The sequence below is a fragment of the Variovorax sp. YR750 genome (assembly GCF_900109805.1).
In the GTDB taxonomy this organism is placed as follows: Bacteria; Pseudomonadota; Gammaproteobacteria; order Burkholderiales; family Burkholderiaceae_C; genus Variovorax; species Variovorax gossypii.
Genome location: NZ_FOBJ01000028.1, coordinates 1 through 49,205, shown reverse-complemented (window position 1 = coordinate 49,205; position 49,205 = coordinate 1). Strand labels below are relative to the sequence as shown.

Genomic DNA, 49,205 nt, shown 5'->3' with positions numbered 1-49,205 from the left:
GGCACGCGCACGCGGATCTTTCTCCTGTCGTCGAGCGGCGTCGTCACGGCGGTGACTTCCGCGAAACCGCCCAGACCCAGGCTGAAGTCCAGCCATGTGTCCTCTTCTTCTCCCTGTACCGCCATCTCTGGTCCTCCCCGGTTTGCGCATGCCGGCGTGCCCGCTCTGCACGGGAACATGGGCATTGCGGCCGCCTTTGATTAGTCGGTGGGGACTATATGAATGTCGGATGCGCCTGAAATGACATCCAGCAAGTAGTGGAGGCAATGCGTGAAGAAGTGCTCAAGGCGCGAGGAGCCTGCGGAGGCAGATATTCATCGGCGCCTCGACGGAGGAAAGGAAGTGACGGGCTCCGACGGCGTCGAGGTCACCAGGGTGCCGGAGCGTTCCCGATCTCCTCCTGCTCCACCCAGTGCGTCCCCGCGCCATGGGCCCTGTTGCCCGCTTCCACGGCGGCCTGGAATGCGGCGCGCACCGCGGGCGTGTCGGGCTCCCACAACCAGTGGCCTTCGACCGCATGCCCGAACAGGCCCGCCTCCGGCAGGCGCCAGCGCAGGCGGATCCACGGGCTGAGGGCTGGCTTGGACATGCCGGCGAGTCTGCGCGGCAATGTGGGAGGCATCTTGAGGGAGGCCCGCGGGCTCCCGCGGCGGCAGCGGCCGGGGCTCTTCGCTACCGATTCCCGTAGGTCCTAGTCGGGTTTTGTAATCTAGTGTTTTTAATTGCAACGAGTGTTATATTTTCCCAGAAACAATCATTTAACACTTAGGCATTCGATTGGAGGCGGGCCGCAAGGCTGTCCGCAGGGTGCCTTTCCGATGGGAGCTCCGGAATTGCAGGTCAAATCGCAAGAAAGCCCCAAATTGGTGCGCTCGGCGCTGGTCACCGCATGGCTACGCCCGAGCCGCCGATGAACTCGCCAGTCACCTTGCCGCGCAGTCGCCGGCCGTTGCTGAGCTTCAGCGTCGAAGGCCTGCCTGCTCGCGACGAACTCCTCTTCAAGTCCCTCGTTCGGTTGCTCGATCACCGCACCCACCAGCACTGGGCCTGGCAGGTCGAGGACGCCGACCTGCGCGTGGTGGGCGACCGGCTCCCGGCGCCGCCCGCCGAAGCAGACGACCGCTCGGTGCCGCTTCTGACGATCGGCGAGAACCCGCCGTCGCGTGGTCCCTTCCTGCGCCTGCCGCTGCATGCCGATGCGCTCGAGGCCATGCTCAACCGCCTCGGCGCGATGGTGATCCACGCCCGCGAACTCGGTCTTGCCGCATCCCGCGACCGTGCCGCCGAGCGCGGCGACGAGTACCGCCTGCTGCGCTGGCCTTCGCTCGCGCTGCTCGACACCACCATGCGCATGAAGCTCGCCACGCTGCTCGCGAGCCGCCCGGCTTCGCTGCAGGCGCTTCAGCAGAGATCGGGCGCCAGCGCCCAGGAGTGCGCGGACTTCATCGCGGCGCTCGAGAACGCGGGGTTCGTCGCGGCCAGCAGCAGCAACGGCAGCAGCGGCGGCACCGGCTTCGCGGCCAGCCGCGCGCCCGAGTCGATCTGGCCCGATTCGCAGGTCCGGGGCGGCACCGAGGCGCCCTTCGCGCCCGTCGCGGTGCGAGAGACCGTGCAGCCGGGCCTGCTCGCGCGCATCCGCAGCCGCCTCGGCCTGCTGGCCTCCGGACCGAGGGCCTGAAGCGATGAGCCTGCGACACATGACATCGACGACATCGACCGACCCTGAATGAGCGTGGAGCACAAGATACTTTTCACCGGCACCATGGGTGCGGGCAAGACCACCGCCATAGCGGCCGTGAGCGAGATCGCGCCGGTGCGCACGGAGGTGCGCAACAGCGACACCTCGGTTGCCAAGGCCACGACCACCGTCGGCCTGGACTACGGCGAACTCACGCTCGACAACGGAGAGAAGCTGCGCCTGTACGGCACGCCCGGGCAGATGCGCTTCGACTTCATGTGGCGCATCCTCGCGCGCGGCGCGCTGGGCCTCGTGATCCTGGTCGACAACAGCCGCCCCGATCCGCTGGCCGACCTCGAGGTCTACCTCGACGGCTTCTCCGAGCTCATCGACAGGACCGCCTGCGTGGTGGCGGTGGGCCGCACCGAGACCCATCCCGAGCCGGGCCTCGACGCCTACGCCCAGCGCATGCAGGACAAGGGCGTGCTGCACCCCGTGCTGCCGGCCAACGTGACCGATCCGCAGCAGGTGGTGCAGCTGCTCGAGTTGCTGCTGCTGCAGCTCGAAGCCTGAGCGCCGCACCGCCTCTTTTCTTTCCCTTCCTCCCTTCTTTCCTTCCTTCGCCGGACCCGAGCCACATGAACATCTCTCCCCGCATCAAGGACGCCGCCGAGACCGCCGTGGACACGCTCATGCGCGAGATCAAGGGCGCGAAGGCCGTGGTGATCGCGACGGAAGACGGCCTGGAGCTGGCCGCGCGCACCGAGAACAACGCGCAGGTCGCGCGCCTGTCCGCCATCGCGAGTTCGCTGGCCGCGCTGGGGGCAGTGGCCGGCGAGGAGAGCGGGCTGGGGCAGTGCGAGAACGTCGCGATAGAGACCGCGCTCGGCCACATCCTGATGCTGCAGGCCCGCAACGACGAGGCCGACCTCATCGTGAGCGTGGTGACGGGCAAGGACGCGGTGATCGGCCAGGTCCTGTACTTCTCCAAGCAGGCGACGCTTGCCCTTCAGCGCGCCTGAGCCCGAGCGCGCTTACAGCCTTTCAAAAAGCGGCCGCCGCTCATCACTCGCCCGGGTGGCGGCCGATTCTCAGGGCGATGCACTACGAAAGACTTCGATGGCAAATATCAAGCAATCCATGGACGAACTGATGACGATCGACGGTGCGCTGTGCGCTGCGCTGGTCGATTCCGGCAGCGGCATGATCCTGGGGCAGATCGGCTCGGGCGTGGACCTGGAAGTTGCCGCCGCGGGCAATACCGAGGTGGTGCGCGCCAAGCACAAGACCATGAATGCGCTCGGCCTGAACGACGTGATCGAGGACATCCTGATCACGCTCGGACGCCAGTACCACATCATCCGCCCGCTGCAGAAGCACGAAGGCCTGTTCGTCTACCTGGTGCTCGACAAGTCGAAGTCCAACCTCGCGCTCGCGCGCCGCAAGACGCAGGACGTCGGGCAGGCGCTGGCGGTCTGACGCGGCGCGCCGCCGGCCTGCCTGCGACTCGGAGATGCAGGCGGCGTTGTTCTCCGGCGCCGGTTGCCCGGTGCCCAGGTTGATGGCGCAGGCCCGGCGGCACGCTGGCCGCGACGCCGGCAATGCGCGTCTTCACCGACCGTCGGTCAGCCGTCGCCAGGAGATGCGGCGCGTACCGCCCGACGAGGAGACCGGAATGGTCGTCGTCGTCACGGCACCGGTGGAGTCCTTGGTGGTGGCGACGGTCTTCCCACTGGTCGTCACCGCGAGTGCGGCCGAACTCGACAAACCTGCGCTCGACAGGAGTACGCCTGCATTGTCGGCGCCCGAAACAGTCAGGCCGGTGGCGTAGTTGACGTAGTTGATGTAGCTGGAACCGCCGGTGCTGCAGGCGCCCGAGGTGCTTGGCGTGTTGGAGACGTAGACCAGCGTGCCGGAGCTGAGCACCGGATCCTCGTCGACGCGTTCGCCCGACTCGGGCATGTCCACGAACCAGCCGTACATGCTGCTGAAGTTGGTGCTGTAGCTCACCGAACTGGAAACCGTGCGCACCCCGGAGGTATCGGTGAGCGCCAGCTTGACGAAGCAGTTGGTTGTCGTCCCCGTGCTGCATGCGTTGCTGCGCGGGTTGCTGTAGATGGCGGTGGTGCTGGAGCTTCCGCTCAGCGTGTCCTTGATGGCGTACATGGACTGCACCTGCGATGTCGTGATGTCGGTCACGCCCAAATAGGCGCCGGTGCCGACGAAGACCACGTGCTGGCTGTTCACCAGCCCCAGCTCCGGCGCCGTTGTGATGGGTTGGCGGTTGCCCGAGCTGTCGGACAGCGTGGCCAGGAGCTGCACCGTGGCGCTGCCGCTGCTGGCGGTCAGCGCGCTGATGTCGAAGCGCCAGAGGTTGCCGTACAGGTCGCCGCCGTAGACCTGGGTGGTCGTGTTGTCGGTGGAGCTGTTGGTCCAGCCGCTGATCTTCGCCAGGCCGCTTGGGCAGGGCACGACGGAGCAGCCGGTCACTGTGCTGCCGCTCGCGTTGCTGCCCATGCCGTTGTCGATCTTCTTGATCAGCGCGCCGGTCATGGCGTTCCTGATCCACAGGTGGCCCTTGCCGTCGCCGTCGGAGACGTTGTTGTACCCGGAGCTGAGGACGACCGCCCAGGTTCCGTCCGACAGCTTGGTGATCACGGGGGCGCCGTAGGTGTAGCCGAGGTCCGTGTCGTACAGGTTGGGCGTGAGCGTGCTGCTGGAGCTGAACTCCCAAAGCACGGTCGGGGAGCTCGGGTCCGTGACGTCCAGCGCGAAGTAGGCGCGGCCGCCGTCGCCCAGGCCGCCCACGATGATGGTGTGCCAGGCACTGTTGTAGTAGACGTCGGCCTGCGTGATCTGGCCGTCCACGAAGTAGACGTGGTTGGACGCGTAGTTCTTGTCCGCCAGCTTGTACAGGTTGGGCAGCAGGACCGAGGGAATGTAGGCCCAGGTCTCGGCGCCCGTGTCGGCATTGAAGGCATGCAGCATGCCGTCGTTGGAACCCACATAGACCATGCCCTGGCGAGACGCGTTGGAGGTCTTGAAGCTGGCATAGCCCGTGTCGCTGTAGCTGCGCGAAGGGGCCTTGATGTACACCGGCGTGGAGTTGACGACGTCGCCCAGCACGTGGGTGCGCGATCGGTAGTACTTGGTGTTGGTGGAGCCCTCGTTGCTGCGGTCGCCGCGCAGGTAGTTCACCAGGTTCACCCCACCCGCGCCAGTGGTGGTGCCGGCGGTGGAACTGTCCACCTGCGATGCCGTCGCCAGGCAGCTGGTGCCGGAGCTGCACAGCTGCGACAGGGAGCTGATCGACGCGATCTTGAAGTAGCCCTGCATCGTCGTCGTGAGCGAATCCCAGGCGAAGCTCAGCTTCGTCGCGGTGCTGGGGTTGTAGGTGAAGATGGTGCGCGAGGCGTAGCCGACGTTGTCCAGCAGCGCCGTGGTGGTGAGGCTGCCCGAAGTGCTCGAGCAGTCGGAGCCCGCACCCGACTCGGCCCAATCCGCGGTGGTGGAGGTGACGCCGGTGCTCGAGTTGACCGCATAGCGCGCCAGTTCACCGAACCACTTGCCGGAGCAGTAAGTGGTCGAGAAGGTATAGCCGGTGGTGGTGGAGGTCAGCACGGCGGCGCTTTGCGTGACGGCAGCGGAACTGCTGGTCGTGGCGTCCACGGTGTTGAGGAAGTTGGTCAGGCTGGTCTTGATGTCTGACGCATTCGAGGCGCTGTAGTAGCCGCCACGGCCGTTGACGGCCGCGTGCCAGAGGTCGTCGATGGCGGTCTGGGTGTTGCTGACAGGCGTGGGCCAGTTGCAGCTGCCCGAACTCTGCCAGTTGCATATCCCCGCAGCCTGCGTCGTGCTGCTGGTGGTGGTGCCGTTGGCGATGTCGTAGTAGTCGCCGCTCGTGGCGTTCGCGTAGTCGGCATCGAACAGCATGTAGCCCGAGGCACCGAGGCCGATGGTGGAGGTCACCATGTTCTGGCGCTTGTTGGAATAGCTGTTGCTGGATACGTCCGTGCCGCTCGAGTTTGTCGCGTTGCTCAGGGAGGACGATCGCAGGTCGGTGACGTAGTAGTACTCCGCCGTGTCGGCCAGCGTGTTGGACACCGCATTGCCATCGAGATAGGGACGCGACTCGCTGCCGTCCTGGTCTCCGATGGCGGTCGTGCCGTCGACCTTGTAGGGCGTCGCGGTCTCGTTCCAGTAGCCGTCGGTCGACAGCAGCGTGTAGTTGCGCTGGCAGGCGTACTGCATCGGATCGGTGGTCGTCACGCCATTGATGGAGGAGATCTTGGCGGCGTAGTAGCGCCCGGCATTCGACAGCGCGGTGCGAAGCGGCGTGGTGCCGCTGGCCTGGGCCGCCAGGAGCTTGCCGTACCACAGCGACTTCTGCCCTCCGCTGGTGGTGGTGTTGTCGGCGATGTTCAGGAAGTCCGTCGAGCTGCTGACCTTGTTGATGGTCATGTAGCCCACGCGGTAGCTGGAGGTCAGTCCGCTGAAGGCGAGGGTCGTGGCGCTCTTCATCGCCTGCATGCGGGTGTGATAGTAGGCCCACCAGTTGGCGAAGTTGGTCATCTCCTCCGCATAGGTGCAGGTGGTGCTGTTGGTGGTGCAGTCGGTGCGGGTCGTGGAGCGGGCACTCGTGCCGGGGTAGGCATAGGTCGACGTGCTGCTGCTGATGGTGGTCTGCACCCAGCTGCCCGGCGTGCCTCCGCTGAAGGCCGTGACGGTGGCCGTCATGCTGCCGGATTGCGTGACCACGGGCGAGTAGCCGTAGGCATCGGCGCCCTTGGGCGAGGTGATGGTCACGGTGCTGCCGCTGCGGCTGGCGCTGTAGCCGGCAATGCCGCAGTTGCCGGTCTTACTGCTGGTGCAGTTGTTGATGGCCGTGACGATGTTGGTGGCCACCGTGGTGGACGACGTGCTGGCCGAGGTCGTGGCCGAGAGAATCTGCACGCCGTTGACCGTGATGCCGCTGATGCTCGTGCTGCCCGACCCGGCGAGGACGATCGTCGCGGTGGAACTCATGCCCGGATACCGCGGGTACTTGTAGGTGGCCGGCGCGGAGGTGCTGTCGACGTAGACGGCCTGGCAGGTGCTCAACGCGGACGTGGTGCACCAGCGCAGGTAGGCCGGGTAGGCATAGGCGGTGGTAGCCGCGCTCTGCTTGTTGCATGTGCGCAGGTTGGCCGAGGAGCAGTACTCGCCCGCAATGAAGGTGTAGTACGTGGCGGGAGTGCTCGTTCCCGTCAGGTCGGTCGTGCCCGTGGAGATCACGCCGAAGCCGTCGGTCGGCACCTTGGTCCATGCCGAGGTATTGGCCGAGGTCATGCTGGTGTAGCTGGTGCCGGCGTAGTTGACGGGTGGCGTGTAGGTGACCGAAGGGTCGTAGTAGATGCCGTTGAAGCGGCTGTTGCGGTAGAGGTAGGGATAGCTGCTGGCGCTGTAGTCGTCCGCCCAGTCCGGAAGGTAGGCGGAGCTCATGCTGCCGGAGTTGTCCAGGATGAACATGATGTTGGGCTTCACCAGCGTGGCCGAGGACGTTTCCAGCGGAGCCGTTGCGAGGTCGGTGAGGGCGCCGAAGGCGGGCGCCGCGAGGATCAGCGCCAGGGCGCCCATGCAGGGGCGCCAGCGGCCGTGAGGAAACATGTTCATAGGGCCACCATGGCTTGCGTGAAGGAGACGGTGTTGCGCGGACCGCTCACCTTGACGGTGATGCGGTAATAGACCTGGCTGCTGGACGACTGGGTGCTGCCGGACTTCTTGCTGCCGCCGGTGTTCACGGCCAGGGGTGAACTGCCGCAACCGTTGGCGGACGACGCATCGCCCGTGCTGGCGCACATGCGCTGGATCAGGTAGGAGGCGGTGTTGCCCGAGCTGTCCTGGCTCTGCGAGACGGCGGTGTAGCCGGCGCTGACCAGCTGGGTCCATAACTGCGACCACGACTGCGTGCTGCTGGGGTCGGTGCGCGTGGCGGCGTAGCCGCGGCTCGTCTGGTCGCAGGCCAGCACGGAGGTCCCTGTCGAGCAGGTGGTGGCGGTGCTGGAGCTGGTCTGCCCGCTGTTGTTCTCCAGCCAGGTCACCGCCGCCTCCACCGCCTGGTCGGCAGAGGTGGCCGCCGCCTGCTCGAAGGCCAGGTTGCCGCCGATGCTCGCCGAGGCGGAAGTGGTGCGCATCAGGCCGATCGCGGCGATGCTCATGATCGCGAGTGCGACCAGCGCGATGATCATGACGAAGCCGCGCTGCCCGCGCTGCCCGCGCTGCCCGGGCCACGGGCGCCATGGGCTCAGCATGCGACGTCTCCGCTCTGGTAGGTGACCTGGTTGCCGTTCCAGATGATGTCTCGCAGCGGCACCGTGGTCTCGATGGTCTTGTATCGGTAGTGCTTCCACTCCGAGTTGCCGCTGAGGTCGATCGCCAGGGCGGAGGGCGTCACGGTGGTCAGCGTGCTGGAGGTGCTGGTGTTTGCGGTGCTTCCGGACCAGGTGGGTGCGGTGGTGGTGACCGCGTCCTTGTCGTACTGCTGGCTGCGCGCCACTACCGCGAGCCGCAGGCCGACCACCCGCAGCCAGCCGCAGTAGGCGGACAGGCCCGAGGTATCGCTCGTGCCGCCGGGAGTGGTCTGGTCGTAGCTGTCGACCACGCCATCCATCTTCGGCGTGACCAGGTCGCTGGTGTCGCGGCCGTACTGGGCCCGCAGGCTGGCGATGTGGCTGGCGATGGGAACCCAGACGCTGCTGTCGAGCGTGGTCGTATAGCTGGTGTCGCCGCAGTTGTAGGCCGTGTAGTCGCACACGGTGAGGTTGCCGTTGCGCACCGCATAGGCATGGATGACAGGTGCCGCCCCCAGGTTGTAGACGGCCGCTTCCGCCGACGCCAGGCCGGCGGTGCCGGTGGACACGGTCAGCACATAGCTCGCGATGGCGGTCACCTTGCCGAGGACCAGGGCGCAGGAAGAACTGCTGTCGCGCGTGGTCGAGGCGGCCGTCACCCAGTCGCCCGTGGCGAAGGACGATGGGGTGGACACCGTGTAGCTGGTCGCGGTGCTGGTGCCGGCGAGGGCATCCCCTTCGGAGGGGCTGGCCGAACTGCCGCTGACGATGAGCAGCGTGTCGGTGTTGGCGTCCCCCGAGGGCACCAGCGAAGTGCCGGGATTCACCGTGACCGGGGCCAGCGAAGACAGCGTGACGCTCTTGCTGTCCGAGGTCGTGGTGTACGTGAGGCTGCAGCCCAGCAGTGTGTAGGCACTGATGCCCAGGCCGGCCTGGTTCAGTTCGCGTGCAAGGACATGGGTGACCGTGGCGGCGTTGATCTCGGCGTCGCCGCTGGTGCTGGTCAGCCGCTGCTGCGTGCTCGTGGAGTACAGCAGCTGCACGATGACCAGCACCGCGAACATGCCGATCAGCAGGCCGACCATGAGCTCGATGATGCTGAAGCCGTGCTGGCCGCGTTGGCCACGGACGAGGCGCGATGCGGGCATGAAGCTCCTCACGGCTTCATCTGGGCCATGGCCACGTACTGGTGCGCAATGCTGTCGCCAGGGCCCTTCCAGTAGATGGTGATGGTGGCCAGGCTGCTGCTGATGGCCGAACTGCCGCCGCCGGCGACCGTACTGAAAGTGACCGTCGGCGGCAGGCTGCTGACGCCCGGCAGGCTCGACTTGTCGACGGCCGCCTTCCAGCTCGTGTAGCCCGTACCGGCAGTCGTGCTTGCGTAGTTGGCCTGAAGGGTGGCGGCCGTTCGATCGCTCATCCACATGCGGCCGACCAGATCGCTGGCGAGCATGGCGGCGGTCGTACGGAATTCGGCACCCGTCGCGGTGCGCGCCGTGCTGGCATAGAGGCCGGTGATGCCCAGCAGGCCGATCGCGAAGATGAGCAGTGCGGCCATCGCCTCGATCAGGGTGAAGCCGCCGATGGCGGATGAGGGAGCGTGGTGGCGAGTCATGGTCAGCAAGTCATGGGATCGGTGGTGCCGCTGCGTGCCGGGTCGCAGATGCGGGAGTCACCGCCGGGCGAGACGATCACGTTGAGGCAGCGCACCGAGCCGCCGGACGCGACGCAGGTGCCGCTGGCGCTGGTCAACTGCACCGTCAGCGCGGCGATGGAGGTGGTCGGATTGGTCGTGGCCGCCTGGCGGCCCAGCGCATCGAAGCCCACGGTGCTGCGCGTTGCGGTGAGAACCAGGTCCGAGCTCTTGCTCACTTCGAGCGGGCTCCTGCCTATCAGGTAGGGCGCGCTGGTGGCGCTCGGCGCGCTGCCGCAGGCGCCGGCCGGCGTCTGGGAGAGAGTGGCGTTCACTACCCAGATCGCCACGCTGGTACTCAGCGCGCAACCGGCGTCCAGCGAAGTGACGAACTGAAGCCGCGTGCCGGTGTTGCGCCGGATGGCTTCCGCCCTGGCCATCTGCAGATCGGAGCGCAGTGTCTCGGCCGCGCTGCGCAGGCGCGTGTTGCGTGTCCAGTCACCGAACCAGGGGGCGGCCAGCAGGGTCAGGATCGCCAGGATCGTGATGCCCACCATCAACTCGATCAAGCCGAATCCCCGCATCGAAAGCGGCCGTGCCCGCATCAGCAACTCCCGCCCCTGTTCGTGATCCAGCAGCTCGACGAGGACGAGGTCCATCCCGATACGCCAGTGATGGTGGACGTACGGGTGCCGTCCTGGTCGATGGTGTAGACGAAGCCGGCCATGGCGGACGAGCCGGTGGCAGTGATGGTGTAGCTCGTGGACGAGCTCGGCGTGCAGGTGAGCGTGAAGTACTTCAGGTTGGTGTTGGAGATGCTCACGCCGCATGTGCTGGTGGAACCCGTGGCGTAGTAGCTCTTGGCATCCTGGAACCACTGCTCCATCTTTGCGTTGCTGGCCGAAAGGTTGGAGGTCGCCTCCGGGATGCGACCGCGCCGGACGTAGTCCGTGTAGGAAGGCAGTGCGATCGCCGCGAGGATCGCCACGATCGCCACGGTGACCATCACCTCGATCAAGGTGAAGCCGCGCGCCCGCGCATGGAACTCCTGGGGCGTCTTCTGCAGCCGCGTCATGGTGATTCTTCTCCTCGTGTATCGGAAGCAACGGGAAACTTCCTGGACGCCGAGTCGAACACGCAATTTGGGAGGAATCTCGCTGATGCGTTGGGGTTTGTGTGCGCGTTGGAAGCGCTGAATCCGAGGTTCCTCCGACTTTGTCTCCGAGCATCCATGTCGTATCGGATTGGCCGATGTTCAGGAGAAGTGATTGCTGAAAAGAAAGAGGCCGAAGCCTCTTCTGCTGGCATGCATTTCGCCTTGCATCGAGTTCAACGATGTTCAGGAGAAATGATTGATGAGAGAAAAGATCCGGCTGTCCCTGGCCCTGGCGTGCATGACGGGCTTTGCGACGGTTGCATGCGCAGCATCGACAACAGCGGATGGTGGCGGCACGGCTGTGGAAGCTGCGTTGAAGAGTTGCGCTGCAAGCGTTGCAAAGGATTCGAACGGTGGTCCCGATCAGACCGCGATGACGGCGTGCATGACCAAGGCGGGCTTCACGAAACCATCGCAGGGCGGTGATCGCATGCCGCCACCGCCTGCCGGCGTTGCGCCTCGCAAATGACGGTGCAGAAACCGCTGCCACGCAGCAGTCGGCGAAGCGAAGCAGATCGACAGAGATCGTCTGCGGGAACCGGCCGAAGGGTGATGAAGCACGCCGAATCAACTGGTGAGCACGGAGGCCTCGCGCCCAATGACGAGCCGGCGCTGAGACCCGATGCCATCAGTCTCGAAGCCGCCATCGCAATGACCGGCATCAGCAAGCGAACGTTGTGGCGGCGTGTGTCGGATGGAACGATCGCCAAGCACGAGGAAGACTCGCGTGGAAGAGCAATGCTTGCCCTTGCGCAGATCCTCGACCTCATCGACATCGCGTTGACCGGCGAGGAGCTGCACGTGATCGTGAAGGCCGACAGCGGTGACGCGTATGCGCAGGTCGATGCCGGCGCTATGTTCTTTGTCGCTGGCCGCTTCGGCGCGGCCGTCTACTGGTTCGATCTTGCCGCCGCGCAAGGCAACGCCGACGCCATGCAGTGGCTCGGGAACTGCCATGCGTCCGGCCTGGGAGTCCCCAAGGACGAGAGCCTCGCGATCATGTGGATCGCCAAGGCGGCTTCGCTGGGCCACTTGGTGGCTTGCCAGCAGATCCAGGGCATGAGGGCCGGGCGCGGGGACGCCTAGCCATGCGCTCATTGCGCCGAATCACTCCTCTCGTGGTCGTCGTGCTGGCGGGGTGCGGCGGCTCGCACATGCCCGACGACGAGCAGGCCGACTTCGGTGCGAGCGTCGTGGCTCGTGGCGTGATAGCGGCGCAGCAGAAGTGCGATGCGGTGGGTATGCCGGATCTCTATGAATGCGCCGAGGCGCCATCATCGCCAACAGGTGAACGAATGGCTGCTCGTGTGGCGCTGGGCATGTACCGCACCTTCCAGCAGAGCTGCTACGAAACCGCAGGCGCTGGAAAGTGCGAGGCGCTCGTGGAGGCGGCCTACAGGAAGGCCAAGGCGCAGGAGTCGAGTACCTTGGAAACGGGAATAAAAAAACCGCCCGAAGGCGGCTGACGGGAAGTCGGTTCGCGTATCAGCGGCAGGTTGCCGGTGCGTACTTGGCGAGCAGCGTGCCCGTGGTGGCAGCCATGTTGGCATTCGTTGCGGAAACGTTCGTGGCGCTGGTGCAGGCCCAGTCGATGGCGCCGCTCACTCCCGTCGACAGCGCCGAAGCCAGCGTGATCGCGGTGCCCGCGCCGGCTGAGCGAACATAGGGCGAGAGGATGAGCGTGTTGGCCCCAGTTGCAACGCCGACCGCAGTTGCGTTGAACGTCACCGTGATGATGCCGCCGTCGGCGATCTGCACGCTGTTGACGTACTTGGAGTTCGCGCCGGTATTGGTGTTCTGTGCATTCCAGGTGGTCAGCACGTTGGCCAGTTCGGTGGTGCTCGTACCGTCGGTGGCGACCATGTTCTTCGCGCCCTGTGCCAGTCCGAGCCCTTCGGTCACGCGCGCGCGCACCGTGTAGTCCTGATAAGCTGGCAGCGCCACAGCAGCCAGGATACCGATGATCGCCACGACGATCATCAATTCGATAAGAGTGAAACCCTTTTGCACGTTGCGTGCGAAGGAACGACAGTTCATTGTGAAACTCCTGCAGTTGAGAAAGTGCGCCCGGAAAGATCTCCGGGACGTGCTTCTTTCTGCAGTCCGCATGCCACCCGTCCAGGGGTGGTTCATGCGCGTTCGAGCAGGTGTTTCAGGACGTAAAGGCGCGTGTACATTCGTGCCGCTTCGTCATGACGCGCGGCCGTGCGTGCCATGGCATCTCGCCGGTGGTGTCATCCGTCGTGTCGTATCGATGCGCGTTGGCGTGTGCCGTTCAATGCGCGGCTGCAAGCCGCTGCGCTTCGAGCATCAGAGGCACGCGCACCTGCGCGACCAGCCCGTGCGAGCCCGTCTTCAGCACCACGTCCCCGCCGTGCGCGCGCGCGATCGAACGGCACACGGCAAGCCCTAGCCCGCTGCCGGCCGCGCTCGAAGAGCGGGCCTGCACGGTGCGGTAGAAGGGTTTGAAGACCTGCTCGAGTTCGCTGGCGGGCAGGCCCGGTCCGCGGTCGCCGATCTCGACCACGGCGTCGGGGCCGTCGGTGAACAGGCGCACGCGTGCCAGGCGGCCGTACTTGACGGCGTTCTCGATGAGGTTGTCGAGCACGCGGCGCATGCCGATCACGTCGACCTCCACCGGTGCGTGTTCCGTGCGCCGCAGCTGCACGTCCTTGCCGACGAACGCGGCCTGCTCGACCACGTCCTCGACGAGGCTCGCGAGGTCCATGCGCTCGCGCGCGGTCACCACCGAGGCGTCGCGGATGAAGCTGAGCACGGAGCCGATCATGAGCTCCATCTCCTGTACGTCCTCAAGCATGCCGGCGCGCACGTCGTCGGGAACATCCTCGATGCGGAAGCGCAGGCGCGTGAGGGGCGTGCGCAGGTCGTGGCTGATGGCGCCGATCATCACCGTGCGGTCGTCGACGAAGCTGCGCAGCCGCGCCTGCATGCGGTTGAAGGCCTGCGCGGCGCGGCCTATCTCGGCGGGGCCTTCGAGTGCCATCACCGGTGCCGACGGGTCGCGGCCGAGCTGGTCGGCCGCGCGCGCGAAGCCGGCGATGGGACGCACCAGCCGGCGCGAGAACAGCCAGCCCGCAGGCGCGACGATGGCCGCCGCGATCAGGAACCACAGCAGCACGCGGCGCTGCCAGGCATTGGGAAAGGACTCGGGCGCCGGCTGCACCACCACCCAGCTGCCCTCGGGCGTGTACACGGCGGCGATGAAGTCGCCCTCGACGAAGGGAGCGGGCGCGAGTCCGAAGAGGCCGCGCGTGGCGGGGCGCGCGGTGTCGGAGGTCTCGGTGGTCGTGGCCTCGGTGTTGGCGGGCGCGCGTGGCGGCTCGGCCGTGACTGCCGCTGGCGGTGCCGTGCTTGCCGCCGGGGCGGGGTTGGGCGAGGAAGGGCGTGCAACGGATTCGGAGCGTGGCAGCGGCGCGGGAGTCGACGGAGGAGCTTCCGCCCTGGAAGGGGCCTCGCGCGGTGGCGGGCTCTCGACGACCGGCGGCAGGCCTCGCATGTTGCCTCCGGGTTGCATCGATGGTGCCGTGGGCTGGCCGCGAGCCATGCCCGGCGGTGCCGTCTGTGATGGCGAGGCCGGCTCAGGTGCTCTCGGCGCGATGGCCGTCGCGGGTGGCGCCGGTGCGGGGGAAGGCGATGGCGGCGTGCCTGTCGCGCCCGTGGTGCCGGACGGTGGTGCTGTCGTCGTGCCGCCCGGAGAACTCGTGGTCGGTGGCGTGGCGCCAGGCTCGGGTGTTGCGGCCGGCGTGGATGACCGGGGCGATGCGGAGGGGCCGCCCGCCGGATCTGCGGCCGGAGCACTGCCTGGCGGCGACTGGGTTGTCGTGCCGGTGGGCGGCGATGGCTGCTGTTGCTGCTGTTGTTGTGATGAAGGCGGAGGCGCCGGCGGAGCCCCCGTCATGCTGTCCCTCTGTCCCCGATCCATGCCGAAGCCGCCGCTGGGCCCTCCGAAGCCGCCCGGAAATCCCATGCCCCCGGGGCCTCCCGGGCCGCCGCCACCGCCACCGCCGCCCGGAGGTCCGCCCCGGGCCTGCACCTTCAGGAAGCCGCCTGCGGAAGCCGCACTGGCGATGCCGCGCGACGCGTCATGCCCGTCGCCCGTGGCGGCGACAGGCCCCGTGGTGCCCGCGAACGGCAGCGGAGTGAAGAAGTAGAGCCGCACCTCGGCTTCGTCCCGCGTCAGCAGTTGCGCCAGGTCGCGGCGCGAGCGTTCGGACGTCAGCCAGCCCTGGCCCTTGGGCTGGGGCGCCTTCGCCTGCAGCGTGCGCTGCAGCAGGTGGGCGTTGCGGCCCTCGGCGCTGCGGCCCGAGAGCACGCGCGCGATGTCGCCGAGCTGCCACTGGCGTTGGGGCTGGGGCGGGAGCAGCACGGTCAGCGCCAGCGTCACGACCTGCGCAACCACCAGCCCGCCCAGCAGCAGGCCCATGATCTGCCACGCGAGCGGCGGACCCAGCCAGCGGCGCGCGGTACCTTGGGTTTTCATGGGGCGATGCTGGCACGGACGGCAGGTGATGTCACGCCGGCGTGGCTCGATCTTTGCATTCCCATCTTTTTCTCCCAAGTCAGCGCGCTTGCGCGGGGCCGGGCCATGCGCAAGCGTTCGAGCGCGCGAGTCTGTGCAGCGGATGTTGCTGCCGGATTTCACTGCATTGCAATACATTGCAGCGCCTGCAGGGGCTTCGGGCGGGGGCAGTGCGCGGCCTATGATGCGCTACCCGATCCGCCGTAACGTGAACCTGTCTACCCGCATCCTCATCGTCGACGACGACGCCGGCATCCGCAGCCTGGTGGCGTCCTTCCTGGAGAAGCATGGCTTCCAGGTCGACGCCGCCGGCCATCCGGCAGAAATGCGCGAGCGCCTCGCGCAGGCGGAATACGCACTCATCGTGCTCGACGTGATGATGCCCGGCGAGGATGGCCTGAGCGCGCTGCGCGAGCTGCAGCGCATCGGCGGGCCGCCCGTCATCATGCTGTCGGCCGTGGGCACGGACATCGACCGCATCGTGGGCCTGGAGATCGGCGCGGAAGACTACCTTGCCAAGCCGTGCAACCCGCGCGAGCTGCTGGCACGCATCCGCACCGTGCTGCGCCGGACCGCGCATGGCGCTGCCGCTGCCGGGCAGCCTGCACGAGCTGCGCCGCAGCCGCCACAGGCGAGTGCTGAAGTGCCCGAGGGGCAGCAGCAGTCGCTGGTGCTGCACTTCGCCGGCTGGCGCATGGATCTCGAGGCGCGACAGCTGCACGACCCGCAGGACCGGCTGGTGGATCTCTCCGACGGCGAATTCCGCCTGCTGCGGGCGCTGGTGCAGCACCCGCGCCGCGTGCTGACGCGCGACCAGCTCGTGCAGTACGCCCTGGGCGCCGAAAGCGATTCGTACGACCGCGCGATCGACGTGCAGGTCAGCCGCCTGCGCCGCAAGCTGGCTTCCGGCGAGACACGTGCGGACCTGATCCGCACGGTGCGCAACGAGGGCTACATGTTCGTGCCCGCCGTCACGCGCACGCGCGAGGCCTGAAGGCTCCTTCCGCCCAGTCCCGGCCCCTCGTTCGCGGGATGCCGCGGAACCGGCTTCGCCGGGCCGCAGGTATCGCCCGGCGAGGGCGCGCGCGCGACACGAAGGGCGCGAAGCCCTGGGGGAGTGCCCGCAACACGCTGAAATTCGCAGGAAATGCGAAGCCCGCAATCTCGGGGCCTCGCATTCATCACTATCCCTACCTATCCATGACATCGTTCGACTGGCTGTGGGACTGGCGCACCCTGATCGCGCTGGCTGTCTGCGACGCCGCGCTGCTTGCGATGTTCCTGGCGTGGGACGCCCGGCGCATCGCGTTCCTCGCACGGCGCTGCGTCGCGGCGCACGAGTCGCCGCAGGCGCGGCACTGTCGCTTCAGTCCGGAAGACTGCGGCGCATTTCGTCGGCAGCCGCCTGGCTCCGAGGCCTGAGTTCCAGCTTGCGGCAGGCACCGAAGCCGCTCTCTTCCCGGAGGCTGGCCGCAGCGCGCTCCGGCGTCGCAAGCGTTTCGGCGACCAGGTCCAGCAGATGGCCGGCCGCTCGCGGATCGAGCACGGTGCCGGTGGCCAAGGCACGCAATGCGAAGGCGATGTCGGCGTCTTCCGCATCGCTCAGGAGATAGCCCGTCGCTCCCGAGGCGAAGGCCGACAGCACCAGTTCCCGCTCGTCCGTATCCGACATGGCGATGACCTGTGCGCGCGGCAGCTTCGCGCGTACGTCGCCGATCAGCGCAGCACCCTGGCCTATCGGATAGAGCTGCATGTCGACGAACACCAGGTCGAATGGCAGCGATGCGAGCATCGCCTCGGCCTCCTCGCATGTGGGCGCAAGCACCACGCGCCGCTCCGGCGCGAGATGCCCCAGGATGCGCTTCATGCGGCTCGCGACGACGGGATCGCTTTCGACGACGAGGGCGCCGAAGAAGAGTTGCGGCCGGCTTGGGCGCGAGGCTCCGGCAGGGAAGGGCAGGCCGCGCAAGGAAGTGCCTTCAGGCGTGAGTTGCAGGATCCGGCCCGCTTCAGGGCGCCGTCTTCGACTGCTCCAAGCGGCCATGCGTGCGCTTGCAGCTGCCGTCGCGAGAACCGGTGCCGCTCGTCGTGATCGGTGCGAGCGTCGACCGGCTGTAGTTGCCGGCTGCGGCCGTCCCGCGCTCCGTGCATGTGTCGCTGCCCGCCAGGAAGATGCCGGCCGCCAGCGCGCCGAAGGCCAGCAGGCCCGCAAGACGCGGCAGCCACACGGACTTCGCGGATCGCGGCATGGCGGAGGAAGCGGGCGATGTCCTGCCGCTCCATCGGGCCCGCATGACGAGTTCCGGGGGAAGGCCGTCCGCGTGCGCGAGCGCTGGAAGGCCGTCGAGGCGAAGCGCGCGGAACGCGTCGTGCGGGTTGCGATGCCGGAGAGTCTTCATGACCGGTATCGTGGACTTCAAAGGGGGAGAAAAATTGGACGGCCGCCCCCTGGACGGCCGCGACTGCGCAACGGAATCAGAAATCGAGCTTGGCGCTCACGCTGAACGTGCGCGGATCGCCGGGCTTGATGTAGTTGTCGTACTGGTACTCCCAGTAGCGCTTGTTCGCCACGTTGTTGATGGCCGCGCGGAAGGTCGTGTTGCGTCCGCCGATGCGCGTCGTGTAGCTCGCGCCGATGTTCGCGATGGTGTAGCCGGGCACGCTCAGCTGGTTCGCCGCGTTGAGCATGGTGTTGCCCGTGTACTTCATGTCGGCCGAGAGCCTGAGCCCCGGCACCTGCGCCACGTCGTAGGACACCTGCGCGGTCGCCACCAGCTTCGGAGCGCCCGCCACGCGGTTGCCGATGTAGCTGCTGCCGCGTTCGTACGAGCTGTCGAGCAGCATCAGGTTGCCGCCGATCCGCCACTGCGAGCCCAGGCGCGTGGAGGCTCCGAGTTCCAGGCCCTGGTAGATCGACTGGCCGTCCTGCACCAGCACGTTGGCGCTGTTGGCGTACTCGGCGCCGCGCTCGATGCGGAACAGCGCCGCGGTGGCGCTCCAGCGGTCGCGCTCGGTCTTCAGGCCCAGTTCGTACTGCTTGCTCTTCAGCGGGTTGAGCAACTGGCCTTCGTTGGCGTAGAGGCTGCCGACGGTGCTGCCTGGCTCCAGCGATTCGACATAGCTGGTGTAGAGCGTGGTGTCGGGCGCGGGCTTGAACATCAGCGCCAGCGTCGGCGTGATCACGCCGCTCTTGCGGTAGCTCGAGTTGCGCTCGCCGGTGGTGTCGTAGCCGATCTGCTCGTAGGTCGTGCTGCGCAGGCCGCCCAGCACAGACCACCTGTCGGACAGCTTCAGCGTGTCGCTCGCGAAGACGGCGCGCTGCGTGATGTCGCTGTTGCGGTAGGGCGTGAAATCGGTGGAGCTGGCGTAGCTGTTCGTGTTCTGTCCGAAGATGCTGCCGCTGCCGATCAGCTGGTAGACGCTGTTGCTGCTGTAGTAGTTGACCTGCTTCTGCCACGACGCGCCCAGCGTCAGCTGGTGCTCGAAGTCGCCGGTGCGCAGCTTGCCCGTGGCCATGGCCTGCCACTGGTTGAAGCGATGGCCCTCGGCGCTGTCGGAGCGGTAGTCGTCATAGCTGCCGCCGGAGTCGAGCAGGTAGGCGATGCCTTCGTTGCGGCTGCGCGTGGCGCTGCTGTGGCTGTAGCTGGTGCTCAGCGTCCAGTCGGGCGAGAGCTTGTACTGCAGGCCGGTCGAATACAGGTTGAAGTCGGTGGCCAGGTGCTGGCCCGCGCCCACCAGGCCCTGGTTGTCGGCGCTGATGGTGGCGGGCAACTGCGTGCCCGTATAGCTGCCCAGGTAGATCGACGGCGTCTGGCCGGTGGAGGTGCGCTTCTGGTAGAGCGAGTCGAAGGTCCAGGTGAGCTTGTCGGTGAGCTTCGCGTCCAGTCCGAGCGACACCGAGTTGCGGCGCACGTTGCCGTCGTTGTAGGTCTTGCCTTCCTCGTGCGTGGCGTTGAGCCGGTAGCCGAAGCGGTCGTCCGTGCCGAAGCGCCCGCCCAGGTCGACGTGCTCGCTCCAGATGCCGGCCGTCTTGTAGCCCACCTCGATGCTGCGCACCGGCTGGTCGGTCGGCTTCTTCGTCACGTAGTTGACGATGCCGCCCGGCGAGCCGAAGCCGTACATGAAGCCCGAGGAACCCTTGAGCAGCTCGATCTGCTCGAAGTGCTCGTAGGGCAGGGTGATGGCGTAGCTCAGGAAGGGCTGGCCGTTGATGCGGTAGCCGTTCTGCCAGTCCAGCGGCAGGCCGCGCACCGTGATGTAGCTGGCCCAGGCGCTGTAGGCGCCGCTGTTGTCCGACACCGATGCGTCGAGCGCGAACACGTCGCCCAGCTTCGACACCTGGCGCTCGGCCATGTCCTCGCCGCGCACGACGGTGGTGGAGAAGGGCGTTTCAAGCTGCGAGCGCGCGCCGAGCGCGCCGCTGCTCACCTTGGCGCCGAGGTGCTGCTGCGTGTCGTCCTGCGACTCGGCGGTGACCGTCACCGTCGGCAGCGCTGCCGCGGCAGCGTCCTTGCCTTGCGCCTCCTGCGCGTGCGCGCGGCCGATCTGGGCCGCGGCCCACAGCACCAGCAGCGTGGCGCGGGCGGGCGGGCCGAATGCGCTGCGCCTGAATGAGAGCGGGGAGGCCGTGGAAATCGGCGAAAGGGCCGTGACGGCGACGGCGGTGTTCTGGCGTCCTGGGATCAACTTTGACTCGCGTTGTAGATAAGAATGACTCTCATCTTCAACGCGAATCTCGTAGAAATATTGGAGCTTGGCCCTGCGGCCCGTGCGGGCTGCCTCTTCCGGATCAGTGGCCGTTGCCCGGCGACGGCGCTAGCCCGCGCTGCTTCAGGAAGTCGTAGAGGCTGACCGCGAGCACCTGCGCGATCGGAATGGGCAGCGTCACGCGCAGCACCGCCGCCCGGTGGACCGGGCACTTGTCGGAGCTGTGATCGACGCGGCTGGCGTCGAAGGTGATGTGGACGCAGCCCGCGTTGACCCAGTAGCCCGAGACTTCGTCCGCGAACACCTGCGGGGCGTGCAGGTCGTCGATGTAGATGGCTTGCGGAGGCTGGGACATGGCGGCTCTGTGATTGCGGAGCCGCCGATGATCGGCATCAATCTGGCAGGAAAAAAGGAGTGGCCGCTCTCACCCTCGCGCCCCCGGGGCTTCCTTCGCGCCTGTGCAGCGCCCGTGCTCAGACGATCCGCACCGACAGCTCGGGTAGCCGGTCGATGTGGATCTCGATCAGGTCGCCACGCACCACGGGCCCCACGTTCTCCGGCGTGCCCGAGTAGATGATGTCGCCCGGCTTCAGCTCGAAGGCCTGCGACAGCCGGCTGATCTGCTCGGCCACCGACCAGATCATGTGCCTGAGCGTGGCGTTCTGCTTCGTCTGCCCGTTCACCTTGAGCCAGATCGCGCCGTCGGTGAAATGGCCGACCTTCGCCACTGGATGGATCGGGCCCACGGGCGCCGAGTGGTCGAAGCTCTTGCCGATCTCCCAGGGCTTCTTCTGGTCGCCCATCTCGCGCTGCAGGTCGCGCCGCGTCATGTCGAGGCCCAGCGAGTAGCCGTAGACGTGGTCGAGCGCCGAGCTCGTCGGGATGTTGCGCCCGCCCTTTCCGAGCGCCACCACCAGCTCCACCTCGTAGTGGTAGTTCTTCGTGAGCGTGGGGTAGGGATGGTCGGCCACGGTGCCGGGCGTCACGACCTGGATCGCGTCGGCCGGCTTCTGGAAGAAGAAGGGCGGCTCGCGGCTCGGATCCGAGCCCATCTCGCGCGCATGGGCCTCGTAGTTGCGGCCGATGCAGTAGATGCGGCGCACCGGATAGACCTGCTCGCTGCCGACGATCGGGATGGTCGAAGAGACGACATCGAACGGCGTGGCCTGCGCGCGGGCGGCCCCGGCGGGCGGCGCGCAGCCGGCGATGGCGCCGGTGGCCATGGCGGCGGAACCGGCCAGCAGGCCGCGACGGGAAGTGATCATGAAGGTCTCCTTGGTCTTGTGTGGAAATGCGCTTGCCGTACCTCGCACGGCGGCTTCATTCTGGGACGGCGGGGTGGCGCGCAATCGCACGCATCTACGCAAAAACAGGACAGAACCCACCACTGCAGAATCGGCGCACGGGGCCACGTACCGGCCCGGCAGGACGCCCGCATGCTCACCCACAAACAGCTCCGCTATTTCGTCGACATCGTCGACGCGGGCAGCTTCAGCCTTGCGGCGGAGCGCCTGTTCATCGCGCAGTCGGCCCTGAGCCGGCAGATCAAGGAAATGGAGCGGCATCTGCAGGTGCCGCTGCTGGAGCGCGACGCGAGGCATCTGGAGATGACGCCCGCAGGCCGCTCGCTGTACGGCGATGCGCGGCGCATTCTCGCGGCGCTGGAGAGCGCGGCCATCGGGGCGCGTCATGCGCAGCGCGGCATCGAAGGCACGGTGCAGCTGCTGCATTCGAGTTCGGTGCCGCTGACGCACGGCCTGCTCGAATGCCTGAAGAAGCATGCACAGCGCCACCCCGGCGTCTCCATCGAAGTGTCGCAGCGTGCGTCGGAGTACCAGGCGATGGACATCGAGCAGGGCAATGCCGACATCGGCCTGGCGCGCGAGCCGGTGCTGCGCCGCTACCCGGGCGTGCAGCAGTCGCCGCTCTTCTCGGAATCACTGGTGGTGGCCGTGCCCGCTACGCATGCGCTGGCCGGCCGCGAGCGCGTGGCCATCGCCGAACTGCGCGACGAGCCGTTCGTCGCGACGCCGCATCTCGAACGCGGCGGGCTGAGCCATCGCGTGGCGGAGCTCTGCCGTGCGCAGGGCTATCACCCCAGGAGCGCGCAGGTCCGCTCGCGAAAGTGGTCGCAGCTGGCGCTGGTGCAGGCCGGCTTCGGCATCGCGATCGTGCCCGAGTCGATGGGGCGCATGGCGCCGGAAGGCGTGAAGCCGCTCGCGCTGGATGGCGACGATGTATCCACCACGGTGCTGGTGCTGTGGCGCGCGGAAGATGCCTCGCGGCTCGCGCAGGATCTGGTCGCGTCGTTGCGTGCCGTCTAGCTGATTTCGAGATCGATGGGCGCCGAATTCGGCATTGGCGCGGAAGGAGCGAAGTCCATAGATTCGCGGGCATGGATTTCTTCTTCGGTGCCTTGCCTGTCACGCCTTCCCAGTTCGCCGTCGTCTGCACGGGCGTTGTCGTCGCCTACGTCATCTTCGGCATCGCCGGCTTCGGCACCGCGCTGGTCGCCGGGCCGGTGCTGGCCAACTTCATTCCGGTCGCCAGCGTCGTGCCGCTGCTGGCGCTGCTCGACTTCTTCGCGGCCGTGGCCAACGTGAGCCGCGATGCGCGATCGGCCGACGTCGGCGAGCTGCGGCGGCTTGTGCCGGTGATGGCGCTGGGCAGCCTCGTGGGTGCGGCGTTGCTGCTGCTCGGGCGGCCGCAGCTGATGCTGCTGGCGCTGGGCATCTTCGCGGTGGCCTATGCGCTGTATTCGCTCAGCGGCATCAAGCCCGCCTCCCGGCTGTCGCAGCGCGCGGCGATGCCCTTCGGCTTCGTGGGCGGCATCTTCTCGGCGATGTTCGGCAGCGGAGGCTTCATCTACGCGATCTACCTGTCGGGGCGCATCGAGGCGAAGGAACGCATCCGCGTCACGCAGTCCACGCTGATCGGGCTCAGCACGCTGACGCGGGCGATGCTCTTCCTGCTGGCCGGCGTGTATGCGCAGACGTCGATCCTGTGGCTGGCGGTGCTGCTGTTTCCCGCCATGCTGGTGGGCACGGCGGTGGGCAGGCGCATCACGCTGCGCCTGTCGCGCGAGCAGTTCATCAAGGTGGTGGCGCTTGCCGTGCTGTGCTCGGGCGCCTTCCTGATCTACCGCTATGCCGCCGGTTGAATGCCGAGGGGAATCAGCGGCATGCCTGCGTAGGCCAGGCTGAACGTCCAGAGAATCAGCGCTGCATAGAGGCCCGTCAGGAGCCACACCGCGGCGCGGCCCCATGGCATGAGCGACATGCTGATGAGCGCACCCGCCAGCGGCAGCAGCTGTTGTGCGTGCACGCCGAGAAAGTGCGGCACGCGCAGGTCGCCTCCGGTTGCAGACCAGCCGAACAGCGGAAGCGTGGCGCCGCCCGCGACGGCACCGATGGTCGATCCACCATGCTGGCTGATCGCGATGCCCGCGCCCGCACCGGCCACGAAGGTCAGCACCAGCCCCAGCACCACGGCCAGCCGGTAGGGCGCCGCCAGCGCATCGCCGTGGCGTGCGAACAGCCATGCGAGCGGCAGTGCCGTGGCGCTGAGCAGCAGCGCACCCACGCCCATCAGGCTGTACATGACGATGTGGAAGGTCGAGTCTTCGTTGAAATGCGAAGCCTGCGCTAGCGCGCCTTGCAGCGTGATGTAGCCGATCTCGAAGACGCCCGTGGCGATCACCACCGCGACGATGATGCGTGCGAGGCGGCTACCGCGCTGCTCGTGCGGCAGGTCGCCGATCAGCCATGCGGTGGTCAGCGCATAGAGACTGACCGAAGCCATGAACTTCAGCGGCTTGACCCAGACGCCGACGCCGTTCAGCGTGCGCGGATCGAGCCACGCCGCCATGAGGGCAAGCACCATCGTCGCGAGCAGCAAACCGCCGAACCAAGCGAGCTGCGGCTGGCGTCTGTGCAGCTCCCATGCCAGTGCCATGCACGCGGGCGCGACACGCAGCGCCAGAAAAGCCAGCAGGCCGACCGGGCCGAACAGGAAGGTGAGGGCGAAGCAGGGAATGAGCAGCACTGGCGCGATGCCCGCGCGCTCTCCCTCGCGCGCGATCCAGGTGCCTACGAACAGGTCGAAGGCGAGGTAGTGGAACCACCCGGCCGTGAGAAGGCCCGGATGCTGGAACAGCGCATGCACCGCCGACAGCGAGCTGTATCCGCCGCCGGCCGCCGACCAGTAGGTTGCCATCAGCCACCAGTACGCCAGCCCCAGGCCGACGGGAATGACGATGCCGGTCGTGGCCCAGATGAACGGCTTGGCACGGCCCAGCCATGGGGCCGCGCCGAGCGCTGCCCAGGCGGGAAGGGCGACAGTGCTGCCTGCGCTGAAAAGTGAATCGAACATGTGCGCCTCGCGATCGAAGAAGGCAATCCAGGGTCGGAAAGATGTTATCTTTACAGTGTTTAGATGAAAGCGCAACCTGATTCTTCGAGGAGGTAGAGTTCCTCCTTTGAAGACCGGGAACAGCAGGCAGCCATGGCGGCAAAGAAAATCGAAGAAGCACCCGTGCCCTATCACCACGGCGATCTGCGCGCGGCGCTGATCGGGGCTACCGAAGTCCTGCTGGCCGAGCGCGGCATCGAGGGCTTCACCCTGCGCGAGGCGGCGCGACGCGCGGGCGTGTCGGCAGCGGCGCCCATGCATCACTTCGGCAGCGCGGCCGGGTTGCTGACCGAGGTGGCGATCCTCGGCTTCGAGGAACTCACGCGCTGCCTGCGCGAGGGCACCGAGACCGGCGGCACAGATCCCGCGCGCCGCCTGCGCGGCCAGGGCATGGGCTATGTGCGGTTCGCGCTGGCCTATCCGGCGCGCTTCCAGCTCATGTTCCGCAAGGACCGCCTGACGCCGGACGCACGGCTGGAGGCTGCCGGCGACGCAGCATTCGCCGAGTTGGAGATGGCGGTGCGCGACTACACCGGCTGGGGCCGAAAGAAGCCGCTGAACCGCGCGACGCAGGCGACGGTGCTGGGCGCATGGTCCACCGTGCACGGCTTCGCGCATCTCGCGCTGGACGAGAAGTTCGGCGGACACGCCGGCGGCGCGGGCACGAACGACTTCGTGGAGAACATGCTGCCCGAGATACTGAAGCAGTTCTGGCCCTAGCCTTCAGCCGTTCGCTCGTTCATCCACTCTTCGTTCATTGCCCCGGAAAGGGCGGCAGCCGCCTGCGGATCGTCTGCGCCTTCACGATGGATGTGTTGGTCTCGGCCTTGCTCGCGATGCGGTCGAGGATGCCGTCGAGCTGTTCGAGCGACTGCAGGAACAGCCGCGCAACGAAGCAGTCTTCTCCCGTGACCTTGTCGCATTCGCAGAACTCGGGCGTGCCTTCGATGAGCTTCTGCACCGCCTGCAGCTGCCCCGGCAGCGGACGGATGCGCACGATGGCCTGGAACTGGTATCCCAGCGCCTTCGGATTCACGTCCAGCGTGTAGCCCCGGATCACGTCGCGCTCCTCGAGCCGGCGCAGCCGTTCGGAGACGCTGGGCGACGAGAGACCCACGTGGTGGGCCAGTTCCTTCAGGGACATGCGCGCGTTGCCGGCAAGGGCTTGCACGATGGATTCGTCGATCGGATCGAGCATGAAGACCATCTCCGGTGAACTGGTTGAAGTGCCTTGATTTCAACGGCCATTGCTGGCGATTGCCTTATTAAAAGCATATCCAATTCGCGCGGACCGTGGCACGCTTGCAGCCTTGCTTCCTGCCGTTCGGAACGGAGAGACATGCAGACACAGCTTCGCGGTGCGCTCGAGATGAGCGCGGCCATGGTGATTTCCGGAACCATCGGATGGGTCGTCGTGCGCTTCAACCAGCCGCTGCCCGACTTGCTGTTCTGGCGCTGCGTGTTCGGCGCGGCGACGCTGCTGGTCGTGTGCTTCGTGCTCGGCCTGCTGCGACGCGGCCTCACGCTGCGCAACTTCGCGCTGGCTGCATTCGGCGGCGTGGCGCTGGTCATCAACTGGGTGTTGATCTTCGCGTCCTTCTCGCACGCGTCGATCGCCATCGCCACCGCGGTCTACAACACGCAGCCATTCATGCTGGTGGCGCTCGGCGCGCTTCTCATGTCGGAGCGGCTGACTGCGATGAAGGCGATCTGGCTGTGCATCGCCTTCGCCGGCGTGGTGCTGGTGGCGCAGGCCAAGTCCGGTGGCGGCGCCGGAGGCTCGTCCTACTTCGTCGGCGTGCTGATGGCGCTTGGCGCGGCCTTCTGCTACGCGGTGGCGGCCCTCGTGGCAAAGAAGCTCGATGGCATCGCGCCGCATCTCATCGCGCTGATCCAGGTCTGCGTGGGCATCGTGATGCTCGCGCCCTTCGCGAACCTGAAGACGCTGCCCACCGATGCGGCCACCTGGGGCGTGCATCTCGCGATGGGCGTGATCTACACGGGGCTGGTGTTCGTGCTGCTGTACGGCGCGCTGCAGAAGCTGTCGACACCCGTGGCGGGCGCACTGTCGTTCATCTATCCGCTGGTGGCCATCGGCGTCGACTACGTCGCCTTCGGCCAGCGGCTGGGCACGCTGCAGCTGGCGGGCGCGGCCGCCATCCTGATCTCGGCGGCGGGCATGACCTTCGGCTGGACCCTGCCGGGCCTGCCGAGGCAGCAATCGCCCGCCGCCGGAAAGAGCTGACGACAGTGCCCGCGGCTCAGGGTGCCGCCGCGGCGACGTCGTCGCGCCTGAAAAGCGCTGTCGCGGTCCGCTTCACCAGCAGGTAGAACAGCGGCACGAAGAAGATCCCCAGCGCAGTCGCGGCCAGCACTCCGCCGAAGACGCCAGTGCCGATGGCCACCTGGCTCGCCGAACCCGCGCCGGTGGCCAGCGCCAGCGGCACCACGCCGGCCAGGAAGGCCAGCGAGGTCATCAGGATCGGTCGCAGCCGAAGGCGCGCGCCTTCGGCCACCGCATCGAGCAACGGCACGCCACGGCGCAGCGCAGCTTCAGCGAACTCGATGATGAGGATCGCGTTCTTCGCCGACAGCCCGATGGTCGCCAGCAGACCGACCTGGAAGTAGATGTCGTTCGACAACCCGCGCAGCGACGCGGCGATCACCGCGCCGAGCACGCCCAGCGGGATCACCAGCATCACCGAGAACGGCACAGACCAGCTCTCGTACAGTGCGGCCAGGCACAGGAACACGACGAGGATCGACAGTGCGAACAGCAGCGGTGCCTGCCCGCCCGAGAGCCGCTCCTGGTACGAGAGGCCGCTCCATGCGTGGCCAGTGCCGCGCTGCTTCTTCGCGATGCTTTCCACCGCCGCCATCGCCGTGCCCGAGCTCGTGCCATGCGAGGCCGCGCCCTGGATCTGCACGGCCGGCAGGCCGTTGTAGCGCTCCAGCTGGGGCGCGCCCTGCGACCAGCGCGTGGTGGCGAAGGCCGAGAACGGCGTCATCGCGCCGGTGGCGCCGCGCACGAACCACTGGCGGATGTCGTCCGGGTCGGAGCGGTAGGGCGCGTCGGCCTGCACGTACACGCGCTTGACGCGGCCGCGGTCGATGAAGTCGTTGACGTAGCTGCCGCCCCAGGCGATGCCCAGCGTGGTATTCACGTCGTCCAGCGACAGCCGCAGCGCCGAGGCCTTGAGCTGGTCGATGTCCACCTGCAGCTGCGGCGTGCCGGCCACGCCGTTGGCGCGCACGGACTGCAGGCGCTGGTCTTTCTTCGCGTCGCGCACGAGCGACTCGCGCGCCTGCACCAGCCGCTCGGCGCCCATGCCCGAGGTGTCCTGCAGCCAGAACTCGAAGCCGTTGGATTCACCCAGCCCCTCGATCGGCGGCGGCACCATGCCGTAGACCTCGGCGTCGCGCTGCTGCTTCGAAAGCACTGTGCCCGCGCGCTCGACGATGGCCTGCGCGCGCTTGTCCGCGTGCCTGCGCTCCGACCAGTCCTTGAGCGAGACGAAGGCCATGCCCATGTTCTGCCCCGAGCCGCCGTAGCTCCAGCCCGAGAGCGTGAAGATGGTGTCTGTCGTGTCCTTCTCGGTTTCCAGGAAGTGCTTCTCGACCATGCGGTTCACGGCGTCGGTGCGGCTGCTCGTCGAGCCGGCCGGCAGCGTGAGCTGCACCATCACGCTGCCCTGGTCTTCCTCGGGCAGGAAGCCTCCGGGCAGGCTCAGGTACAGCGCGCCCATGCCGGCCACGATGGCCGCGTACACGGCCGTGAAGCGCAGCGGCTTGCGCAGGATGCGGCCCAGCAGGCCCACATAGCGGCCCTGTGCCGCGTCGAAGCGACGATTGAAGGCGCCGAGAAAGCCGCGCGTGCGCGGCGTGTCGCCGGCCTTCAGGAAGCGCGCGCACAGCGCCGGGATCAGCACGATGGCCACCACCACCGACAGCACCATCGACGCGATGATCGTCACCGAGAACTGCCGGTAGATCACGCCCACCGAGCCGCCGAAGAAGGCCATCGGCAGGAACACCGCCGACACCACCACCGCGATGCCGACCAGCGCGCCGGTGATTTCCTTCATCGACTTGATGGTGGCCGCCTTGGGGTCGAGTCCTTCCTCGTGCATCACGCGCTCGACGTTCTCCACCACCACGATGGCGTCGTCCACCAGCAGGCCGATGGCCAGCACCATGCCGAAGAGCGTGAGCACGTTGATCGAGTAGCCGAATGCCGCGAGCACGCCGAAGGTGCCCAGCAGCACCACCGGCACGGTGATGGCCGGAATGACCGTGGCGCGCCAGTTCTGCAGGAACAGGTACATCACGACCACCACCAGCGCGATGGCCTCCAGCAGCGTCTTGATGACCGACTTGATCGAGATCTTCACGAAGCGCGTGGTGTCTTCCGCGTAGGCCACGCGCAGGCCGGCCGGCAGCGAGGGCTCCATCTCGGCGATGCGGGCCTTCACCGCGCTGGCGGTGGTCAGCGCGTTCGAGCCCGGCGCCAGCATGATGGCCGCGCCGGCGGCGGGGTGTCCGTTCAGGCGCGTGGTCTCGGCGTACGACTCGCTGCCCATTTCCACGCGCGCCACGTCGCCCAGGCGCACCACGGCGCCGTCGGACTGCGTCTTCAGCACGATGTCGCGGAACTGCGCGGGCGTTTGCAGCCGCGACAGCGCCGTCACGGTGGCGTTGAGCTGTTGCTTCGCGGGCGATGGCCGCGCGCCGATCTCGCCGACCGACACCTGCGTGTTCTGCGCGGCGATGGCGGCGGTCACGTCCGAGGGCATCAGCTGGTAGCTCGCGAGCCGGTGCGGGTCGAGCCAGATGCGCATCGCGTACGCTGCGCCGAAGGCCTGCACCGAGCCCACGCCGTCGACGCGGCTGATGGGGTCGCGCATGTTACTGGCCATCCAGTCGGCCACGTCGGTGTCGGTGCGGCGCCCGGTCTCGTCGTAGAGCGCGACGATCATCAGGAAGTTGTTCTGCGACTTCGCGACCGTCACGCCCTGCTGCTGCACCGCCTGCGGCAGGCGGCTGGTGGCCTGGCTGACCTTGTTCTGCACCTGCACCTGCGCCGTGTCGGGGTTGATGCCCTGGCGGAAGGTGACGCTGATCTCTGCCCAGCCGGCCGAGCTGCTGGTCGACTTGAAGTACAGCAGGCCGTCGATGCCCTTGAGCTGCTGCTCGATGACCTGCGTGACGCTGCTTTCCACCGCCTGCGCCGAGGCGCCGGGGTAGTTGGCGGAGACGACGACGGTGGGCGGCGCGATGTCCGGGTACTGCGACACCGGCAGCGTGCGGATGGCCACGCCGCCGGCCAGCATGATCAGGATGGCGATGACCCATGCGAAGACGGGTCGCTGTATGAAGAAATTGGCGATCACTGGAGTTGTCTCAATCTGCCGAGGAAGGTGCCGCCGCGGTCGACACCGGCACCGGCTTCACCTTGTCGCCGGGGTGGGCGCGCTGCAGGCCGTCGACCACGAGCCGGTCGCCTTCGCGCAGCCCGTTCGTCACGACCCACTGGTCGCCCGCCGCGCTGCGCACTTCGAGCGCGCGCAGCTCGACCTTGTCGCCCGCGCCGACCACCAGCGCGGTGGGTTCGCCCTTCTCGTTGCGCGACACGCCGCGCTGCGGCGCGAGCACGGCCTGCCGCTCCACGCCGGACTCCACCTGCGCGCGCACGTACATGCCGGGCAGCAGCAGCCCTTGCGGGTTGGGGAATTCCGCACGCAGCGTGACCGAGCCGGTGGCGGCGTCGACGGCCACCTCGGTGAACTTCAGCGTGCCGGCGTGCGGGTAGGGCAGGCCGTCTTCCATGCGCAGGCTCACGCGCGTGCTGGCGGGCGCCATGTCGCCCGAGATGAAGCGGCGCTTGAGCCGCGTGAGCTCGAGGCTGGACTGCACGACGTCGACGTAGATCGGGTCGATGCGCTGGATGGTCGCGAGCGCCGTGGCCTGGCCCGGCGCCACCAGCGCGCCCTCGGTCACGCTGGAGCGGCCGATGCGGCCCGAGATGGGCGCCTCGATGCGCGTGAACTCGAGGTTGATGCGCGCGGCCTTCAGCGCCGCCTTCGCGGCCTTCACGCCGGCCTCGGCCTGCACGAGCGCGGCCTGGGCCTCCTCGTGCTCCTGCCTGCTCACCGCGTTGGCCTTCACCAGTTCGCCGAAGCGCTCCGACTTGCCGCGCAGGCTCGCGATGCTGGCCTGGGCCGTGGCGAGCGCGGCCTGCGCCTGCTCGTGCGCCGCCTCGAAGGGGCCGGGCTCGATCTCGTACAGCACCTGGCCCGCGCGGACCATGCTGCCTTCCTCGAACAGTCGCTTGCGCACGATGCCGTTGACCTGCGGCCGGACCTCGGACACGCGGAAGGCGGCCGTGCGGCCCGAGAGCTCGGTGCGCACGGGCACGTCGCCCGCGTGCAGCGCCATCACGCCGACTTCGGGCGGTGCCGCTTCGGTGTCGGAGGTCTGCCTGGCGCCGCAAGCGGCGAGGGCGAGCAGGGAAAGAGGGAACAGGAGCTTGAAAGTCATGGCTGTCCGGGAACGCGATGCGGCGCGAGCCGGAGTCGCCCGGGTCGCGCATGCTTGATGTTTTGCACTGTTATGGTGCATTGTGCCTGCCGTGCTGCGTTGCAACATGAAGGATTCCTGAGGCTTCCGAGGGATAAGAACCAACGAAAAAGCCCACGCAGGCAGGCGCCCGCCGCCACGTCGATCCGTGACGGCGGGCCCTGCCGCGTGGGCCGGTCGGCTGGCTGGCTCGGAGCTAGCTGGCGCTTTGCTGGCGCCGTCCCAGTGCGAACACCGAGTTCGGCGCATCGACGACGAAAGGCTTGCGCGTGGCTGGCTGGCCGGCCGGCGTACGCCGGGTCTCGGTCCGCACCGCGGCCTGTACGCCCTTTGCCTTCTGTTCGTCGACAAGGCTTTGCAGCGAGATCGACTTGAGGAACTCGACCGCCCGCAGGTTCACGGTGGCCCAGAGCTCGTCGATTTCGCAGCGGCCCGTTTCGCCCGGCGCGTCGGCATCGCGCCGGTGGGTGGTTTCGGCATCGTGTTCCTCGATCGAGAGGACGATGTCGGCCACGGAAATCTCGGCAGCCTTGCGGCTCAGGGAATATCCGCCGCCGGGGCCCCGGGTCGATTCGACCAGGCTGGCGCGCCGCAACTTGCCGAACAGCAGTTCCAGGTACGACAGCGACACGCGCTGGCGCAGGCTGATCGAAGCCAGGGTGACGGGGCCCGAACGGCCGTGCAGGGCGATGTCGATCATCGCGGTGACCGCGAAGCGGCCCTTGGTGGTGAGACGCATGGGATGTTTTCCTTCCTTCGTGGGGAATTACTCGTCCCGGCCGCCGGCGATGCCCAGCAGGGCCAGCAGCGACTGGAAGACGTTGTAGATGCTGAGATACACACCCAGCGTGGCGGAGATGTAGTTGGTCTCCAGGCCGTCCTTCACGCGCTTGAGGTCGTGCAGGATGAAGGCCGAGAAGATGCCGATGGCCAGGACCGACAGCGTCATCATCAGCGCGCTCGACTTCAGGAAGAAGTTGGCGATGCCGGCCACCAGCAGCAGGATGGCGCCGATGAAGAGCCACTTGCCCATGCCCGACAGGTCGCGCTTGATGACCGACGACAGCGTCGCCATGCCGAAGAAGATCGCGCCGGTGCCGGCGAACGCCGTCATCACCAGGCTGGCGCCGTTGGCCAGGCCGAGCACGGTGCCGACCAGGCGAGACAGCATCAGGCCCATGAAGAAGGTGAAGGCCAGCAGCACCGGCACGCCGGCTGCCGACTCCTTGGTCTTCTCGATGGCGTACATGAAGCCGAAGGCGCCGCCGAGGAAGACCATCAGGCCGATGCCCGGCGACATGGCGCGCGAGAAGCCGGTGGAGACGCCGATCCAGGCGCCGAGCACGGTGGGCACCATCGACAGCGCGAGCAGCCAGTAGGTGTTGCGCAGGACGCGGTTGCGCTCCTGCGGCGAGGCGATCGGGAGATCGATGCTGTCGTGATAGGCGGTAGGGCTGTTGTTCATTTTGTGTTGGTTCCTTGAGCTGGACCTGTGCCGGCTGCGTGGCGCGAAATCGCGCACGCGAAATGGCACAGGGCCGTGAATGAGATGCGGGGTAGCGGTTGCGAGACGGGCGCCGCAGGTGGCGGACGGCCCGGATCGCACATGGGGAGCCGTGGCGGCTCCCGGTCGCGCAGGCTTTTCGGGCCTAGGCGACGAAGGAAGCGGCGCGGGGTGGCCGCTTGGGTCGCGCCAGGAACGGCGAGACGATGGTGGTCAGGCCGAGTTTCGGCGGCTGTTCCGTGAAGCGCAGCAGCGCGGGCGCACCGTTGCGGGCGTCGACCAGTTCGGCGTGTTCGGAGCCGGCTTCGTCGATGGAGAGGGTGTCATCCGATGCCTTGTCGGCATCGCCCGCCAACGCCGCGGCGTCGGAGGAGGCGGTGAAGGCGACGCTGACGACCAGCATCTGGGTGGCTTGAGCGGCCTGCGGGTCAGCGTGCGAATGGGCGGAATGGCCGGCACCCATCATGTTGTGGGCAAGCACGGCGAAGCCGTAGCAGGACAACATGATTGCGAGGACGGTAGCGGCAAACCAGCGGGACATGTAGGGGTATTTTAGCCGCCGCGCATGACGAAGTTCGCGGCGGCGTTTTCAACCGACCTGATCGCACGGATGTTCCGTTCCTCAGGCCGGCGCGGTCGTGGTTTCGCTGCCTTCGGACTGCAGCCATTCCCGTGCGTGGGTGCGCAGGGCGTCTATCTGCAGCCATATCAGACCGAGTTCGGTATGGAAAGTTCGCGCCTGCGGGTCGCCGGCGCTCCCGCTTTCACCTCCGTCGGCAGCGGCCTGCGCCAGCGCGGCGCGTGCAGCCGACTCCGCCTCCGCACCGTCCGTTACATCCACCGCGCCCTTTTCCAGCCCGGCCGCCAGCGCCTCGAGTGCCGCGATCGCCCCTTCGGCCGACGCATGCAGCACCGCCATCTGCGCCGAATCGGGCAGCGCCGCGCGGTGGGCACCCAGCGCCGACAGATAACTCAGCAGCGTGTGCGAGCGGATCAGGAAGCGCAGCGCCACCCCCGCGCGCGGCCGCACGTAGCCCGGCTCGCGGAACATGTCCGACACGGCGGTCGACAGTGCAGCGTCCGCGTTGTGGTCGTTGCGCCGCGCCAGCCGGTAGTCGAGGTGGTCGCGGGCGCCGGTGCGGTACTGCACGACGATCTGCCGCAGGTAGCCTGCATGGCCGCGCATCGCGGCGGCGGCCAGCTCGTTGATGCGCCGCGCCTGCCAGTGCGGCAGCACGAGCAGCACGGCCAGCCCGGCGATGGCGCTGCCGATGGCGGTGTCGACCAGCCTCGGCACCAGCAGCACGCCGCTGTCGCCGACCTGGTTGAAGCACATCAGCACCAGCAGCGTCATCGACGCGGTGGCCAGCAGGTAGCGCGTGGTGCGGGTCGCGAAGAACAGCACCCCGGCCACCACCGCGAGCACCGACTGCACCAGCGGCTGCGGAAAGAGTTGCAGCAGCGCCCAGCCCGCCACCACGCCCAGCGCTGTGCCGGCAATGCGCTGCCCCATGCGCGCGATGGTGTCGCCATAGCTCTGCTGGCAGACGAAGAGCGTGGTCAGCAGGATCCAGTAGCCTTGCGCCGGATGGATGGCCTGCATCACGCCATAGCCCGCCACCAGCGCGATCGACAGCCGCAGCGCATGACGGAAGAGCGGCGAGCGCACGGTGAGCTGGCGCCGCACGCGCTCGACCGCGTCGCGCCACGAGCGCGGCGAACGGTCGAACAGGCCCATCTCCGTGCGGCCCGCGCGTGCCGAAGGCTGGCTGGCGCCCGCGAGCTGGCCGTCGAGCAGCGCGAGGTTGCGCGCCAGCGCTTCCACGGAAGCCAGCAGGGCGAGCCGCGCAGGGGTATCGGCCCGAGCGCGCTCGTGCTCGATGGCGCTGCGCAGGTCGGCCAGCGCCTGCACGGTTTCCGGGCCCACCTCGAAGGGTTCGCGCCGCGCGACCGACTCGGCCAGCCGCTGGCAGGCCAGCCCCTGCAGGCCCAGCACGCGCTGACAGCGGTAGAGCAGGTCGCTGTGGAAGAAGGCGTCGGCCAGCGCGTTGTAGTCGTCGTGCGAGGAGCTGGCGCGCTCGTGCACGTCCTGCGCGATCAGGTACAGCCCCCGGTAGCGCGAGATGCGCCCGGTCGGCGCCCGCGCGCCGATGCGACGGAAGATGCTTTCCTTGGCTGCGTTGAGTTCGGTCACCACTTCCGCGTTGAGCTGCGCGAGCGCGAGCCGCTTGCGCTCGATGTCGATGCCGCGCAGCGGCTCGAAGAGCGACGCCTTGAAGCGCACGTAGTTGCCCAGCACCGTGAATAGCGTCACCAGCCGCGCCTGCACCGGCTGCGCCGGAAAGGCCGCGCACCACAGCACCGAGAAAACGCCGTACCAGGCCGCGCCGGCCACCAGCAGCAGCGGCTCCCGTCCGCGATGCGCCACGCCATGCGCGCCCATGTTCTCGATGCCGAGCGTGGCGTACATCGCGAGGATCAGCGTCGCATAGGCGATCGCCTTGTACCGCGCCTCCACCGCGCCGAGCATCGTGAGGCAGAAGGCCGAGAGCGCCAGGCCGGCGATGAACAGCAGCGGCATGCCGAAGGCCGCCTCCACCGCGAAGGCGATGGCAGCGAAGCAGCCCAGCGTGACCAGCTGCGCGCGCAGCCGCCCGCGCCAGCTGTCGTCGGTTTCGGCGAGCGCGCTGGCGATGGCGCCGAGGAACAGGGGAATCACCGCGTCGGGATGGCCGGTCCAGGCGCAAGTCGCCATGAGACTGCCGAGCGTGAGGAGGATGCGCACGGGCTGCGCGCGAGAAGCGAATGACCGCAGCTGCTGGCGCAACGCGTCCGGAGACAGGGGAAGCATGATGGGCCGATCTTGCACGATGCATGCCACGGCCGCGCGGCACCGGCTCGAAGATTCGTCTCTTCTTTCTGTCTCTCTACCTGCTCATCTGCGCGGGCTGCGAAGGAAGCCGTGGCGTGCCGCGATCCAGCGGACTTCGTCTTCGCCGGCCGCGTGGTCCGCGGACAAGCCCGCGAACAGCATCCCGTCCTCGACCAGCAGGAACCGGCGCGATTGCGCATCGCCGTCGCCCGGCAGCACGCGCAGCGTGGCCTCACCGAGTTCGATCCGCTCGCCCGGCGCGGGGAGCACGGCGGAGGCATCGGCCCAGATGTCGCGCAGGGCTTCTTCCGCGTGGCCATGCGTCGACAGCAGCCATCGCACACGCCCCGGCGCCGCCGCGACGAGCGCCTCGATGTGCGCGGGGCTCGCGGGTAACGCGTCGATCAACGCCCAGTCGCCGCCCGACGTGCCCACGAAGTAGCTGTGCACCAGCGCGCCCGAGGCATCGCCCGCTTCACCCGTGACCCGCAGCACCCGGGCCGAGAGCCGCATCGCCAGCCCGGCCTCGTGCGCGTAGCGCCCGCCGCCCTGGCCGTCGGGGTCGACATGGCCGACTTCCTCGTATGCGGGTTCCTCCATGTTCACCGGCCGCCGTCCTTTGGGGCCGTCCGCCAGCCGGGGCATGACGCGCGGAATGTGCTTGAGGTCGCGCGCGTGCGTAATGAGCCCGGCCACGCTGTCGAACTGCGCAAGGCCCTCGAGGATGCGCCGCGTCACGTTCATCAGCTTGAGTCCGCGCGCCGGCGCCACGGCCTCGGAGGGGCGCAGCCACATGTGCTCGACCGTCTCGCGGCCGTCCGGACGCACGCTCTGCACCTCGGGCATCGTCGCGAGAAAGAAGCGCGTGTCGAAGCGCCGCGGCATGCCCGGCGGCGTGAGCCAGTGCGAGAAGTACGCGAGCCGGTCGGTCGCGAGCTTCCAGCCGTTCCGCCTGCACAGCGAGAGCAGGGCATCGGTGCCTTGCTCCGCCGCCTGGCGCATGGCCGCGAGCTGCGCGGGCGGCAGATCGTCCAGAGCCACGATCTGGCCGGCGGCGTCGGTCGCGAACAGCACGCCGGCTTCCTCGAAGCATTCGCGGATCGCGGCCGCGTAGTAGTCGAGGCCGCCCTCGGACAGGCCCAGGCGCGCGCTTGCGGCACCGTCGTCGAGGCCGCTGCAGCTTTCGTGCAGGCCCCGGTCGTGCGCGTCGATCACTCCGCCCGGAAACACGCTGGCGCCGCTGTTCTGGTCGTCGGCCTTCTCGGCCCGCCGCAGCATCAGCACCTCGAGGCCGTCGCTTCCGTCGCGCAGGACGATGAGGGTGGCCGCCATCCGCACGGGGCGCGGCGAAGCGGGCAGGGACGAGGCATCCGGTGATCTGGCGGTCATGCCCGCATTGTCGCGCCGGCCGCTGCTGCCAAGGTGACAGCGCAAGGGCCCCGCTGTCGCGCGGAAGACCGTGCGAAACGCGGCGCGCGACTTACCGTCAAGGCACACATACACATCGACTCTTGCTGAAGGACGCACCATGCATTTTGAATTCACGCCCCGGGTGATCGCGCTGCGCGAGGAACTGCTCCGGTTCATGGACGAGTACGTCTATCCGAACGAGAAGCGCCACGAGGAGGAGCTGGCCGCCAACGCCCGCGCCGGCCGCCCCTACGCCGAGCTGCCGATGATGGCTGGCCTGAAGGCCAAGGCGCGCGAGCGCGGGCTGTGGAACCTGTTCCTGCCCGAGTCGGAGCACGGACCCGGCCTGAGCAACGTCGAGTACGCGCCGCTGTGCGAGATCATGGGGCGGCGCTACTGGAGCTCCGAGATCTTCAACTGCTCCGCGCCCGACACCGGCAACATGGAAGTGCTGGCGCGCTACGGCACCAAGGCGCAGCAGGAGCGCTGGCTGAAGCCGCTGCTGGCCGGCGAGATCCGCTCCTCCTTCGCAATGACCGAGCCCGAGGTGGCATCGAGCGACGCCACCAACATCCGCTGCAGCATCCGCCGCGAGGGCGACGAGTACGTCATCAACGGCCGCAAGTGGTACATCACCGGCGCGATGAACGAGCGTTGCGAGATCTTCGTGCTGATGGGCAAGACCGACCCCGACAACGCAGACCGCCACAAGCAGCAGTCGATGATCCTCGTGCCCAAGAACACGCCCGGCGTGACCATCGTGCGCGACATGGCGCTGCTCGGCGTGTACGACCCGCCCTTCGGCCATCCCGAGATCGTGTTCGAGAACGTGCGCGTGCCGGTCGAGAACATCCTGCTCGGCGAAGGCCGCGGCTTCGAGATCGCGCAGGGCCGCCTCGGGCCGGGCCGCATCCACCACTGCATGCGCGCCATCGGCATGGCAGAGGCCGCGCTGGAGATGATGTGCCAGCGCCTGGTGTCGCGCACCGCCTTCCACAAGCCGCTGTCGGAGCAGGGCGTGTGGCGCGAGCGCATCGCCGAGTCGCGCATGCTCATCGAGCAGTCGCGCTGGATGGTGCTCAACGCCGCCTACCGCATGGACACCGTGGGCAACAAGGTCGCCGCGAAGGAGATCGCGATGATCAAGGTGCTCACGCCCAACAACTGCGTGAAGGTGGTCGACTGGGCCATGCAGGCCTTCGGCGCGATGGGCCTGAGCCAGGACACGCTGCTCACGCACTTCTACGCCTACGAGCGGCACCTGCGCGTGGCCGACGGTCCCGACGAGGTGCACCGCAACGCGATCGCCAAGCAGGAGCTGGCGGCGTACCAGTAGGAAGGAAAGAAGGAAGAAGGCGAGCGCCGCGCCGGTCAGTCGCGCACTTCCAGCGTCAACGACACCTCGGCCGCGCCTCCGCGCGGCAGCGACGCGACGCCGACGGTCGTTCGGGCCGGCAGCGGTGCCTCGGCAAATACCTGCCGCAGCAGGGCCGAGGCCGCGTCCATCACCTTCGCGTGCTCCGCGAAATCGCCGCCGGTCCGGAGATACCCGTTCAGCGTGACGACGCGGGCGACGCGCGAGAGGCTGCCCAGTTCCTCCCGCGCGGCGCGCAGCAGAGCGGCAACGGCGGCCACCGCCGCGCGCTGGCCGTGCGCCACGTCGTCCGGCCCCCGCAGCGGCCCGGCAATGACTTCGCCGTTCTCGCGCCCGACAACGCCGCTCGAATGCCACAGGTTGCCGGCCTTCGAGAAGGTGGCGTAGGTTCCGGAAGGACTGGCACGCGCAGCTTCCGGCGGGCAGAGCACTTCCAGGCGCAGATCCTCCGGTGGCTCCTCGCAGCATTCACCGCCGACCCGGCAGCCTTCCTGCGCCATCGCTTCCGACGGCAAGCCTACATGAATGGCGGAAGGCGAACCCATGGCTTCGCCCTGTCGCACCGTCACCGTGAGTGCGTCCCCGCCGACCAGGCCCAGGCGGCGCAAGCCCCATGCGAGTGCCGCCGCGGCGATGCCCGTGGCCGCATCTTCGGGATAGCCGGAGGATTTCGGAAACTGCCGTGCGCTGACCGCGCAGCCCTCGCCCTGCGACATCGCGTACGGATACAGGCCGGTCGAGCCCAGCCGCTCGCACAGCGACTCGACACGCGCGAAGTCCACGCGCAGGCCGTGCAGCTGCTGCGCGTCCGCCAGTCGCACCAGCGTCTTCACGCGGCTGGTCGCGGCGTTGAGCACGGGCCCCACGATGCGCGCCGCATCGATGCCCAGGCACTGTGCGATTTCGTCGACCAGGGCCTGCTGCGTCACTTCCTCGACCACCGCGCGCGGCTGGCTGATCCGTACCGTGCCGTCGACGCGCTGGCCCGTCACGGTGCCGCTCAGCGTCTGGATGGCGATCGGCGAGCCGTCCCATTCGCCGCGCCGGTGCAGCAGCCAGAGCGCACCGACGGTGGCGTGGCCGCACATCTCCATTTCGTGGTTGGGCACGAAGTAGCGCATGCGCAGGGCATGCGCGGGCGTTTCGGGCTTGAGCACGAAGACCGATTCATGCCCGCTGCGCCGCGTGTATTCCTGCATCTGCGCGGTCGAGAGCGCGTCGGCATCGAGCCATACCGGCGCGGGATTGCCGCCGGTCCCGGGGTCGGCCCCCACGAAGACGCGGATGTTGTGGGCGTGCGGAAGGTGGGTCGTCGTCATCTTCATTCGGCCTTTGCATTCACCGAGCGTGCGATGCCGCCCCAGAGCTGGATGTCGCTGCGTATCTGTGCCTGGAACGCATCGGGCGGCACGGTCCACGGCGTCACGCCCTTGGACTGCATGTCGGCGCGAAGGGCCGCATCGCGCATGGCCGCGTCGAGCGCCGCGCGCAGTCGCTGCACCACCGGCTGCGGTGTGGCCGCCGGCGCCATCAGGCCATACCAGAGCTGCGGCCTGAAGCCCTTGATGCCGGCCTGCTCGAAGGTAGGCAGGCCCTCGAAGCCGGCCAAGGGCTCGCTGATTGCCAGCGCCCGCATGCGGCCGCCGCGCACCTGCGCGAGCAGCGAAGGCGGGTTGTCGAACAGCGCCTGGATCTGGCCCGCCATCAGGTCGGCCTGCGCGGGGGCCGCGCCGCGGTAGGGCACATGGGTCATCTCGATGCCGGTGCGCTGCTTGAAGAGCTCGCCCGCCAGATGGCTCAGGCTGCCGTTGCCGATGCTGCCGTAGTTGAGCGCCTGCGGATGGGCCTTGGCGTAGTCGACCAAGCCCTTCACGTCGCGCGCCGCCAGCGAGGGCGTCACCACCAGCACGAAGGGCGTGGTGCCGATGGTGCCTATGGGCACGAGGTCCTTGACCGGGTCGTAGGGCAGCTTGGGGTACACCGCGTCGGCGGAGGCGATGGTCGAGGTGGTGGCGGCCACCAGCGTGTAGCCGTCGGGGTTCGCCTTCGCGCCGAAGCCGGTGCCCACGGTGCCGCCGGCGCCGGAGCGGTTGTCGATGATCACCGACACGCCGAGGGCGGTCTGCAGCCGCTGCTGCACCGAGCGGAAGATCACGTCCGTGCCGCCGCCGGCGGGGAAGGGTACGATGATCGTCACCGGCTTGGCCGGATAGGCCGTTTCCGGCGCCGACCACGAGGCGGCGGGGCCGTACAGGATGCCGGCGGCTGCCAGCCCGATGAGCGCGCGGCGGCGCAGTGCTTGGGGTTTCATGTTTCTTGCTTGCGGGAGTGGTGTTTCCCGATTCTGTTGAGCGTGCGCGAACGCGCGCGGCCGATTGCGACATGCACGAGTTCAATTGCGACAAGGAGTGGCCATGCACCTGACGAACACCCGCATACCGGCGCCGCGCCAGTCGCTGTTCGTCGAGCGCCTGTCGCACCACGCCACCATGGTCGCGAACGCGCGCGAGCGCTATGCCACCGACACCCACGTGCACGACTGCGACATGCTCTTCGTGCCGCTGGCGGGACGCTTCAGCGTCAGCGATGCGCAGGGCGGCGCGCAGACCCTGGGCCCGGGGCACTTCCTCTGGTTCGCCGCCGGCAGCGCGCATTCGACCACCACGCTCACGGCGGGGCAGACGCACGTCGCGGTCTATGTGGACCCCGGGCTGTGGGCGACCGCGCTGCAGGCGCAGGGCGTTTCGGCTCCATTGCAGGGCATGCGCGCGGGCAGCACGGCGCTGCGTGCGCTGTCGCAGCGGATGTTCGAGTCGGCGAAGGCCGGCACCGCGGAGAACTACGCGCTGTGCGGCGCGCTCGTCATGGAGGCGGCGCGGCTTGGCGGCAATCCGCTGTCGGACGGTGATCCCACCTCGGCACTGCTGGTGGCCGAACTGCTCGCGGAGGCCATCGAAGCCGATCTTTCACAGCCGCTGTCGCTGGAGGCCTTCGCGCAGCAGCACCGTCTTTCGCGCCGGCAGGTGGAGCGCGTCTTCCGCGCGAAGCACGGCGTGTCGCCGCTGGCCTACCTGCAGCGCAGGAGGCTGGAGCGCGCGGAGTATCTGCTCAGGAACACGTGCGATTCGGTGCTTTCCATCGCGCTGCAGGTGGGCTGGGAGTCGGGCTCGTACCTGTCCCGGATGCTGGAGAAGACCTGGGCGAAGACCGCCACGCAGATCCGCGCCTCGGGTCTCGCCGGCAGCGGCGACTAGGGCCTGTTCACACTATTTCCAGGGTTGTGTTGGCGCTCCTGGCGTGTGCGCATGCACACGCGTCGTCGCGCGCCTTGATTGGCCCGCCCTGGCTGCCCTTCGCGACCCCGGAAATAGTGTGAACAGGCCCTAGCCCGCCGGCGCCTCCCACGCGAAGCCCACGCCATACACGGACCGTATCCAGTCATGCTCCGGCGTTACGGCGCCGAGCTTGCGGCGCAGGTTCTTCACATGGCTGTCGATGGCGCGTTCCGTCACGTCGACCGTGTCGTCGTAGGCCAGCTCGAGCAGTCGGGCGCGCGAGAAGATGCGGCCCGGGTGCCGCGAGAGCACCTGCAGCAGCCCGAACTCGCGCCGCGTGAGGTTCAGCGGCGTGCCTTCGAGCGATGCGCGCCAGTGCACGTCGTCCAGCACCAGCCCCGGTGCGTCGTTCTGCGAGCCCGAGCCCTGCGCCAGGCCCGGCGCTGTGCGGCGCAGCACCGCGCGAACGCGCGCCACCAGCTCGCGCGGCGAGAAGGGCTTGCACACGTAGTCGTCGGCGCCGAGTTCCAGGCCCAGCAGCCGGTCGACCTCCTCGATGCGCGCGGTCAGCATGATGATCGGGTGCGTCGTGTGCTCGCGCGCGCGGCGCAGCACCTCGATGCCGTCGAGCCGCGGCAGCATGATGTCCAGCAGAGTGAGGTCGGGCGGCGTCGCGACGATGCTTTCGAGCGCGCTCTGCCCGTCGATGAAGTGCTCGGTTTCGTAGCCCGCGTGGCGCAGGTAGTCCTGCACCACCGAGGCGATGTCGGTTTCGTCTTCGACGATGACGATGCGTGTCATGACGTTGCTGCCAGTGGAAGGGTGAGGGTCAGGCGCAGGCCGCCCAGGGGCGAGGCCGACGCGTCGATGGTGCCGCCGTGCGCCTCGATGGTCGCGCGGCAGATGGAAAGGCCCAGCCCCGAGCCGCCGAGTTCGCGGCTGCGCGAGGTCTCGCCGCGGAACAGCCGGTCGAAGAGGCGAGGCAGCTCGGCCTCGGGCACGCCCGGCGCGCTGTCGTCGAACACCAGCGTGATGCGGTTGCCGGTCCACGCGCCATCGACCAGGACATCGATGTGCAACTCGCCGCCCTGGTCGGTGTAGGCCAGCGTGTTCTCCAGCAGGTTCATGAAGACCTGGTGCAGCCGGTGCGCGTCGCCCTCGACGGCGGGTTGCGCCGATGCCCCGATGCGGTCGATGGCGCGGCGGTCCACCGTGATGCCGCGCGCGGCGAAGCGGTCGCGGGTGTGGTCGAGCGCCTCCTTCAGCAGCGACAGCGGAAACACTGTGGCCGTGAGCAGGTCGTTCTGCGGCTCGCGCATGCTGCTTCGCAGGTCGTCGACCAGCTGGCCCAGGCGGATCACCTGCCGGTGCAGCCGCAGGGCGGTGCGTTCGTCGAAGGTGCGCACGCCGTCCTGCAGCGCCTCGATTTCCGCGCGCATGGCGGCCAGCGGCGTGCGCAGCTCGTGGGCCGCGTCGGCCAGCCAGGCGCGGCGCGAGGCTTCCATGGTGTCGAGCCGTTGCGCCATGTCGTTGAAGGTGCGGCCCAGCAGCGCCAGCTCGTCCGAGCCCTGCACCGCGACGCGGGTGGAAAGCCGGCCGCGCGCCACGTCCTGCGCGGCCTGGGTGAGCTCGTCGATGGGCCTGAACCAGCGGCGCGCCAGCAGCCACGAGAGCACCAGCGCGAAGCCGAGGCCGCACAGGCCGGTGAGCACGATCACGCCGGACTGCCGCGCGACGAAGGCCCGGTCGGCTTCGCTCTCGAGGCCCTGCAGCGGCGTCAGCGCCAGGTAGCCGATGACGGTGCGGTCGCGGCGGATCGGCGTGCGCGCGGCGTTCGCGAGGTCGACCTCGGCGCCCACCACGCGCGAGCCGTGCGCGTCGAGCAGGGCCAGCCGCTGGAAGATGGAGTCCGGCATGTCGCGCGGATCGCGGAAGAACCACGGCGGCGGCACGGTCGGCAGCCGGCGCGGCGTCAGCTCGAGCTGGGGCGACGACAGACCCGAATCCGAAGGCGGCGGGGGCGGCGGCCTGCCGCCGTCGGCGCCTTCGCCACCACCACCTCCATCAGGGGGAGGATTCCCGCGCATGGTGCGGTACTCGTACCAGGGCGGCAGCCGCCGTTCGTCGCCATTGCCGTTGCTGCCGGCGGTGTCGAGCGCGGCGGCCATCCGGCCCATCTGCAGGCGGCGCCAGGCGTCGTCGTTGTTGTGCAGGCCCTTCCAGTCGCCGTTGGTGGCGTAGTACTTCTGCAGCTGCTGCGCGAGCCAGTCCATGCGCCGGATCTCGATCTCGGCCACGTAGGAGCCCAGGCCGCGTTGCAGCGCGATGATCGACAGGCCCGCGAAACTGATCAGCAGCACGATCAACAGCGCGGCCAGCGCCAGGAAGATCTTTCTGGAAAGGGTCAGGTGAGGCATGGGCTCGGGGGAGGCATTGCCGCATTCTGCGGCATGCATGGCGGACGGGCGAGGGGAGGCAGGGTGGGTCGACAGCCGATCATCGCGGCCGAATGTGGAGGAATCTGGGAGAAATGTTCTCCATCATTTCTCCCCGATCGGGCTGCACGATGCGTCCCATGACTCCGCACATGGACCTGCCGCTGTCGCTGCTGCTGGCGATCACGGTGTTTTTCTGGCTGCTCGCCCAGGCCTGGACACTGATCGTCTTCTGGGCGGAGAGCCGGGCCACGCGGCCCTCCCCGCCCGATGCGGCGGAAGAAGAAAAACGCAATCCATGACGACTCTTCCCGAATCCCAGGCGCCCATCGGGCGCCGCGGCCTGCTGGCCGCTCTCGGCGCGGCCGGCCTCTCGGCCGCCGCGAGCCCGGCACCCGCTGCCGCGCGCCAGCTGCCGCTTACCGCGCAGACCACCGAAGGGCCCTACTACCTCGACCTTGCCCTGGAGCGTTCGGACATCACCGAAGGACTCGACGGCGTGCCGCTGGAGGTGCGCTTCACCGTGCGCGACGCGGCGGGCCGTCCGCTGCCGAAGCTGCGCGTGGACCTCTGGCACTGCGACGCGCAGGGCCGCTACTCGGGCTTCGGCGAGCAGGGCGACGACCGCGCGCTCTCCTTCGAGGGCAAGACCTTCCTGCGCGGCAGCCAGCGCACCGACCGCGAGGGCGCGGTCTTCTTCCGCAGCGTGTATCCGGGCTGGTACGCGGGGCGCACCACGCACATCCATTTCAAGGTGATCAACGGCGCCCGTGCGGTGCTCACCTCGCAGTTCTTTCTGCCCGATGCGCTCAGCGAGTTCCTCTACACGCAGGTCTCGCCCTATCAGCGCTCGCGGCTGCGCGACACGCTGAACAGCGCCGACGGCATCGCACTGAAGGCCGGAGCCACGGTGCTCGGCTCGGTGCGCGAGGAGCGCCAGCGTTATGTCGCCACGCTCGCGCTGGTGGTCGACCCGGCGGCGAGCCCGGCGATCGACCGGCCGCCGCGTCCCGGCGGTCCGCCGCACGCGGGGATGCCTCCCGGAGGCATGCCGCCCGACGGCCTGCGCATGCCGCGTCCGCGCTCGCCGGAGGGCGCGGCGCGCATACGCGCGATCGTGCCGCCGCGCGCCGAAGGCTGAGTGCCTGGCCTCTTTCAGGCCGGCCGCTCCGCGAAGCTGAAGCCCACGCCGTAGACCGAGCGGATCCACTCGTGCGAAGGCACGGCGGCCGCCAGCTTCTTGCGCAGGTTCTTGATGTGGCCGTCCACGGCGCGCTCATTGACGTCGAAGGCTTCCGGAAACGCCGCCTCGAGCAGCTTGGAGCGCGTGAACACCCGGCCCGGGTCGCGCGACAGCGCCCGCAGCAGCAGCAGTTCGCGGCGCGTCAGCGTCAGCGCCTGCCCTTCCAGGCAGGCATTGCCGCGCGGATCGTCGAAGCGCACCGCCGTCGAGGGCCTGGCGACGCTGTCGCGCCACTGCGAGTGCCGGCGCAGCACCGTCTGGATGCGCGCCACCACCTCGCGCGGCGAGAAGGGCTTGCAGACATAGTCGTCGGCACCCATGTCCAGCGCCAGCAGGCGGTCGGCCTCGTGGCTGCGCCCCGTCAGCATGATGATCGGGTGGTTGCAGTGCGATCGCACCTTCTCCAGCACCCGGATGCCGTCGATGCGCGGCGGCACCACGTCCAGCAGGGTGAGCGCCGGGGGCTCGCCCAGGATGCGCTCCAGCGCGGCCTCGCCGTCGCCGATGCGCTCGATCTCATGGCCCGCGCCGAGCAGGTGGCCCAGCAGCAGCGAGGCGCTGTCGTGGCGTTCGTCCTCCACCAGCAGGATTCGACCCATGGCCAGGACTCCTTGCGCTCAGAACGAGGTTCCGATCTGGAACTGGAAGCGCTGCGTGCGGTCGGCCGCGATGTTGTTGGCCGTGTCTTCCTTCTGGTAGATCAGCGGCACCGCGTAGGCCAGCCGCAGCGGCCCCAGCGGCGAGATCCAGCTGATGCCGATGCCGGTGGAGGCACGGATGCGGTTCTGCGCCTTCCATTGAGCATCCGTCATGCCGGCCGTGCGATCGGCGAACACGTTGCCCGCGTCGAAGAAGGTGTACAGCCGCAGCGTCTTGTCGTTGCCCGCGCCCGGGAAGGGCGTGCTGAACTCCATGTTGAAGATCGCCTTGCGCGTGCCGCCGAGCGCGCCTTCGGTGACCGAGTCCTTCGGGCCCAGCGAGTTCTGCTCGAAGCCGCGGATCGAGCCCAGGCCGCCGGCGTAGAAGTTCTTGAAGATCGGATAGGTGCTGTCGCCCAGCGCGCGCGCATAGCCGAGCTGGCCGTTGATGGCCAGCGTGTACTGCTTCGACAGCGGGAAGTACTGCTGGTACTGGTAGTTGGTCTTCAGGTAGCGCAGCTCGCTGCCCACGCCCATCTCGAGGTTGGCGCTCTGCAGGCGGCCGCGCGTGGGCACCAGCGCGCTGTCGCGGTCGTCGCGCGACCAGCCCAGCGTGGCGGGGATGGCGATCATGCTCGACTTGGCGCAGCTCACGCTCGGGGCGGTGCCCGTGCACTTGAAGTAGTCGAGGTACGCCTGCGGCGTGGCGGTGTACACGTACGAGCCGTCGACCAGCGTGTAGGTGCCGTTGGTGCCGGGCGTGAACGACCAGCGCTCCAGCCCGATGCCCAGGAACACCGTGTCCTGCTCGCCCACCGGGAAGCCGAAGCGCACGGAGCCGCCGTCGCTCGCGAGCTTGTAGTTGCCGTCGGCCTCGTAGTAGGGCCGCGTGGTGGTGTGGAACACGTTCAGCGTGCGCGAGATGCCGTCCTTGGTGAAGTACGGGTCGGTCGCCGTGAGCGAGATGGTGCGGTTGTACGAACTGGTGTTCACGCTCAGGCCGAGGTAGTTGCCGCTGCCGAACACGTTCTCCTGCGTGATGCCGAAGGTCAGAGAGACCTTGTCGGTGGAGGAGTAGCCCGCGCCCAGCTGCAGCGAGCCGGTGGGCTTCTCGGTCACGTTCACGGCCAGGTCGACCTGGTCGGGCGAGCCGGGCACGTCGACGGTATCGACGTTCACGTCGGTGAAGAAGCCCAGGCGGTCGACGCGGTCGCGCGAGGCGCGGATCTTGTTGCCGTCGTACCAGGCGCCCTCGTACTGGCGGAACTCGCGGCGGATCACTTCGTCGCGCGTCCTGGAGTTGCCGCCGATGTTGATGCGCCGCACGTAGGCGCGGCGCGAAGCCTCGGCCTTCAGAACCAGCGTCACGCGATTGTTCGCGCGGTCTATCTCCGGGTCGGCCTTCACGCGCGCGAAGGCGTAGCCGAAGGTGCCGAAGTAGTCGGTGAAGGCCTTGGTGGTGGCGGCCACGTCCTCGCCGTTGTAGGGGCGCCCGGGGCGGATGGTCACCAGCGTCTTGAACTCGTCCTCGTGGCCCATGTAGTCGCCCGCGAGCTTCACGCCGGCCACCACGAACTTCTCGCCTTCCGTGATGTTGATCGTGAGGGTCAGGGTCTGGCGGTCGGGTGAGATGGCGACCTGCGTCGAGTCGATGCGGAACTCCAGGTAGCCGCGCGTGATGTAGTAAGAGCGCAGCGTCTCCAGGTCGCCGTTGAACTTGGTGCGCGAGTACTGGTTGGACTTGGTGTACCAGTCGAGCCAGCCGCCCGTGTCCTGGTCGAACAGGTCGAGCAGCGTGCTCTCGCTGAAGGCCTTGTTGCCGATCACGTGCACTTCCTTGATGCGCGCGGGCTCGCCCTCGGTCACCGTGAAGGTCAGGTTCACGCGGTTCTTCTCCAGCGGCGTGACGGTGGTGATGACCTGCGCGTTGTAGAGGCTGCGGCTGATGTACTGCCGCTTGAGCTCCTGCTCGGCACGGTCGGCAAGCGCCTTGTCGTAGGCCTGCCCGTCGGCCAGCCCGATCTCGCGCAGCGCCTTCTGCAGCGCGGCCTTGTCGAATTCCTTGGTTCCCACGAAGTCGACGTCGGCGATGGTGGGGCGCTCTTCCACCACCACCACCAGCACGTTGCCGTTCACGTCGATGCGCACGTCCTTGAAGAGGCCGAGCTTGAACAGCTCGCGGATGGCGGCGCTGCCGCGTTCGTCGCTGTAGGTGTCGCCGGCTCGCAGGCCCATGGTGGCGAAGACGGTGCCGGCTTCGACGCGCTGAAGGCCTTCGAGCCGGATGTCCCTGATGGTGAACGGATCGAATGCCCAGGCGGGAGAAGCGGCGATGGAGGCAAGCAGCACGGCTGCAGCTGCGAGTGACTTGGGAAACTGCATCGCCGCATGGTTCCCGCCAATGTCGGAGAAATTTGGGACTTTTCCCCGCCCGCCCCGGAGTGCTCGGGGTCTTTACCTCGGCTTTGCCTTACTGCAACCCCATTGCGTTCGGCGCGGACCATGCCGGCATCGCGACGGCTTCCGGCACCTGGCCGCTTCTTTCGCGGCAGTTGCGCAGGTGGTCGTCGATCGTCAGGTCGCCCTGTATCTCGAGCAGGCGCTCCACGGTGCGGTCGACGGCCCTGTCGTCCAGCAGCGGGTAGTTGCGCGCGAGGCGGCCGTTGTTGCGCACCAGGCGCGCGATGTAGGGCAGGTCCTGCTGCGTGATCACGGCTGCAGGCATCACGCCCTCGAGCTCGATGCCCTCGCAGGGCAGCAGCACGAAGTACTGCAGCCGCAGCTCGTCGGAAAGCAGGGCGCGCAGCTGCGAGGTCTTGCGTCCGCCCTGCCATGCGGGGTCTTTCACCTCGCGCGCGCTCTTGCCCCCGTGCAGCCGCAGGAACCAGCGCGGCGGGGACTGGTCCGACTTCTTGCGGTAGACGAAGGCGTTGCGCCAGGCCTTGATCTCGAAGAGGTAGACGCCGGTCTCGCACACCAGCACCGCGTCGATGCGCGCGGTGGGCACCGTGTGGCCCTCGGGCATCGGGATGATGAGGTTGCGAAGAATGCGCAGGTACGAAAAGGTGGGGCTGAACGCGTTGGCGAGCTGCTGCACACCCAGCGAGGTGGCGGTAGTGCTTGGCGGCAAGGCGATGGTCATGGAGAGCTCCTTCGATCGCAGGAGCATCGCGCCGCTTTTGGGAGACTTCTTGAACGAGGTGTTTCCTTCGGTCGATGGCGACGGTTTGCGTGCAAACAACAGTTCTCGCAAAGCAATGGTCAACCACAAGATTCCTCCGAATTTGAACGGGACCATGCGTGTCGGCTGCTCGATGGAGAGCCGCTGCAACTGGAGAACCCTGAATGAAGAAAACCCTCACGGCATTCGCTGCCCTGGCCGTCTGCGGCCTGGCTTCTGCCCAATCGTCAGTCACGTTGTTCG

General features: G+C 68.1%; 48 protein-coding genes. 18 read left to right on the top strand and 30 right to left on the bottom strand.

Annotated features, from left to right (window positions below; all coding sequences use genetic code 11):
- Window positions 1-367: 367 nt before the first annotated feature.
- Window positions 368-589, bottom strand: coding sequence for a hypothetical protein (locus BMY35_RS36435; RefSeq protein ID WP_093209827.1), 222 nt, complete (start codon window positions 587-589; stop codon window positions 368-370).
- Window positions 590-910: 321 nt separating this feature from the next.
- Here BMY35_RS36435 and BMY35_RS36430 point away from each other — a divergent pair, with 321 nt between their 5' ends.
- The 4 genes from BMY35_RS36430 to BMY35_RS36415 all read left to right on the top strand — a co-directional run bounded on the left by BMY35_RS36430 (window position 911) and on the right by BMY35_RS36415 (window position 3,157).
- Window positions 911-1,678, top strand: coding sequence for a hypothetical protein (locus BMY35_RS36430; protein ID WP_256230626.1), 768 nt, complete (start codon window positions 911-913; stop codon window positions 1,676-1,678).
- 54 nt (window positions 1,679-1,732) lie between these two features.
- Entirely contained in the window at window positions 1,733-2,251 is a 519-nt protein-coding gene (locus BMY35_RS36425) for a GTP-binding protein (protein WP_093209837.1), read from the top strand.
- Between the two features lie 65 nt (window positions 2,252-2,316).
- Window positions 2,317-2,700 (top strand): roadblock/LC7 domain-containing protein, encoded by a 384-nt coding sequence (locus BMY35_RS36420; protein ID WP_093209824.1) that lies wholly within the window; start codon window positions 2,317-2,319, stop codon window positions 2,698-2,700.
- A gap of 97 nt (window positions 2,701-2,797) precedes the next feature.
- Entirely contained in the window at window positions 2,798-3,157 is a 360-nt protein-coding gene (locus BMY35_RS36415; RefSeq protein ID WP_093209822.1) for a hypothetical protein, read from the top strand.
- A gap of 132 nt (window positions 3,158-3,289) precedes the next feature.
- On the opposite strand, the gene BMY35_RS36410 is transcribed toward BMY35_RS36415, so the two are convergent.
- The 6 genes from BMY35_RS36410 to BMY35_RS36385 are packed head-to-tail and all read right to left on the bottom strand — an operon-like array spanning window position 3,290 to window position 10,715.
- Window positions 3,290-7,330 carry a pilus assembly protein gene (locus BMY35_RS36410; RefSeq protein WP_093209821.1) on the bottom strand — a complete coding sequence of 1,347 codons (4,041 nt, stop codon included), beginning with the start codon at window positions 7,328-7,330 and terminating at the stop codon, window positions 3,290-3,292.
- On the bottom strand, window positions 7,327-7,968 hold the full coding sequence (locus BMY35_RS36405) for a pilus assembly PilX family protein (protein ID WP_093209819.1): 642 nt from the start codon (window positions 7,966-7,968) through the stop codon (window positions 7,327-7,329). The genes BMY35_RS36410 and BMY35_RS36405 overlap by 4 nt, the downstream gene beginning before the upstream one ends.
- Complete coding sequence (locus tag BMY35_RS36400; protein ID WP_093209818.1) at window positions 7,962-9,155, bottom strand: PilW family protein; 1,194 nt, start codon at window positions 9,153-9,155, stop codon at window positions 7,962-7,964. Before BMY35_RS36400 ends, BMY35_RS36405 begins: the two co-directional genes overlap by 7 nt.
- Before the next feature lie 8 nt (window positions 9,156-9,163).
- Window positions 9,164-9,622, bottom strand: a complete 459-nt coding sequence (gene pilV / locus BMY35_RS36395) for a type IV pilus modification protein PilV (protein ID WP_093209816.1) — start codon at window positions 9,620-9,622, stop codon at window positions 9,164-9,166.
- Window positions 9,623-9,624: 2 nt separating this feature from the next.
- The gene (locus BMY35_RS36390) at window positions 9,625-10,299 is read right to left on the bottom strand and encodes a GspH/FimT family pseudopilin (RefSeq protein ID WP_093209815.1); all 675 of its coding nucleotides are present in this window, start codon (window positions 10,297-10,299) and stop codon (window positions 9,625-9,627) included.
- The gene (locus BMY35_RS36385) at window positions 10,245-10,715 is read right to left on the bottom strand and encodes a type IV pilin protein (RefSeq protein ID WP_093209813.1); all 471 of its coding nucleotides are present in this window, start codon (window positions 10,713-10,715) and stop codon (window positions 10,245-10,247) included. The genes BMY35_RS36390 and BMY35_RS36385 overlap by 55 nt, the downstream gene beginning before the upstream one ends.
- Before the next feature lie 280 nt (window positions 10,716-10,995).
- Here BMY35_RS36385 and BMY35_RS38160 point away from each other — a divergent pair, with 280 nt between their 5' ends.
- The 3 genes from BMY35_RS38160 to BMY35_RS36375 all read left to right on the top strand — a co-directional run bounded on the left by BMY35_RS38160 (window position 10,996) and on the right by BMY35_RS36375 (window position 12,262).
- Window positions 10,996-11,265: a hypothetical protein gene (locus tag BMY35_RS38160; protein WP_143080828.1), complete on the top strand. Its 270-nt coding sequence runs from the start codon at window positions 10,996-10,998 to the stop codon at window positions 11,263-11,265.
- A gap of 83 nt (window positions 11,266-11,348) precedes the next feature.
- Window positions 11,349-11,882, top strand: coding sequence for an SEL1-like repeat protein (locus BMY35_RS36380; RefSeq protein WP_177213795.1), 534 nt, complete (start codon window positions 11,349-11,351; stop codon window positions 11,880-11,882).
- Between the two features lie 32 nt (window positions 11,883-11,914).
- Window positions 11,915-12,262 carry a hypothetical protein gene (locus BMY35_RS36375; protein WP_218153045.1) on the top strand — a complete coding sequence of 116 codons (348 nt, stop codon included), beginning with the start codon at window positions 11,915-11,917 and terminating at the stop codon, window positions 12,260-12,262.
- A gap of 19 nt (window positions 12,263-12,281) precedes the next feature.
- Here BMY35_RS36375 and BMY35_RS36370 read toward each other — a convergent pair whose 3' ends face one another.
- Both BMY35_RS36370 and BMY35_RS36365 read right to left on the bottom strand, forming a co-directional pair.
- On the bottom strand, window positions 12,282-12,833 hold the full coding sequence (locus BMY35_RS36370) for a pilin (RefSeq protein WP_093209808.1): 552 nt from the start codon (window positions 12,831-12,833) through the stop codon (window positions 12,282-12,284).
- 238 nt (window positions 12,834-13,071) lie between these two features.
- Window positions 13,072-15,297: an ATP-binding protein gene (locus BMY35_RS36365; protein WP_093209806.1), complete on the bottom strand. Its 2,226-nt coding sequence runs from the start codon at window positions 15,295-15,297 to the stop codon at window positions 13,072-13,074.
- A 247-nt stretch (window positions 15,298-15,544) separates the two neighbouring features.
- Between BMY35_RS36365 and BMY35_RS36360 the strand changes: the two genes are divergently transcribed.
- Entirely contained in the window at window positions 15,545-16,330 is a 786-nt protein-coding gene (locus BMY35_RS36360) for a response regulator (RefSeq protein ID WP_218153044.1), read from the top strand.
- A gap of 206 nt (window positions 16,331-16,536) precedes the next feature.
- Window positions 16,537-16,758, top strand: coding sequence for a hypothetical protein (locus BMY35_RS38155; protein WP_093429428.1), 222 nt, complete (start codon window positions 16,537-16,539; stop codon window positions 16,756-16,758).
- Here BMY35_RS38155 and BMY35_RS36355 read toward each other — a convergent pair.
- From BMY35_RS36355 to BMY35_RS36335, 5 genes are all read right to left on the bottom strand, one after another.
- Window positions 16,703-17,305 carry a response regulator gene (locus BMY35_RS36355; RefSeq protein ID WP_177213794.1) on the bottom strand — a complete coding sequence of 201 codons (603 nt, stop codon included), beginning with the start codon at window positions 17,303-17,305 and terminating at the stop codon, window positions 16,703-16,705. The genes BMY35_RS38155 and BMY35_RS36355 overlap by 56 nt on opposite strands.
- A gap of 40 nt (window positions 17,306-17,345) precedes the next feature.
- Window positions 17,346-17,735, bottom strand: a complete 390-nt coding sequence (locus BMY35_RS38150) for a hypothetical protein (RefSeq protein ID WP_143080826.1) — start codon at window positions 17,733-17,735, stop codon at window positions 17,346-17,348.
- A 76-nt stretch (window positions 17,736-17,811) separates the two neighbouring features.
- Window positions 17,812-19,908 carry a TonB-dependent siderophore receptor gene (locus tag BMY35_RS36345; protein WP_093209835.1) on the bottom strand — a complete coding sequence of 699 codons (2,097 nt, stop codon included), beginning with the start codon at window positions 19,906-19,908 and terminating at the stop codon, window positions 17,812-17,814.
- Window positions 19,909-20,125: 217 nt separating this feature from the next.
- A complete protein-coding gene (locus tag BMY35_RS36340) occupies window positions 20,126-20,398 on the bottom strand; it encodes a hypothetical protein (protein WP_093209800.1) in 273 nt (90 codons plus the stop codon).
- A gap of 118 nt (window positions 20,399-20,516) precedes the next feature.
- The gene (locus tag BMY35_RS36335; RefSeq protein ID WP_093209798.1) at window positions 20,517-21,308 is read right to left on the bottom strand and encodes a fumarylacetoacetate hydrolase family protein; all 792 of its coding nucleotides are present in this window, start codon (window positions 21,306-21,308) and stop codon (window positions 20,517-20,519) included.
- A 171-nt stretch (window positions 21,309-21,479) separates the two neighbouring features.
- Here BMY35_RS36335 and BMY35_RS36330 point away from each other — a divergent pair, with 171 nt between their 5' ends.
- Together BMY35_RS36330 and BMY35_RS36325 are read left to right on the top strand one after the other, a co-directional pair.
- A complete protein-coding gene (locus tag BMY35_RS36330) occupies window positions 21,480-22,367 on the top strand; it encodes a LysR family transcriptional regulator (protein WP_093209796.1) in 888 nt (295 codons plus the stop codon).
- A 71-nt stretch (window positions 22,368-22,438) separates the two neighbouring features.
- On the top strand, window positions 22,439-23,203 hold the full coding sequence (locus tag BMY35_RS36325; protein WP_093209795.1) for a sulfite exporter TauE/SafE family protein: 765 nt from the start codon (window positions 22,439-22,441) through the stop codon (window positions 23,201-23,203).
- Here the strand turns inward: BMY35_RS36325 and BMY35_RS36320 are convergent.
- Window positions 23,188-24,414: an ABA4-like family protein gene (locus BMY35_RS36320; protein WP_093209793.1), complete on the bottom strand. Its 1,227-nt coding sequence runs from the start codon at window positions 24,412-24,414 to the stop codon at window positions 23,188-23,190. The genes BMY35_RS36325 and BMY35_RS36320 overlap by 16 nt on opposite strands.
- Before the next feature lie 132 nt (window positions 24,415-24,546).
- Between BMY35_RS36320 and BMY35_RS36315 the strand changes: the two genes are divergently transcribed.
- Window positions 24,547-25,173 carry a TetR/AcrR family transcriptional regulator gene (locus tag BMY35_RS36315; protein WP_093209792.1) on the top strand — a complete coding sequence of 209 codons (627 nt, stop codon included), beginning with the start codon at window positions 24,547-24,549 and terminating at the stop codon, window positions 25,171-25,173.
- Window positions 25,174-25,207: 34 nt separating this feature from the next.
- Here BMY35_RS36315 and BMY35_RS36310 read toward each other — a convergent pair whose 3' ends face one another.
- Complete coding sequence (locus BMY35_RS36310) at window positions 25,208-25,651, bottom strand: Lrp/AsnC family transcriptional regulator (protein WP_093209833.1); 444 nt, start codon at window positions 25,649-25,651, stop codon at window positions 25,208-25,210.
- A gap of 141 nt (window positions 25,652-25,792) precedes the next feature.
- On the opposite strand from BMY35_RS36310, the gene BMY35_RS36305 reads away from it, so the two are divergent.
- Entirely contained in the window at window positions 25,793-26,698 is a 906-nt protein-coding gene (locus BMY35_RS36305; RefSeq protein ID WP_093209790.1) for a DMT family transporter, read from the top strand.
- Window positions 26,699-26,714: 16 nt separating this feature from the next.
- On the opposite strand, the gene BMY35_RS36300 is transcribed toward BMY35_RS36305, so the two are convergent.
- The 7 genes from BMY35_RS36300 to BMY35_RS36270 form a co-directional block, all read right to left on the bottom strand.
- A complete protein-coding gene (locus tag BMY35_RS36300; protein ID WP_177213797.1) occupies window positions 26,715-29,840 on the bottom strand; it encodes an efflux RND transporter permease subunit in 3,126 nt (1,041 codons plus the stop codon).
- A 13-nt stretch (window positions 29,841-29,853) separates the two neighbouring features.
- A complete protein-coding gene (locus BMY35_RS36295) occupies window positions 29,854-30,990 on the bottom strand; it encodes an efflux RND transporter periplasmic adaptor subunit (protein WP_093209787.1) in 1,137 nt (378 codons plus the stop codon).
- A gap of 235 nt (window positions 30,991-31,225) precedes the next feature.
- Window positions 31,226-31,768, bottom strand: coding sequence for an Rrf2 family transcriptional regulator (locus BMY35_RS36290; RefSeq protein ID WP_093209786.1), 543 nt, complete (start codon window positions 31,766-31,768; stop codon window positions 31,226-31,228).
- Window positions 31,769-31,795: 27 nt separating this feature from the next.
- On the bottom strand, window positions 31,796-32,494 hold the full coding sequence (locus BMY35_RS36285) for a Bax inhibitor-1/YccA family protein (protein WP_093209784.1): 699 nt from the start codon (window positions 32,492-32,494) through the stop codon (window positions 31,796-31,798).
- A gap of 184 nt (window positions 32,495-32,678) precedes the next feature.
- Window positions 32,679-33,074, bottom strand: a complete 396-nt coding sequence (locus tag BMY35_RS36280; RefSeq protein WP_256230612.1) for a hypothetical protein — start codon at window positions 33,072-33,074, stop codon at window positions 32,679-32,681.
- Between the two features lie 81 nt (window positions 33,075-33,155).
- Window positions 33,156-35,384, bottom strand: coding sequence for a YccS family putative transporter (yccS, locus tag BMY35_RS36275; protein ID WP_093209831.1), 2,229 nt, complete (start codon window positions 35,382-35,384; stop codon window positions 33,156-33,158).
- 84 nt (window positions 35,385-35,468) lie between these two features.
- The gene (locus tag BMY35_RS36270) at window positions 35,469-36,794 is read right to left on the bottom strand and encodes an NUDIX domain-containing protein (RefSeq protein ID WP_093209781.1); all 1,326 of its coding nucleotides are present in this window, start codon (window positions 36,792-36,794) and stop codon (window positions 35,469-35,471) included.
- Window positions 36,795-36,933: 139 nt separating this feature from the next.
- Here BMY35_RS36270 and BMY35_RS36265 point away from each other — a divergent pair, with 139 nt between their 5' ends.
- Window positions 36,934-38,151 carry an acyl-CoA dehydrogenase family protein gene (locus tag BMY35_RS36265; protein WP_093209779.1) on the top strand — a complete coding sequence of 406 codons (1,218 nt, stop codon included), beginning with the start codon at window positions 36,934-36,936 and terminating at the stop codon, window positions 38,149-38,151.
- Window positions 38,152-38,186: 35 nt separating this feature from the next.
- On the opposite strand, the gene BMY35_RS36260 is transcribed toward BMY35_RS36265, so the two are convergent.
- Together BMY35_RS36260 and BMY35_RS36255 are read right to left on the bottom strand one after the other, a co-directional pair.
- Window positions 38,187-39,509 carry a PhzF family phenazine biosynthesis isomerase gene (locus BMY35_RS36260; protein WP_177213793.1) on the bottom strand — a complete coding sequence of 441 codons (1,323 nt, stop codon included), beginning with the start codon at window positions 39,507-39,509 and terminating at the stop codon, window positions 38,187-38,189.
- A 2-nt stretch (window positions 39,510-39,511) separates the two neighbouring features.
- Window positions 39,512-40,501, bottom strand: coding sequence for a Bug family tripartite tricarboxylate transporter substrate binding protein (locus tag BMY35_RS36255; protein ID WP_093209778.1), 990 nt, complete (start codon window positions 40,499-40,501; stop codon window positions 39,512-39,514).
- 103 nt (window positions 40,502-40,604) lie between these two features.
- Here BMY35_RS36255 and BMY35_RS36250 point away from each other — a divergent pair, with 103 nt between their 5' ends.
- Window positions 40,605-41,444: an AraC family transcriptional regulator gene (locus BMY35_RS36250; RefSeq protein ID WP_093209776.1), complete on the top strand. Its 840-nt coding sequence runs from the start codon at window positions 40,605-40,607 to the stop codon at window positions 41,442-41,444.
- A gap of 129 nt (window positions 41,445-41,573) precedes the next feature.
- On the opposite strand, the gene BMY35_RS36245 is transcribed toward BMY35_RS36250, so the two are convergent.
- Together BMY35_RS36245 and BMY35_RS36240 are read right to left on the bottom strand one after the other, a co-directional pair.
- Window positions 41,574-42,266, bottom strand: coding sequence for a response regulator (locus BMY35_RS36245; protein WP_093209775.1), 693 nt, complete (start codon window positions 42,264-42,266; stop codon window positions 41,574-41,576).
- Window positions 42,263-43,882, bottom strand: a complete 1,620-nt coding sequence (locus BMY35_RS36240) for an ATP-binding protein (protein ID WP_093209773.1) — start codon at window positions 43,880-43,882, stop codon at window positions 42,263-42,265. The genes BMY35_RS36245 and BMY35_RS36240 overlap by 4 nt, the downstream gene beginning before the upstream one ends.
- 170 nt (window positions 43,883-44,052) lie before the next feature.
- Between BMY35_RS36240 and BMY35_RS36235 the strand changes: the two genes are divergently transcribed.
- Together BMY35_RS36235 and BMY35_RS36230 are read left to right on the top strand one after the other, a co-directional pair.
- Window positions 44,053-44,202: a hypothetical protein gene (locus BMY35_RS36235; protein WP_256230607.1), complete on the top strand. Its 150-nt coding sequence runs from the start codon at window positions 44,053-44,055 to the stop codon at window positions 44,200-44,202.
- Window positions 44,199-45,041: an intradiol ring-cleavage dioxygenase gene (locus tag BMY35_RS36230; protein ID WP_093209770.1), complete on the top strand. Its 843-nt coding sequence runs from the start codon at window positions 44,199-44,201 to the stop codon at window positions 45,039-45,041. The genes BMY35_RS36235 and BMY35_RS36230 overlap by 4 nt, the downstream gene beginning before the upstream one ends.
- 14 nt (window positions 45,042-45,055) lie before the next feature.
- Here the strand turns inward: BMY35_RS36230 and BMY35_RS36225 are convergent, their stop codons facing one another.
- From BMY35_RS36225 to BMY35_RS36215, 3 genes are all read right to left on the bottom strand, one after another.
- Complete coding sequence (locus BMY35_RS36225; RefSeq protein ID WP_093209769.1) at window positions 45,056-45,742, bottom strand: winged helix-turn-helix domain-containing protein; 687 nt, start codon at window positions 45,740-45,742, stop codon at window positions 45,056-45,058.
- A gap of 18 nt (window positions 45,743-45,760) precedes the next feature.
- Window positions 45,761-48,163: an outer membrane protein assembly factor BamA gene (gene bamA / locus BMY35_RS36220; protein WP_093209767.1), complete on the bottom strand. Its 2,403-nt coding sequence runs from the start codon at window positions 48,161-48,163 to the stop codon at window positions 45,761-45,763.
- An 88-nt stretch (window positions 48,164-48,251) separates the two neighbouring features.
- Window positions 48,252-48,923, bottom strand: a complete 672-nt coding sequence (locus BMY35_RS36215; RefSeq protein WP_093209829.1) for a nuclease-related domain-containing protein — start codon at window positions 48,921-48,923, stop codon at window positions 48,252-48,254.
- Here BMY35_RS36215 and BMY35_RS38645 point away from each other — a divergent pair.
- A partial coding sequence (locus tag BMY35_RS38645; RefSeq protein ID WP_218153043.1) for a hypothetical protein occupies window positions 48,922-49,205 on the top strand: 284 nt, incomplete at its 3' end. The two genes, BMY35_RS36215 and BMY35_RS38645, sit on opposite strands and share 2 nt — an antisense overlap.

Coding starts and splice junctions, on each gene's coding strand:
- BMY35_RS36430 (WP_256230626.1), top strand. CDS start 911: ATGAACTCGCCAGTCACCTTGCCGCGCAGTCGCCGGCCGTTGCTGAGC.
- BMY35_RS36335 (WP_093209798.1), bottom strand. CDS start 21,308: ATGATCACTTCCCGTCGCGGCCTGCTGGCCGGTTCCGCCGCCATGGCC.
- BMY35_RS36380 (WP_177213795.1), top strand. CDS start 11,349: ATGAAGCACGCCGAATCAACTGGTGAGCACGGAGGCCTCGCGCCCAAT.
- BMY35_RS36325 (WP_093209795.1), top strand. CDS start 22,439: ATGGATTTCTTCTTCGGTGCCTTGCCTGTCACGCCTTCCCAGTTCGCC.
- BMY35_RS36330 (WP_093209796.1), top strand. CDS start 21,480: ATGCTCACCCACAAACAGCTCCGCTATTTCGTCGACATCGTCGACGCG.
- BMY35_RS38150 (WP_143080826.1), bottom strand. CDS start 17,735: ATGAAGACTCTCCGGCATCGCAACCCGCACGACGCGTTCCGCGCGCTT.
- BMY35_RS36295 (WP_093209787.1), bottom strand. CDS start 30,990: ATGACTTTCAAGCTCCTGTTCCCTCTTTCCCTGCTCGCCCTCGCCGCT.
- BMY35_RS36255 (WP_093209778.1), bottom strand. CDS start 40,501: ATGAAACCCCAAGCACTGCGCCGCCGCGCGCTCATCGGGCTGGCAGCC.
- BMY35_RS36290 (WP_093209786.1), bottom strand. CDS start 31,768: ATGCGTCTCACCACCAAGGGCCGCTTCGCGGTCACCGCGATGATCGAC.
- yccS (WP_093209831.1), bottom strand. CDS start 35,384: ATGCTTCCCCTGTCTCCGGACGCGTTGCGCCAGCAGCTGCGGTCATTC.
- BMY35_RS36245 (WP_093209775.1), bottom strand. CDS start 42,266: ATGACACGCATCGTCATCGTCGAAGACGAAACCGACATCGCCTCGGTG.
- BMY35_RS36265 (WP_093209779.1), top strand. CDS start 36,934: ATGCATTTTGAATTCACGCCCCGGGTGATCGCGCTGCGCGAGGAACTG.
- BMY35_RS36385 (WP_093209813.1), bottom strand. CDS start 10,715: ATGACGCGGCTGCAGAAGACGCCCCAGGAGTTCCATGCGCGGGCGCGC.
- BMY35_RS36285 (WP_093209784.1), bottom strand. CDS start 32,494: ATGAACAACAGCCCTACCGCCTATCACGACAGCATCGATCTCCCGATC.
- BMY35_RS36420 (WP_093209824.1), top strand. CDS start 2,317: ATGAACATCTCTCCCCGCATCAAGGACGCCGCCGAGACCGCCGTGGAC.
- BMY35_RS36410 (WP_093209821.1), bottom strand. CDS start 7,330: ATGAACATGTTTCCTCACGGCCGCTGGCGCCCCTGCATGGGCGCCCTG.
- BMY35_RS36405 (WP_093209819.1), bottom strand. CDS start 7,968: ATGCTGAGCCCATGGCGCCCGTGGCCCGGGCAGCGCGGGCAGCGCGGG.
- BMY35_RS36215 (WP_093209829.1), bottom strand. CDS start 48,923: ATGACCATCGCCTTGCCGCCAAGCACTACCGCCACCTCGCTGGGTGTG.
- BMY35_RS36415 (WP_093209822.1), top strand. CDS start 2,798: ATGGCAAATATCAAGCAATCCATGGACGAACTGATGACGATCGACGGT.
- BMY35_RS36280 (WP_256230612.1), bottom strand. CDS start 33,074: ATGTCCCGCTGGTTTGCCGCTACCGTCCTCGCAATCATGTTGTCCTGC.
- BMY35_RS36230 (WP_093209770.1), top strand. CDS start 44,199: ATGACGACTCTTCCCGAATCCCAGGCGCCCATCGGGCGCCGCGGCCTG.
- BMY35_RS36315 (WP_093209792.1), top strand. CDS start 24,547: ATGGCGGCAAAGAAAATCGAAGAAGCACCCGTGCCCTATCACCACGGC.
- BMY35_RS36340 (WP_093209800.1), bottom strand. CDS start 20,398: ATGTCCCAGCCTCCGCAAGCCATCTACATCGACGACCTGCACGCCCCG.
- BMY35_RS36250 (WP_093209776.1), top strand. CDS start 40,605: ATGCACCTGACGAACACCCGCATACCGGCGCCGCGCCAGTCGCTGTTC.
- BMY35_RS36305 (WP_093209790.1), top strand. CDS start 25,793: ATGCAGACACAGCTTCGCGGTGCGCTCGAGATGAGCGCGGCCATGGTG.
- pilV (WP_093209816.1), bottom strand. CDS start 9,622: ATGACTCGCCACCACGCTCCCTCATCCGCCATCGGCGGCTTCACCCTG.
- BMY35_RS36400 (WP_093209818.1), bottom strand. CDS start 9,155: ATGCCCGCATCGCGCCTCGTCCGTGGCCAACGCGGCCAGCACGGCTTC.
- BMY35_RS36365 (WP_093209806.1), bottom strand. CDS start 15,297: ATGAAAACCCAAGGTACCGCGCGCCGCTGGCTGGGTCCGCCGCTCGCG.
- BMY35_RS36225 (WP_093209769.1), bottom strand. CDS start 45,742: ATGGGTCGAATCCTGCTGGTGGAGGACGAACGCCACGACAGCGCCTCG.
- BMY35_RS36320 (WP_093209793.1), bottom strand. CDS start 24,414: ATGTTCGATTCACTTTTCAGCGCAGGCAGCACTGTCGCCCTTCCCGCC.
- bamA (WP_093209767.1), bottom strand. CDS start 48,163: ATGCAGTTTCCCAAGTCACTCGCAGCTGCAGCCGTGCTGCTTGCCTCC.
- BMY35_RS36390 (WP_093209815.1), bottom strand. CDS start 10,299: ATGGACCTCGTCCTCGTCGAGCTGCTGGATCACGAACAGGGGCGGGAG.
- BMY35_RS38160 (WP_143080828.1), top strand. CDS start 10,996: ATGAGAGAAAAGATCCGGCTGTCCCTGGCCCTGGCGTGCATGACGGGC.
- BMY35_RS36260 (WP_177213793.1), bottom strand. CDS start 39,509: ATGACGACGACCCACCTTCCGCACGCCCACAACATCCGCGTCTTCGTG.
- BMY35_RS36310 (WP_093209833.1), bottom strand. CDS start 25,651: ATGCTCGATCCGATCGACGAATCCATCGTGCAAGCCCTTGCCGGCAAC.
- BMY35_RS38155 (WP_093429428.1), top strand. CDS start 16,537: ATGACATCGTTCGACTGGCTGTGGGACTGGCGCACCCTGATCGCGCTG.
- BMY35_RS36435 (WP_093209827.1), bottom strand. CDS start 589: ATGTCCAAGCCAGCCCTCAGCCCGTGGATCCGCCTGCGCTGGCGCCTG.
- BMY35_RS36370 (WP_093209808.1), bottom strand. CDS start 12,833: ATGAACTGTCGTTCCTTCGCACGCAACGTGCAAAAGGGTTTCACTCTT.
- BMY35_RS36235 (WP_256230607.1), top strand. CDS start 44,053: ATGGACCTGCCGCTGTCGCTGCTGCTGGCGATCACGGTGTTTTTCTGG.
- BMY35_RS36240 (WP_093209773.1), bottom strand. CDS start 43,882: ATGCCTCACCTGACCCTTTCCAGAAAGATCTTCCTGGCGCTGGCCGCG.
- BMY35_RS36270 (WP_093209781.1), bottom strand. CDS start 36,794: ATGACCGCCAGATCACCGGATGCCTCGTCCCTGCCCGCTTCGCCGCGC.